The organism is Streptomyces sp. NPDC005866 (genome assembly GCF_040629895.1).
GTDB lineage: Bacteria > Actinomycetota > Actinomycetes > Streptomycetales > Streptomycetaceae > Streptomyces.
Genome location: NZ_JBEXWP010000016.1, coordinates 1 through 56,488, shown reverse-complemented (window position 1 = coordinate 56,488; position 56,488 = coordinate 1). Strand labels below are relative to the sequence as shown.

General features: G+C 70.1%; 49 protein-coding genes and 4 pseudogenes (1 of these 53 cut by a window edge). 27 read left to right on the top strand and 26 right to left on the bottom strand.

Annotation, left to right across the window (positions count from 1 at the left end; genetic code table 11):
* The 6 genes and pseudogenes from ABZ396_RS23485 to ABZ396_RS23460 all read right to left on the bottom strand — a co-directional run.
* A protein-coding gene (locus ABZ396_RS23485; protein ID WP_358916799.1) for a GDP-mannose 4,6-dehydratase crosses the window boundary here: on the bottom strand, nt 1–529 show its 5' portion. Its footprint begins 473 nt before the window's first position; 529 of the gene's 1,002 nt are visible here — the first part of the coding sequence; its start codon is at nt 527–529; its stop codon lies beyond the left edge, outside the window.
* 39 nt (nt 530–568) lie between these two features.
* A complete protein-coding gene (locus ABZ396_RS23480) occupies nt 569–1,996 on the bottom strand; it encodes a hypothetical protein (RefSeq protein WP_358916797.1) in 1,428 nt (475 codons plus the stop codon).
* Nucleotides 1,993–3,510 (bottom strand): GT4 family glycosyltransferase PelF, encoded by a 1,518-nt coding sequence (gene pelF, locus ABZ396_RS23475; protein ID WP_358916795.1) that lies wholly within the window; start codon nt 3,508–3,510, stop codon nt 1,993–1,995. The genes ABZ396_RS23480 and pelF overlap by 4 nt, the downstream gene beginning before the upstream one ends.
* A 113-nt stretch (nt 3,511–3,623) precedes the next feature.
* The gene (locus ABZ396_RS23470; RefSeq protein WP_358916793.1) at nt 3,624–5,753 is read right to left on the bottom strand and encodes a hypothetical protein; all 2,130 of its coding nucleotides are present in this window, start codon (nt 5,751–5,753) and stop codon (nt 3,624–3,626) included.
* Nucleotides 5,754–6,069: 316 nt separating this feature from the next.
* Nucleotides 6,070–6,297: pseudogene (locus tag ABZ396_RS23465) on the bottom strand (hypothetical protein); the annotation flags it as partial.
* 209 nt (nt 6,298–6,506) lie between these two features.
* Nucleotides 6,507–7,289, bottom strand: coding sequence for a DNA-formamidopyrimidine glycosylase family protein (locus ABZ396_RS23460; RefSeq protein WP_358916791.1), 783 nt, complete (start codon nt 7,287–7,289; stop codon nt 6,507–6,509).
* 185 nt (nt 7,290–7,474) lie between these two features.
* Between ABZ396_RS23460 and ABZ396_RS23455 the strand changes: the two genes are divergently transcribed.
* Nucleotides 7,475–7,690 carry a hypothetical protein gene (locus tag ABZ396_RS23455; RefSeq protein WP_352224989.1) on the top strand — a complete coding sequence of 72 codons (216 nt, stop codon included), beginning with the start codon at nt 7,475–7,477 and terminating at the stop codon, nt 7,688–7,690.
* Between the two features lie 166 nt (nt 7,691–7,856).
* Here the strand turns inward: ABZ396_RS23455 and ABZ396_RS23450 are convergent, their stop codons facing one another.
* Nucleotides 7,857–8,552 carry an HAD family hydrolase gene (locus ABZ396_RS23450; RefSeq protein ID WP_358916789.1) on the bottom strand — a complete coding sequence of 232 codons (696 nt, stop codon included), beginning with the start codon at nt 8,550–8,552 and terminating at the stop codon, nt 7,857–7,859.
* A 312-nt stretch (nt 8,553–8,864) separates the two neighbouring features.
* On the opposite strand from ABZ396_RS23450, the gene ABZ396_RS23445 reads away from it, so the two are divergent.
* The 14 genes and pseudogenes from ABZ396_RS23445 to ABZ396_RS23380 all read left to right on the top strand — a co-directional run bounded on the left by ABZ396_RS23445 (nt 8,865) and on the right by ABZ396_RS23380 (nt 24,498).
* Nucleotides 8,865–11,450, top strand: a complete 2,586-nt coding sequence (locus ABZ396_RS23445; protein ID WP_358916787.1) for a Pls/PosA family non-ribosomal peptide synthetase — start codon at nt 8,865–8,867, stop codon at nt 11,448–11,450.
* Between the two features lie 13 nt (nt 11,451–11,463).
* On the top strand, nt 11,464–14,715 hold the full coding sequence (locus ABZ396_RS23440) for an amino acid adenylation domain-containing protein (RefSeq protein WP_358916786.1): 3,252 nt from the start codon (nt 11,464–11,466) through the stop codon (nt 14,713–14,715).
* Nucleotides 14,716–14,754: 39 nt separating this feature from the next.
* A complete protein-coding gene (locus tag ABZ396_RS23435; RefSeq protein ID WP_358916784.1) occupies nt 14,755–15,759 on the top strand; it encodes a TauD/TfdA family dioxygenase in 1,005 nt (334 codons plus the stop codon).
* Nucleotides 15,756–16,826 carry a 2,3-diaminopropionate biosynthesis protein SbnB gene (sbnB, locus tag ABZ396_RS23430; RefSeq protein WP_358916782.1) on the top strand — a complete coding sequence of 357 codons (1,071 nt, stop codon included), beginning with the start codon at nt 15,756–15,758 and terminating at the stop codon, nt 16,824–16,826. Before ABZ396_RS23435 ends, sbnB begins: the two co-directional genes overlap by 4 nt.
* Before the next feature lie 36 nt (nt 16,827–16,862).
* A complete protein-coding gene (gene sbnA, locus ABZ396_RS23425) occupies nt 16,863–17,897 on the top strand; it encodes a 2,3-diaminopropionate biosynthesis protein SbnA (protein ID WP_358916780.1) in 1,035 nt (344 codons plus the stop codon).
* Nucleotides 17,898–18,059: 162 nt separating this feature from the next.
* Complete coding sequence (locus ABZ396_RS23420) at nt 18,060–18,833, top strand: alpha/beta hydrolase (protein ID WP_358916779.1); 774 nt, start codon at nt 18,060–18,062, stop codon at nt 18,831–18,833.
* 153 nt (nt 18,834–18,986) lie between these two features.
* Nucleotides 18,987–19,439, top strand: a complete 453-nt coding sequence (locus ABZ396_RS23415; protein ID WP_358916777.1) for an ATP-binding protein — start codon at nt 18,987–18,989, stop codon at nt 19,437–19,439.
* An 87-nt stretch (nt 19,440–19,526) separates the two neighbouring features.
* Entirely contained in the window at nt 19,527–20,012 is a 486-nt protein-coding gene (locus tag ABZ396_RS23410; RefSeq protein WP_358916775.1) for a MarR family transcriptional regulator, read from the top strand.
* 77 nt (nt 20,013–20,089) lie between these two features.
* Nucleotides 20,090–21,328 (top strand): annotated as a pseudogene (locus ABZ396_RS23405) (cytochrome P450); the annotation flags it as partial.
* A 117-nt stretch (nt 21,329–21,445) separates the two neighbouring features.
* Nucleotides 21,446–21,643, top strand: a complete 198-nt coding sequence (locus ABZ396_RS23400; protein ID WP_358916985.1) for a ferredoxin — start codon at nt 21,446–21,448, stop codon at nt 21,641–21,643.
* Complete coding sequence (locus tag ABZ396_RS23395) at nt 21,640–22,875, top strand: FAD-dependent oxidoreductase (protein WP_358916774.1); 1,236 nt, start codon at nt 21,640–21,642, stop codon at nt 22,873–22,875. The genes ABZ396_RS23400 and ABZ396_RS23395 overlap by 4 nt, the downstream gene beginning before the upstream one ends.
* Nucleotides 22,876–22,891: 16 nt before the next feature.
* Nucleotides 22,892–22,978: pseudogene (locus ABZ396_RS23390) on the top strand (oxidoreductase); the annotation flags it as partial.
* Between the two features lie 363 nt (nt 22,979–23,341).
* Complete coding sequence (locus tag ABZ396_RS23385) at nt 23,342–23,644, top strand: hypothetical protein (RefSeq protein ID WP_358916772.1); 303 nt, start codon at nt 23,342–23,344, stop codon at nt 23,642–23,644.
* Nucleotides 23,645–23,853: 209 nt separating this feature from the next.
* Entirely contained in the window at nt 23,854–24,498 is a 645-nt protein-coding gene (locus tag ABZ396_RS23380) for a response regulator transcription factor (RefSeq protein WP_358916983.1), read from the top strand.
* On the opposite strand, the gene ABZ396_RS23375 is transcribed toward ABZ396_RS23380, so the two are convergent.
* Nucleotides 24,476–24,880, bottom strand: coding sequence for a response regulator transcription factor (locus ABZ396_RS23375; protein WP_358916770.1), 405 nt, complete (start codon nt 24,878–24,880; stop codon nt 24,476–24,478). The genes ABZ396_RS23380 and ABZ396_RS23375 overlap by 23 nt on opposite strands.
* A gap of 373 nt (nt 24,881–25,253) precedes the next feature.
* Here ABZ396_RS23375 and ABZ396_RS23370 point away from each other — a divergent pair, with 373 nt between their 5' ends.
* On the top strand, nt 25,254–25,661 hold the full coding sequence (locus ABZ396_RS23370; RefSeq protein ID WP_358916768.1) for an ATP-binding protein: 408 nt from the start codon (nt 25,254–25,256) through the stop codon (nt 25,659–25,661).
* 208 nt (nt 25,662–25,869) lie between these two features.
* Nucleotides 25,870–27,393 (top strand): DUF4118 domain-containing protein, encoded by a 1,524-nt coding sequence (locus ABZ396_RS23365; protein WP_358916766.1) that lies wholly within the window; start codon nt 25,870–25,872, stop codon nt 27,391–27,393.
* Here the strand turns inward: ABZ396_RS23365 and ABZ396_RS23360 are convergent.
* Together ABZ396_RS23360 and ABZ396_RS23355 are read right to left on the bottom strand one after the other, a co-directional pair.
* Nucleotides 27,376–27,999: a GMC family oxidoreductase gene (locus ABZ396_RS23360; protein ID WP_358916765.1), complete on the bottom strand. Its 624-nt coding sequence runs from the start codon at nt 27,997–27,999 to the stop codon at nt 27,376–27,378. The two genes, ABZ396_RS23365 and ABZ396_RS23360, sit on opposite strands and share 18 nt — an antisense overlap.
* Nucleotides 27,990–28,988 (bottom strand): GMC family oxidoreductase N-terminal domain-containing protein, encoded by a 999-nt coding sequence (locus tag ABZ396_RS23355; RefSeq protein WP_358916764.1) that lies wholly within the window; start codon nt 28,986–28,988, stop codon nt 27,990–27,992. Before ABZ396_RS23355 ends, ABZ396_RS23360 begins: the two co-directional genes overlap by 10 nt.
* Before the next feature lie 547 nt (nt 28,989–29,535).
* Here ABZ396_RS23355 and ABZ396_RS23350 point away from each other — a divergent pair.
* Nucleotides 29,536–29,706 (top strand): annotated as a pseudogene (locus ABZ396_RS23350) (GyrI-like domain-containing protein); the annotation flags it as partial.
* A 197-nt stretch (nt 29,707–29,903) separates the two neighbouring features.
* On the opposite strand, the gene ABZ396_RS23345 reads toward ABZ396_RS23350, so the two are convergent.
* The 5 genes from ABZ396_RS23345 to ABZ396_RS23325 all read right to left on the bottom strand — a co-directional run bounded on the left by ABZ396_RS23345 (nt 29,904) and on the right by ABZ396_RS23325 (nt 34,609).
* Complete coding sequence (locus ABZ396_RS23345) at nt 29,904–30,122, bottom strand: hypothetical protein (protein ID WP_358916762.1); 219 nt, start codon at nt 30,120–30,122, stop codon at nt 29,904–29,906.
* Nucleotides 30,119–30,925: a hypothetical protein gene (locus ABZ396_RS23340; protein WP_358916760.1), complete on the bottom strand. Its 807-nt coding sequence runs from the start codon at nt 30,923–30,925 to the stop codon at nt 30,119–30,121. Before ABZ396_RS23340 ends, ABZ396_RS23345 begins: the two co-directional genes overlap by 4 nt.
* A 421-nt stretch (nt 30,926–31,346) precedes the next feature.
* Nucleotides 31,347–32,336, bottom strand: a complete 990-nt coding sequence (locus tag ABZ396_RS23335; RefSeq protein WP_358916758.1) for a cytochrome d ubiquinol oxidase subunit II — start codon at nt 32,334–32,336, stop codon at nt 31,347–31,349.
* Complete coding sequence (locus ABZ396_RS23330) at nt 32,333–33,748, bottom strand: cytochrome ubiquinol oxidase subunit I (RefSeq protein WP_358916757.1); 1,416 nt, start codon at nt 33,746–33,748, stop codon at nt 32,333–32,335. Before ABZ396_RS23330 ends, ABZ396_RS23335 begins: the two co-directional genes overlap by 4 nt.
* A 627-nt stretch (nt 33,749–34,375) precedes the next feature.
* Nucleotides 34,376–34,609, bottom strand: coding sequence for a hypothetical protein (locus ABZ396_RS23325; protein ID WP_358916755.1), 234 nt, complete (start codon nt 34,607–34,609; stop codon nt 34,376–34,378).
* Between the two features lie 37 nt (nt 34,610–34,646).
* Here ABZ396_RS23325 and ABZ396_RS23320 point away from each other — a divergent pair, with 37 nt between their 5' ends.
* Nucleotides 34,647–35,081 (top strand): hypothetical protein, encoded by a 435-nt coding sequence (locus ABZ396_RS23320; protein WP_358916753.1) that lies wholly within the window; start codon nt 34,647–34,649, stop codon nt 35,079–35,081.
* A gap of 249 nt (nt 35,082–35,330) precedes the next feature.
* Here the strand turns inward: ABZ396_RS23320 and ABZ396_RS23315 are convergent, their stop codons facing one another.
* Nucleotides 35,331–35,849 carry a PAS domain S-box protein gene (locus ABZ396_RS23315; protein WP_358916751.1) on the bottom strand — a complete coding sequence of 173 codons (519 nt, stop codon included), beginning with the start codon at nt 35,847–35,849 and terminating at the stop codon, nt 35,331–35,333.
* 162 nt (nt 35,850–36,011) lie between these two features.
* Between ABZ396_RS23315 and ABZ396_RS23310 the strand changes: the two genes are divergently transcribed.
* From ABZ396_RS23310 to frc, 3 genes are all read left to right on the top strand, one after another.
* Complete coding sequence (locus tag ABZ396_RS23310; protein WP_358916749.1) at nt 36,012–36,998, top strand: LysR family transcriptional regulator; 987 nt, start codon at nt 36,012–36,014, stop codon at nt 36,996–36,998.
* 211 nt (nt 36,999–37,209) lie between these two features.
* Nucleotides 37,210–38,943 (top strand): oxalyl-CoA decarboxylase, encoded by a 1,734-nt coding sequence (oxc, locus tag ABZ396_RS23305; RefSeq protein WP_358916748.1) that lies wholly within the window; start codon nt 37,210–37,212, stop codon nt 38,941–38,943.
* A 51-nt stretch (nt 38,944–38,994) separates the two neighbouring features.
* On the top strand, nt 38,995–40,251 hold the full coding sequence (frc, locus tag ABZ396_RS23300; RefSeq protein WP_358916746.1) for a formyl-CoA transferase: 1,257 nt from the start codon (nt 38,995–38,997) through the stop codon (nt 40,249–40,251).
* Here the strand turns inward: frc and ABZ396_RS23295 are convergent.
* From ABZ396_RS23295 to ABZ396_RS23285, 3 genes are all read right to left on the bottom strand, one after another.
* Nucleotides 40,244–40,990, bottom strand: coding sequence for a hypothetical protein (locus ABZ396_RS23295; RefSeq protein WP_358916744.1), 747 nt, complete (start codon nt 40,988–40,990; stop codon nt 40,244–40,246). The two genes, frc and ABZ396_RS23295, sit on opposite strands and share 8 nt — an antisense overlap.
* 257 nt (nt 40,991–41,247) lie before the next feature.
* Entirely contained in the window at nt 41,248–41,958 is a 711-nt protein-coding gene (locus tag ABZ396_RS23290) for a response regulator transcription factor (protein ID WP_358916742.1), read from the bottom strand.
* Nucleotides 41,955–43,082: an ATP-binding protein gene (locus ABZ396_RS23285; protein ID WP_359185697.1), complete on the bottom strand. Its 1,128-nt coding sequence runs from the start codon at nt 43,080–43,082 to the stop codon at nt 41,955–41,957. Before ABZ396_RS23285 ends, ABZ396_RS23290 begins: the two co-directional genes overlap by 4 nt.
* A gap of 129 nt (nt 43,083–43,211) precedes the next feature.
* On the opposite strand from ABZ396_RS23285, the gene ABZ396_RS23280 reads away from it, so the two are divergent.
* Both ABZ396_RS23280 and ABZ396_RS23275 read left to right on the top strand, forming a co-directional pair.
* Nucleotides 43,212–43,835 (top strand): hypothetical protein, encoded by a 624-nt coding sequence (locus tag ABZ396_RS23280; RefSeq protein ID WP_358926942.1) that lies wholly within the window; start codon nt 43,212–43,214, stop codon nt 43,833–43,835.
* Nucleotide 43,836: 1 nt separating this feature from the next.
* A complete protein-coding gene (locus ABZ396_RS23275; RefSeq protein ID WP_358926943.1) occupies nt 43,837–44,469 on the top strand; it encodes a hypothetical protein in 633 nt (210 codons plus the stop codon).
* 499 nt (nt 44,470–44,968) lie between these two features.
* Here the strand turns inward: ABZ396_RS23275 and pntB are convergent, their stop codons facing one another.
* Nucleotides 44,969–46,432 (bottom strand): Re/Si-specific NAD(P)(+) transhydrogenase subunit beta, encoded by a 1,464-nt coding sequence (pntB, locus tag ABZ396_RS23270; RefSeq protein WP_358926944.1) that lies wholly within the window; start codon nt 46,430–46,432, stop codon nt 44,969–44,971.
* Between the two features lie 6 nt (nt 46,433–46,438).
* Nucleotides 46,439–47,992, bottom strand: a complete 1,554-nt coding sequence (locus ABZ396_RS23265; RefSeq protein WP_358926945.1) for a Re/Si-specific NAD(P)(+) transhydrogenase subunit alpha — start codon at nt 47,990–47,992, stop codon at nt 46,439–46,441.
* Between the two features lie 268 nt (nt 47,993–48,260).
* Between ABZ396_RS23265 and ABZ396_RS23260 the strand changes: the two genes are divergently transcribed.
* Both ABZ396_RS23260 and ABZ396_RS23255 read left to right on the top strand, forming a co-directional pair.
* On the top strand, nt 48,261–49,274 hold the full coding sequence (locus ABZ396_RS23260) for a 2-dehydropantoate 2-reductase (RefSeq protein WP_358926946.1): 1,014 nt from the start codon (nt 48,261–48,263) through the stop codon (nt 49,272–49,274).
* A gap of 57 nt (nt 49,275–49,331) precedes the next feature.
* Nucleotides 49,332–49,955, top strand: coding sequence for a carbonic anhydrase (locus ABZ396_RS23255; protein WP_358926947.1), 624 nt, complete (start codon nt 49,332–49,334; stop codon nt 49,953–49,955).
* Between the two features lie 85 nt (nt 49,956–50,040).
* Here the strand turns inward: ABZ396_RS23255 and ABZ396_RS23250 are convergent, their stop codons facing one another.
* From ABZ396_RS23250 to ABZ396_RS23230, 5 genes are all read right to left on the bottom strand, one after another.
* The gene (locus tag ABZ396_RS23250; RefSeq protein ID WP_358926948.1) at nt 50,041–50,277 is read right to left on the bottom strand and encodes a formate dehydrogenase subunit delta; all 237 of its coding nucleotides are present in this window, start codon (nt 50,275–50,277) and stop codon (nt 50,041–50,043) included.
* Between the two features lies 1 nt (nt 50,278).
* Nucleotides 50,279–53,095: a formate dehydrogenase subunit alpha gene (gene fdhF, locus ABZ396_RS23245; protein WP_358926949.1), complete on the bottom strand. Its 2,817-nt coding sequence runs from the start codon at nt 53,093–53,095 to the stop codon at nt 50,279–50,281.
* Entirely contained in the window at nt 53,092–54,660 is a 1,569-nt protein-coding gene (locus ABZ396_RS23240) for an NADH-quinone oxidoreductase subunit NuoF (protein ID WP_358926950.1), read from the bottom strand. Before ABZ396_RS23240 ends, fdhF begins: the two co-directional genes overlap by 4 nt.
* Entirely contained in the window at nt 54,657–55,139 is a 483-nt protein-coding gene (locus ABZ396_RS23235; protein WP_358926951.1) for a formate dehydrogenase subunit gamma, read from the bottom strand. Before ABZ396_RS23235 ends, ABZ396_RS23240 begins: the two co-directional genes overlap by 4 nt.
* Before the next feature lie 193 nt (nt 55,140–55,332).
* Nucleotides 55,333–56,088, bottom strand: a complete 756-nt coding sequence (locus tag ABZ396_RS23230) for an acyl-CoA dehydrogenase family protein (protein ID WP_358926952.1) — start codon at nt 56,086–56,088, stop codon at nt 55,333–55,335.
* A gap of 242 nt (nt 56,089–56,330) precedes the next feature.
* Between ABZ396_RS23230 and ABZ396_RS23225 the strand changes: the two genes are divergently transcribed.
* Nucleotides 56,331–56,488, top strand: a 158-nt coding sequence (locus tag ABZ396_RS23225) for a CoA transferase (protein WP_358926953.1), incomplete at its 3' end; no start/stop codon positions are given.

Genomic DNA, 56,488 nt, shown 5'->3' with positions numbered 1-56,488 from the left:
GCAGCGTCACCACCGGGGTGTCGAAGCTGGCGTGGTAGCTGTCGGCGAGCCGGTCCCCGCCGGCCTTCGAAGCGGCGTACGGGGACTGGGTGTTGATGGGGTGGTCCTCGGTGATCGGCACCGTCTGGGCGGTGCCGTAGGTCTCACTGGTCGAGGTGTGCACCAGCCGGGGCGTGCCGAGCGCGCGGACCGCCTCCAGCACGTTGAGCGTGCCCGTGACGTTGGTGTCCACATAGCTGTGCGGGGCCTGGTAGGAGTACGGGATCGCGATCAGCGCGGCCAGGTGGTAGGCCGTGCCGGCGCCTTCGAGGAGGCCGCGGACCGAGCCCGGGTCCCGGACGTCACCGAGGACGATCTCCACCTGGTCCAGGACGTCCCGGTCCAGGGTCTCCAGCCAGCCGTAGGAGGAGAAGGAGTTGTACTGGGCCATGGCCCGCACCCGGTGCCCGGAGGCGACCAGCGCCTCGGTGAGGTGCGAGCCGATGAAACCCTCGGCCCCGGTGACGGCGGCGAGCGGTGCGGAGGTCAACTGTCGTTTCCTTCCAGTCGGTTGTCCATGCGGGTGCGGTTATCCGTGCGGGGCGGGGCGGCCGAGCAGCACCAGCGCGCCGGCCGTGAGACAGAGCGCGGCGGCGCCGCAGCACAGCGGCAGGGCGAGAGCGGCCCCGGGGAGGTGGAACAGGGTGAACGCGCCGGCGACCATGGCGGCGGTGAGACAGAGCGCGGCCGACGGCCAGGCCGCGCCGAAGGCCTGGAGCAGCAGTGCGGTCCACAGGGTGGCCGCGAGCAGCAGCAGGGCGGCCGGAGCGGCGCCGGTGAGCAGGGCGGCGGGCAGCAGCGGCAGCAGGTAGAGCAGCAGACAGAGGCCGAGGATGCCGGCGGATCGCAGCAGGAACGCGGCGGGGCTGGCGGTGGCGCGCAACGCGCCGACGGACAGCCCCCGGTAGCGGTACAGCAGCCACTCCGCGGGCCCCATGCTCACGGTGAGCACGATCACCGCGTACGGCGCGTGCGGCTCTGAGCGTCCCTCAAGGAGCACCAGTACCCCGGCGGCCAGCCCGAACAGGCCGTACGGCAGGGACCACCGCATCTTCGGCCGGTGGGCGGCGGTGACGGACGGGACCGAGTGGGTGTTCCACAGGACCCACCCGGTGACCGCGAGCGTCGCGGCGAGGGCCAGCAGCGGCAGCCCGGCCCGCAGCGGACGGCCCGGCTCCCACCAGGGCAGCACGGCCGCGCCCGCGATCAGCGGGCTGAGGGCCGCCAGCAGCAGCCGTTCCCGGGCCAGCACCAGCAATACCCCTGCCGCGGCCAGGTACGCCGACTGGGCAGCGGCGGCCAGGACGACCGGGCCGCCCCCGGCGACCGGCGCGGCAGCCCCCGTGGCCAGCACGGCCCCGACCGGGGCGCCGAGCAGGAGGGTACGGCCGGCCTCGTGCCGTCCGGTCGCCATCCGCAGATGGGCGCGGTGGCCGAGGGCCTGCCCCCAGGCCCAGGAGACCAGCCCGGCGACGATCAGGGCGGGGGCGTGCCCGGCCGCGTTCCACAGTGGCGCGGTGAGCAGATAGGCGAGTCCGGGCAGGGCGAACAGCACGCCCCGCAGCAGACAGCGCACGGTGTCCGGACGCCACGGGTCGGCCGCGGGTGCGGGTTCCGGGAAGGTCCTGGGCACCCGTTCGTAGAGTGCCGAGGCGAGCGAGAACAGGTTCGGGTGGCCGTACCGCTCGTTGATCAGGGCGGCGGACAGGCCCTCCGACTCCAGCAGCGCGGCAACTTCGTAGGGGTGGACGGCGGGACCTATCCGGTCGGCGAGTTCGGCGGCGAGTTCGCTGACCGCGTCCTCGTCCGGGCCGCGCCGGGGCAGCCGTATGGTCAGCGTGGCATCGTCGAGGGCCCAGCGCGGCCGGCGGCGGCGCGGGGGCCGGGTCTCGGCCAGACGCAGGGCCAGCGTGTCCTGCTCGGACCCGCCGGGTTCGAGGGATATCGGTCCGCTCACAGGGCCACGCTCCCGGTGACGGACGCGGTGGACAGCTCGGCCGGGGCCGTCGGCTCGGCCACCGACTCCCTTGCACGGACGGGCAGTTCTCGGTAGATGGCGCGGAAGGTGTCGATGGTCTGCCGGAGCGTGAACTGCTCGATCACCCGCAGCCGGGCCGCCTCGCCCATCGCCCGGCGGCGCGCCGGATCGCCCAGCAGCTCAAGAGCCGCCGCGGCCATGGCCTGCGGATCGCGCGGCGCGACCACCAGCCCGGTGTCGCCGACGGCCTCCCGGACCCCGCCGACATCGGTGGAGACGGTGGCCCGCCCGCAGGACATGGCCTCGATCAGCGTGAACGGGAAGCCCTCACTGATACTGGAGAGCATCACCACGTTGCCGGCCGCGTACGCGTCCTTGATGTCGTCGACGCGGCCCTCGAAGGTGACGGCGTCGCCATGGCCCAGCTCCGCGGCCAGGGCCTCACAGCGCTCCCGGTAGGCCTCGCCACCCCGCGGCGTCCCGCCGAACAATCGCAGCCGTGCCCGCGGGACCTGGGCGCGGACCAGAGAGAAGGCCCGGATCAGTGTCTCCAGGTCCTTGATCGGGTCGACCCGGCCCGCCCAGCTGAGCGTGGGCACCTCCGGCTCCGGTCCGGCCGCCGGGAAGGCGGCCGGGTCGACGCCGTTGTATACGGTACGGATCGACTCCGGGGCGGCGCCGCCCTCTTCCTCCCAGAGCCGGTTGTAGCGGTTGCCCGGAGTGATCAGGGCCGCCTTGCGGTAGGACTCGCGGGCCAGCAGCCGGAAGAACCCGAGCACGACCGCCTTCACCGGCCAGCGGTACGGCGCGGTCCGATAGCCGAGATAGCGTTCCCGCAGGTAGACGCCGTGTTCGGTGAGCAGCAGCGGGACGCCGTGCCGGTCCAGCGCGGCCAGGCCCGGCAGCGCTGCGACACCACCGCTCACCGCGTGCGCGACCCCGCTGTCGGGCAGGGGAGCGGTCAGCGGGCGCAGGGCGTGCTCCACAAGGGCGGTCGCGGTGAGCGCGTCGTGCAGGGTCGGCCGGGCCTCGCGCACGGCGAGTCCGGGCCGGTTCCACAGCGAGGTCAGGACGGAGATCGCCGTGTCGGCGCGCAGGAACGGGCTGAGTGTGCCCTCCGCAGCGGCCCCCGCCATGGCGTACAGGGCGGGCGGGAAGCCGTCCTCCTCCCGGGGGTCGAGCAGCGCGGCGAGGAACCGGCCATAGGCGTCGGCGAGTTGACGGCGGGCCCGGCCCCGGGGCGCGCGGCCCTGCGGTGGGTCGCCCCACATCGGCACGGACCACACGTTCGAGACATGCGCGGGCAGGTCCCAGACGACGGGTTCGCGTCCGGTGCCGGTGACGGCGACCACGTCGAAGTCGATGTCGGGCATGCCCCGCACCAGTTGGTCGCACCAGACGCTGACGCCGCCGTGACTGTGCGGGTAGGTACCTTCGGTGAGCAGGGTGACGCGCGTAGTGCGGGTGCCTGGCGCGCCATGGGGAACGGGCATCGTTGTGCTCCACGGCCGAGGTGTGGGGTGGTCGTGCCGGTCCCGGCCGCCGGGCGGGCGGCCAGGACCACGGGTCTGTTCTCGCTTCGGTCGCCGGTGCTGCGGAGCGCCGATCAGCTGGTGACGGTGGCCGGAACCTGCTCGGTCACACCTGCCGGGACCCGGGTGTCCGGCGCGGGATCCGTGGCCGGGGCGGTGGAGTCGGCCGCCGTGACCGCCGGGGCAGTGGTGGCGGCGGGCAGGGCGAGGCTGAGCGGGACGCCCGCCGAGGGGGTCCAGCCGGAGACGGCGCCCGCGTACGCCGAGCCGAACGCGGCGCCGGCCACCGTGGTCCCGGTCGGCAGGGTCGCGGTGACCTCCAGGCCGGCCGGCGCCTCGACGGTCACGGTGTCGCCGATGCGGTAGCCGGTGACCTGGCCGGCCTGGAGTGCGGCCTGCCAGTCCGCCCGGCGCTTCAGCTCGGTCCCGATGTCCTTCAACCGCAGGTTCACCACGGGCGTGTTGTCCGCGAACAGGGCCTGGTAGCCGTCGAGTACGCCGTTCAGCACCGGGTAGGCGATGCGGTCCTCGGCCAGGTTCGACTGGTGGATGTAGTGCGGCCGGGGGTCGTTGGAGAGCACATGCCCGAGGGCGATCCGGGTCTCCAGCGGCACGATCTGGCCGGTGTAGCCGGTGCTGGTGTCCAGCGGTGCCGGCAGGCAGGTGGTGGTGGCCGGGTTGTCCTCGCAGATCCCGCTGCCGCCCTGGGCACGGCTGGTGTAGAGCCAGTTGTATTCGTCGACCTCCTCGGAGGCCTTGCCCGCGTTGTAGTAGACGTTCATCGGGTAGCGGGGCACGGTCAGCGCCGCTCCGACCGGACGCTGCTGCGGATCACGGGAGTTGTCGGAGCCCAGCCAGTCGATGCCGTGGGCGGCGAGGGCGGGCGCCAGGTTCGGGTTGTCGTCGGGCTGCTGCGGCAGCACCCGCATCCCTGAGTGCTCGCCGGTGACCAACTCGTCGTTCTCCAGGGGGAGTCCGTTGGCCTCGCCCCAGGCCCGGTTGGTGGCGATCTGGTCGGAGATCTCGCTCTCGCTCACCCACTGGGTGCTGCCGTCGGCGTTGGTCGCGCACTTCCAGGGCACCACGGTGGTGTCCTGCACACAGCCGAGGAAGGGGTGTGAGTAGGTGTGGTTGATCCAGCGGAAGGCGTTCCGGTCCGCGATCAGCCTGTCGGCGAGTTGGTCGACGCCGCTGTGGTCCTCACGCTGGTCGACGCTGCCGCCGCCGTTGAAGGCGAAGTCGAGGGTGAAGTTCTTGCTCTGCTCCCAGGCCACGGCGTGGTCGACGTCGTCGGCCCTCATCCGGATCGGGTCCGGGGTGGCGTTCGGGTCGGTGCAGTCGACGTCGCCTGGCGTGCAGTTGAGCTCGGTGTTCCAGCGGTCGTCGGCCAGGAACAGGTCGTCCACGTGCACCGCGAAGTAGTTGCGGGAGGCCCCCAGGTGCACCCCGCCGGTCATCCACTCGACGATGCCGCGGGCCAGCAGCCGGAACTGCTCCTGGTACTGGTTGTAGACGAAGGTGACGACGAGTTCGCGTCGTCCGTCGTGCCGGTACTCGCCGACCAGGGAGCCCTTCGCGGACTGGCCCGGGATCGTCGCCTCGACGTAGGGCGTGAAGTCGGCGCCGGCCACCGGCTGTGAGAGGTAGGCGTAACTCTCGCCGACGGCGGGGTCGTTGTCCTCGAAGGGCACGGTGCCGTCGAGATAGCCGAACGGTCCCGCCTTGCCGGCGGCGGTCACGTCGGCCTGGGCGCCGTCGACGCTGCCGGAGTAGCCGCCGTAGACCGGATACTGCAAACCGGCTTCTGGACGCGCGTAGGTGTAGGCGTCGACCTGGGGTATGGAGTACGTCTGCTCGTACGCGGTGAGCGCGGTCATCTCGCTCGAACCGGCCGTGAACGGGTTGTCGTTGGGCAGGACCACAGCCTGGAACTTGGCGCGCTGCCGCCCGTCGACGGTGTCTGCGAGGAAGTCCGCGTCGATCGTCCGCCGTCCCGACTGGGTCAGGTCGATTTCGGTGAACGGCGTTCCGGCGTCGGTCAGTTCGGCAGTGATGGCGGTGGTCGACGGCCCCCCGTCGCTGACCACCAGCACCCGCAGGTCGATTCTGGGCCCGTCGTCGGCATGGGCCGCGCCGGCCGGCAGGCCGAGCGTGGCGATCAGCGCACCGACCGTGAGCACGGTCGTGCGTGTGGTCCGCTTCATGCGGTGAGGTCCCCTCCCCGGACAGGGGTGAGCACGGCTCCGCAGAGCGACGCACCCCCTTGCACCGACGCCGGCGTCCCCCTCAGAAGCCAGTCGTCGATGCATCCGTCGCGTCACATAGTGATGTATCTGTGTAGCTTTCGTGGTCGTGTTGCGAAACATGACGGAAAAGAGCAGGCGACCAACAGGCCCCGAGTGGAACCTCGTTGGCCGTTTATCCGTCCGCGGTGCAGGCCGGGCCCTCCGTGGTGTGGGAGTGCCCGGCCCTGGACCATTGGCTGATCACAGACCTTTTCAGGTCATCCCCGACAGGCTGTCAGGTGCACAGGACGCGCGTCTCGGGCGTGTGGACCGGCCTGCCGCTCGTGTTCGTGGAGTCGCTGAACTCGGCGTAGAAGTACGAGTAGAAGCCGATGTTGCCGTTGCAGCCGGAGTCGGCGGCGATGCTCAGTGTCAGGCTGACGGTGCGGCTCTGCCTGGGTGGGATGGTGACGCCGTAGTCGGTGCCGAGGTTGGTGGGCCCGGTGCCGGAGCAGGCGGTGCTGGTGAACACACGACGTGCCTCGCTCTCGGTGAGCTCCAGCGCGGGGCGTCCGGGAGCCACCCGAGCAGCGGGAGCGAGGCGTCTCCCGCCGGCGATCGATGCCATCCGCCGATCTCCGGCCCGGACGCGCGGGGCCGGCCCGGGTGCGGCCGGCGCGCACGTCCGGCCGACCGCTCCGCCGCTCGTCGGCGTGGGCTCGCGCCCGTCCCTCACCGCTGGCAGTTCGGGCACCAGACGGTGCGGCGCCCGGAGAGCCGGCGCGAGCACAGCCGGGTGCCGCAGCGCGGGCACACCGGTTCGTCGTCGTCGCGGCGGCCGGTGAGCCAGGTGCGGCGCGCCGGCACACGCCCGGCACGGTTGGCGGAGGCGAGCACCCGCCGCATCGCGGTGAACACACGACGTGCCTCGCTCTCGGTGAGCTCCCGCGCGGGGCGTCCGGGAGCCACCCGGGCCCGCCAGAGGATCTCGTCGCTCAGCAGGTTCCCAAGGCCGGCGATGACGGACTGATCCATCAGGACCGCCTTGACGGCGCCCCGCCGCTCGGCGAGTGACGCCACGAAGTCCTCCCGCTCCATGCCGAGCGCATCGGGCCCCAGGCCTGCCAGGATGCGCTCCACCTCGTCGGGACCCTCGGCCAGCCGCAGCCCCTGGAGCTTGCGCAGGTCGCGGTAGCGCAGCTGCCGTTCGCCGTCGAGGGCGAGGACGATCCGGTCGTGGCGGTCCACCGGGTCGCCCGCGGAAGCGCACAGCAGTTCGCCGGTCATGCCGAAGTGCCACACGAGGGCCGGGCCGTCCCCGACCGGGGCGATCAGCAGCTTGCCGTGCCGGCGCGGCGGGCCCAGCCGTCGCCCCTCGACCTCACGGCGCAGGCGTTGCGCGGTGACACCACGCAGCACGCCCGGGTCCCGGACGTCCACACGCTGGACGCACCGCCCCCGGCCGCAGGAGTCCAGCACTTCGCGGAAGCCTTCCACGTCCGGCAACTCCGGCATGCGTACCTCCCGGCGGTGTCCCGGTCGCCATGCGCGGACGCTCGCCGGGTAGCCGGACTCGCGCACGTCAATCGTCGGGACCGGCCGGAGAGGGAGCCGCGAGCAGCCGGAACAATGTGGAAACGATATGCATCGGCATGCGCCTCGCCCGCATGACCCGGCCCGGTACGGGGCATGCGGCAATCATGAAAGACGCGCCTGTGGTGGTGCAGCCGCCGGGCCCCGACGGCGGCAGGCGGGTGACCATCCGCGGAGAGTACGTCGGCACCGCGTATCACCTGCTCGACGTCGTCGAGTTCCTGCGCCGGGCCGGGCTGCCCGAGGCCAATACGACGGTCGACGACCCGGACCTGATCGAGTGGCGCGGCATGGGGCCGAAGGCCTGGACGGCCGCCGGGTGATCCGGGGCTCGGCGGACCGCCGAAAAAGGGCCTGCGCGGAGCAGTAGCCCGGCACCGACCTGGTCCACGGTCGCCGTGACCGGACGGTCCGCCGGGCGTCCGGGCTGACCGGGCGCGGGGAAACGCACCCGTATCACCCGCGCGGGAAAACGCACCCGTGTCACCGTCACGCCAGAGGACTCCGCGGCAGCGAGGCGAGGAGATCGGCCGGGTTCTCGTACACGGCGTCGGCGCCGGCCTCCTCCAGATCCGTACGGGGAATACCGCCGCACAGCAGTGCCACGCACCGCACCCCCGCACCGCTGCCCGCCTGCATGTCCCACACCGTGTCGCCGACGAACACGGCACGCTCCGCCGGCACACCGGCCATCTCCAGCGCCCGCTCGACGGGCTCGGGCGCCGGTTTGCCCCGGGAGACGTCGTCGGCGCTGGCCGCCCCCATGATGGCGTCGTCCGCGTCGATCGCGCGCCTCAGCGCTGACAACTCGTCGCCGCCGGCCGAGGTGGCCAGGACCACCTTCCAGCCGTCGTCGGCCAGCCGCCGCAGCAGACGTCCCGCGTCCGGGAGCGCTGCCAGCCGCTCGAAGTACTGGGCGTAGAGCACCTTGTGCGCGGTGCTGAGGTCCTCCGCCTCCTTGGGGGTCAGGGACGTCGTATCGCCGAGCAGATGGGTGACGAGATCTTTGGCGCCGAGTCCCACCGCACGGTGTATCGCATGTGTAGACACTGGGTGACCGGCCTGGCGGAACGCCTCCCACCAGGTCACCACGTGCAGATGGTTGGTGTCGACGAGGGTTCCGTCCACGTCGAACACGGCTGCTCGGTCCGTGCCGGAACCCGTCCGGCCGTCACTCGCGGACATCAGGCGACTCCCTTGTGCGACAGCGGCCGGAGCGGCCTTCGCGATCACCGGCCGCCCCGTCGAGTACCCGTTTCCCGCGGTCGCAGCCCGAGGGCCGGCCGGACGCCACCGGCGCGCGCTGCCGGTCGGGGGACCGCCATGTGGGTGAACTGCGCAGTCCCTGTCCCGGCCCTGAAACCCGGGGACAAGGCCTGGCGAGTCATTCTTCTTGGACCGTTGAACCAACGGCAAAAGTGGCAGACGTGGATCTCTCTGCACAAACTGAATCCGCCGGTTCTTGATCAGGAACATCCACGTTCTCCAGGAGATCGCATGGTGGAACAATCCTCCGAGGTCGTTTCGGAGCCGGATGAATCTGCCGTCGCATTGAGCGACACCGGCCGCAGGAGGGCGGAGACCGAGCGAAGACTCGCGCGGGCACTGGCCGACCTCCTGGGCGCCGAGAGCGTTCCGCTCGACGGCCACTTCTTCACCGACCTCGGCGCCAACTCCCTGGTCATGGCCCAGTTCTGCGCACGAATACGCAAAACGGCGGATCTGCCCTCCCCGTCCATGAAGGACATCTACCAGCACCCCACGATCCACAGTCTGGCGGCGGCGCTCGGCGAGACCACACCCGCTCCCGCCGGCCCGGCGGACGCCCCGCCCTCGGCGGCGCCCCTGCCGCCGCCGGCTCCGGGCCCGCGCGGCAACCGGCGCACCCACCTGCTCTGCGGAACCTTCCAACTGCTGGTCTTCCTGGGCTACTCGCTGGTCTCCGGATTCGTCACCGCCGCGGGTTACTCGTGGATCGCCACCGGTTCCGGCCTGGCCGACATCTATCTGCGGGCGGTGCTGTTCGGCGACATCGCGTTCGTGGCGCTGTGCGCCTTCCCGATCGTCGCGAAATGGCTGCTCGTCGGCCGCTGGCGGCCCGGCGAGTTCCCCGTCTGGGGCCTGGCCTACCTGCGCTTCTGGCTCGTCAAGGTGCTGCTCCACGCGAATCCGATGGTCTTCCTCGCCGGCACCCCGCTGTACGTGCTGTACCTGCGGGCCCTCGGCGCACGGATCGGCAAGGGGGTCACGATCCTCTCCCGCTCCGTCCCGGTCTGCACCGACCTGGTGACGATCGGCGCGGGCACGGTGATCCGCAAGGAGTCGTTCTTCCTCGGCTACCGGGCCCGCGCGGGACACATCCAGACCGGCCGGATCACCCTCGGCCGCGATGTCTTCATCGGCGAGAAGACCGTCCTGGACATCGACACCTCCATGGGCGACGGTGCCCAACTCGGCCACGCGTCCGCCCTGTACCACGGCCAGGCGGTCCCGGATGGCGAGCACTGGCACGGATCCCCGGCCGAACCCACCCGGGTCGACTACGCCAGGGTCGCTCCGGCCCCCTGCGGCACCCTGCGCCGGGCCTGGTTCGGCTTCGGCACGATGGTGCAGCTGTTCCTCGTGTACATCCCGCTGCTCGTCGGCGGTATGTACATGCTGTTCACCCAGGTACCGGCGCTCGGCAAGCGACTCGATCCGCAGACGACCGCGGTCAGCCGCTCGGAACTGCTTCCCGACGCCCTCGTGCTCTCCCTTGTGCTGTTCTTCGGGTTCGTCGTCCTGGGGCTGCTGGTGCTGTGCACCGTGCCGCGTCTGGCGGGTCTGGTCGTAAAGCCCGACCAGGTTTATCCGCTCTACGGATTCCACTACGTGCTGCAACGGGCCACGGCTGGTATGACGAACATCAAGTTCTTCGCCTGGCTCTTCGGCGACAGCTCGTACATCGTGCACTATCTCCGCGGTATCGGATACGACCTGTCGCAGGTCGAGCAGACCGGCTCGAACTTCGGCACCGAAGTGCAGCACGAGTCGCCTCTGCTGGTCACCGTCGGCAGCGGAACGATGGTCGCCGACGGCCTCTCCCTCCTCAACGCGGACTTCTCCAGTACGTCCTTCCGGTTGTCCAGGGTGGCGATCGGGCCGCACAACTTCCTGGGCAACAACATCGCCTATCCGTCCGGCGGCAGGACGGGCGAGAACTGTCTGCTGGCGACGAAGGTGATGGTTCCTCTCGACGGCGAGGTCCGGGAAGGCGTGGGCCTCCTCGGCTCACCGTGCTTCGAGATCCCCCGCACGGTGGACCGCGACACCCGGTTCGACCATCTCAGAACCGGCGACACACTCCGCCGCCGGCTCGCCGCGAAGAACCGCTACAACCTCCGTTCCATGGCGGCCATGTTGTTCGTGCGCTGGCTGCACACCTTCGCGCTCACCCTGTTCGGACTCGCCTCCGTGGACCTGTACGGCGCGGTCGGACATGTGGTGATCGGCGGATATCTGGCTTTCACACTCGCCTTCTCCACCGCGTACTTCGTCCTGGTGGAGCGCTGCACCGCATCGTTCCGAGCGCTGCGCCCCCGGTTGTGCTCCATCTACGACCCGTACTTCTGGTGGCACGAGCGGCTGTGGAAGGTTCCCGACCACTACCTGAACATCTTCAACGGAACCCCGTTCAAGAGCCTGGTCTGGCGGCTGCTGGGCGTGCGCATCGGCAGCAGAGTGTTCGACGACGGCGTCTATCTGACCGAGCGGACCCTCACCACCATCGGCGACGAGTGCACCCTCAACGCCGGCAGCAAGATCCAGTGCCACTCGCAGGAGGACGGCACCTTCAAGTCCGACCGCACCACGCTCGGCGCCCGCTGCACGCTCGGCGTCGGCGCCCATGTGCACTACGGCGTGACCATGGGCGACGGCTCGGTGCTGGCGCCCGACTCCTTCCTCATGAAGGGCGAGGAAGTCCCCCCGAACGCCCAGTGGGGCGGCAATCCCGCGGTGGACATGCCCGGGAGCGGCAGCCGGCCCATCGGCATCGGCCCGACAACGTCAGCAGCCAACGCCACCACGGCGACCGTGAGTTGAGGAAGGCCATTCGATGGGAACGCGCGTGGAATCGGACCGGGAGTTCTGGAGCCGGGTACTGACCGCCGGCGGTGCCACCGCCGTGCCACGGTGGGCTCCGGAACCGGTTCCGGGTTCGGCCGAGCACGAGACACCCGTGCCGGACGACGTGACGGAGGCGATGCGGGAACTGGCCCGGCAACGGGGCCTGCCGGTCGCCGCGCTGATGCTGGCCGCGCACCTCAAGGTGCTGGCCGCGCTCTCCGGCGAGACGGAGGTGGTCACCGGGTACACCACCGCCGCGGGCGGCGAGCCGCTGCCGTGCCGGGCGGCCATCCCCTCCGGGCCCTGGCGGGCCCTGCTCACGGCCGCTCAGGACGCCGAGGCGGAGGTGCTGGCGCACCGCGACTTCCCGGTGGCGAAGCTGCGGCGGGAACTCGGGCTGACGGAGCCGCCGTACGAGGTCCTGTTCGGGCCGATGGAAGCAGACGAAACCCACGCCGACGACGGTGTCCTGCACGTGCGCTGGTCCGACCGGGGCGGACCGCTGACGCTGCGCCTGCGGTACCGCACGGACGTACTCGACGCCCGGGCCGCGGCCCGTATCGGCGGCTATCACCTCGCGGCGCTGCTGCTCATGACCGCGGAGCCGGACGCCGACCACACCCGGCAGAGCCTGCTGTCGGCCGAGGAGGAACGCGAGCAGCTGGCAGGCCTGGCAGGCCCCGCCCGGCCGCTGCCGGACGCGCGGGCACACGAACTGTTCGAGCAGCGCGCACGAACACATCCGCAGGCCGTGGCCGCCGTACACGGCGAGCGGGAGTGGACGTACGGCGAACTCGACCGGCGCGCCAACCGGATGGCGCGAGCGCTGCTGGCAAGGGGCCTCGGCCGGGAGGACGTGGTCGGCGTCGTCACCGAGCGCAACCTCGACTGGCTGGCGAGCGTGCTGGCTGTGTTCAAGGCGGGCGGTGCGTACCTGCCGATCGAACCGCACTTCCCGGCCGGCCGGATCGCGGCGACGCTGTCCCGGGCGGGATGCCGGCTGGTCCTGACGGAATCCGGCAGCACCCACACCCTCGACGAGGCGCTGGCCACCCTGCAGGACGTCGAGAAGCTCCTGGTGGAGACGGCGTACGCCGAACCGCACGCCGACGACTGCCCCGGCGTCCGGGTCGACCCCGGCCAACTCGCCTACATCTACTTCACGTCCGGCTCCACCGGAGAGCCGAAGGGCGCGATGTGCGAGCACGCGGGCATGCTCAACCACCTCCACGCCAAGATCGACGACCTGGCGATCGGCGAGGGGTCGGTGGTGGCGCAGACCGCCCCGCAGTGCTTCGACATCTCCCTGTGGCAGCTCATGGCCCCGCTGCTGGTGGGCGGCCGGACCCTGCTGGTCGAGCAGGACGTGATCACGGACGTGGAGCGGTTCGTCGGCACACTGGAACGCGGCCGGGTCGCCGTGGCGCAGCTCGTGCCGTCCTATCTGGAGGTCGTGGTCTCGTATCTGGAGCAGCACCCGCGCACGCTCCCGGACCTGCGGTGTGTGTCGGTGACCGGCGAGGCGCTGAAACGGGAGTTGGTCCAGCGCTGGTTCGCGGTCCAGCCCGGCATCGAACTGCTCAACGCCTACGGGCTGACCGAGACGTCGGACGACACCAACCACGAGGTCCTGCGGGAGGTACCCGACCGGGTGCTGCTCGGGCGGCCCGTCAACAACGTACGCGTCCATGTCGTGGACGAGCACATGTCGTTGGTGCCACTGGGCGCCCCCGGGCTGATCGCGTTCTCCGGTGTCTGCGTGGGCCGTGGGTACGTCAACGATCCCGAACGCACCCGGGAGGCGTACCGGACGGACCCGTACCGGCCCGGTGAACGGCTCTACCTGGGCGGGGACTGGGGCCGCTGGCACCCCGGCGGCAAGCTGGAGTTCCTCGGCCGCCGGGACAACCAGGTCAAGATCCGCGGCTTCCGGATCGAGATCGGCGAGATCGAGAACTCCCTGCTGCGGGTGGACGGGGTACGGGACGGCGCGGTGGTCGTCGCCGAACGGTACGGCGGCGGCAAACAGTTGATCGCCTTCTACTCCGGCGAGGAACAGCAGCCGGAGACCCTGCGCAAGGCGCTCGGCGCGGCCCTGCCCGCCTACATGGTGCCGTCGGCCTTCCACTGGCGGGAGAGCCTTCCGCTGACCGCCAACGGCAAGATCGACCGAAAGGCCCTGACCGCACTGGCCGAGGAGTCGGCACCGGGCAGGGAGACCGTGGACGAAGCCGTCCCGCTCAGCCCGACCGAACGGCGGCTGGCCGCGGCCTGGGCCGATCTGCTGGGGATGCCCGAGCGGCGGATCGGCCGCACGGACCACTTCTTCGACGCCGGCGGCACCTCCCTCACCGCGGTCAAACTCAGCCTCGCCCTCGACCGCGCGGTGTCCCTGAAGGACATCACCCGGCACCCGGTCCTGGCCGACCTGGCCGCCCTCCTCGACGGCACGGCCCGGCAGCGCCCGGAACTGCTGCTGCCCCTGTCGGGCGGGAGCCGTGCCCTGGACTGCGCCCTGGTCTGCTTCCCCTACGCGGGCGGCAACGCCGTCAACTACCAGCCGATGGCGAGCGCCCTGGCCGGCAGCGGTCTGCCGGTCCTCGCCGTGGACCTGCCGGGCCACAACCTGGCCGCACCCCCCGAGCCGTTCGCGTCGATCGAGCAGGTGGCCGAGCAGACCGTCGCCGAGATCACGGCCCGCGGCCTGACCCGGGTCGTACTGTGGGGCCACTCCTCGGGTACCGCGCCGGCCGTCGAGACGGCCAGAAGGCTCCAGCAGCGGGGCGTGCACGTGGCCCGCGTCTTCCTCGGCGCGCAACTGCTCGGCACCGCCACCGAACGGCTCACCGCCATCGTCGAACTGACCGGCAGGAGCGATGCCCAGATCGTCGAGCGGCTGACCGCGGACGGCGGCTACGCGGAACTCGTGGAACTCGACGCGCCGCACGCCGAACACATCGCCGCCGCCTACCGGCACGACTGCGTCGCCGCGCACCGCTACTTCCACCAGGCCCTGGAAGCCCCGCCGCCGGTGAAACTGTCCGCGCCGGTGTCGGTGGTCGTCGCCGCCGACGACCCGAACACCGCCGGCCACGCCCAGCGCCACCGGGACTGGCTGCTCCTGGCCGACCACGTCGATCTCCACGAACTCTCCGACGGCGGCCACCACTTCCTGCGCACCCGTCCGGCCGAGACGGCGCAGGCCGTCCTGAACACCGTCCTCCCCCTCGCCTCCTCCTGACCCGTCACACCCCAGACGGTCGACCGAAAGGAACCCGAGATGCCGTCCTCATCCCTGGCATCACCACTCGACCTGGAGCTGCGGCCGGACAAACCGGCACTGCTGTGCGTCGATCCCCCCGACGACACCCCGAGGTGGACGGCCGAGCACCGCGAGGCCCTGCGCCAGCACGTCACCGAGCACGGGGCGCTGGTCGTCCGCGGCCTCGGTCTGCGCGATGCCGGCCAGGTCGGTGCCGTCGTCACCCGGCTGGCCGGTGACCTCATGACGGAGCGGGAGGCCTTCGCCCCCCGCGAGGCCCACGGCCGTGGGCTCTACTCCTCCACCCCCTGGCCGGACAACCAGCCCATGTGCATGCACCACGAGCTGAGTTACCAGCTGCAGGTGCCCGGCCTGATGCTGTTCGCCTGTCTCACCGCGCCCGAACAGGGCGGGGCGACGGCGGTGGCCGACGCCGAAGAGGTCCTGCGGGCGCTGCCCACCGGGCTCACCGAACGGTTCGAGCGGGAGGGCTGGATCCTGACCCGCACCTACAACGACGAGATCGGGGCGAGCCTCGCGGAGTCGTTCGGCACCGCCGACCGCGCCGAGATCGAGGACTACTGCCGGGCCAACGCCATCAGTTGCACCTGGCAGCCCGACGGGACACTGCGCACCGAGCAGCGCCGCGCCGCCGTCGTCCGGCACCCGCTCACCGGCCGGCGCTGCTGGTTCAACCAGATCGCCTTCCTCAACGAGTGGACGCTGGACCCGGAGGTGCGGGAGTACCTGGTCGACGTCTACGGCCCGGACGGGCTGCCGTTCAACACCCGCCACGGCGACGGCACCCCGATCGGCGAGGACGTCGTCCGGCTCATCAACAGCACCTACGAGGCGCATACCCGGCGCGAACCCTGGCAGGCCGGTGACCTGCTGCTCGTGGACAACATCCGCACCGCGCACAGCCGAGAGGCGTTCACCGGAGAGCGCCAGGTGCTGGTCGGCCTGGGCGAGCCCCTGCGACCGGCCGACGACTGCCCGGCGCTGGAGGCGAGCGAGCGATGACCGACACCCTGTCGACCGCCGGCCGGTCCGCCGTGCCCGAGGGGCCCGCCGTACCGACCTTCGCGGTGATCACCGGTGAGCAGGTGCAGCAGGCGCTGAGCGGGCGCGAGAAACAGCTCGTGGAGCTGGTCGAGACCGTCTACCGGCTGCACGACGCAGGAGACTCGGTCAACCCGCCGTCGTACTTCCTGCGCTTCGCCGACCGCCCCACCTCGCGGATCATCGCGCTGCCGGCCTCCCTCGGCGGGCCGGTCCACGTGGACGGCCTGAAGTGGATCTCCAGCTTCCCGGAGAACGTGGGAGCGGGGCTGCCGAGGGCGTCCGCGGTGCTCATCCTCAACGACCACGACACGGGCTACCCGTTCGCCTGCCTGGAGAGCTCGATCATCAGCGCCACCAGGACGGCGGCCTCCGCGGCGCTGGCCGCCGACTGGCTCAGCCGCGGCCGGACCCGCCCCACCCGGGTCGGGTTCTTCGGCACGGGACTGATCGCCCGTTACATCCACACCTTCCTGGCCGGCACGGGCTGGGACTTCGACGAGATCGGCGTGCACGACGTGTCCGCCGACAGCGCCGGCGGCTTCTGCGGCTACCTGCGGGAAGCAGGCAGCACCGCGCGGATCACCGTCCACGACACCGCCGAGGACCTGGTCCGCGCCAGCGACCTGGTGGTCTTCGCCACCATCGCCGGCCGGCCCCATGTGACCGACCAGGCCCTGTTCACCCACAACCCGCTGGTCCTGCATGTCTCCCTGCGCGACCTCGCCCCGGAGATCCTGCTCGGCTCGGCCAACTTCGTCGACGACGTCGAACACTGCCTCAAGGCCGACACGTCACCCCACCTGGCCGAACAGCTCAGCGGCAACCGTGACTTCCTGAACGGAACCCTCGGTGACGTCATGGCCGGACGGGCCGCGCCGCCGACCGACCGCCCGGTGATCTTCTCGCCGTTCGGACTCGGCGTTCTCGACCTCGCCGTCGGCAAGCACGTCTACGACGAGGTGAGCCGGGCGGGGGACCTGCGTCTCATCGATGACTTCTTCCACGAACTACGTCGGTACGGCTGAGGCCGAGGTCCTCGGCCCGGCATCAGGAGGCCCGCCGTGCCCGTCATATCCGCTCCCCACGCCTTCAACGAGGGCGACCTCTTCGTCGATCTCGCGTCGATCTGCGGATACCCGCTCTACCTGAAGTGCGAGGCCTTCAACTTCGCCGGATCCATCAAGTTGAAGGCCGCGAACGAGATGGTGGAGAGCGCCGAGCGGGACGGAGTCCTGACAGCGGATTCCGTCCTCGTCGAGTCCTCCTCCGGAAACCTCGGAGTCGCGCTCAGCATGATCGCCGCAAGCAAGGGCTACCGGTTTCTGTGTGTGACGGACTCCCGGTGCAACCTGTCGACCAGACTCCTCATGGAAGCGCTCGGCAGCGAGGTGCACATCGTGGCCGACCAGGACTCCAACGGCGGTTTCCTGGGCAAGCGGATCGACTACGTCCGCTCGCTGTGCGACTCCGACGAGCGATACGTCTGGCTGAGCCAGTACACCAACGCCGGCAACTGGCTGGCCCACTACCGCACGACGGGCCCGGAGATCGCCCGCCGGTTCCCGAAGCTGGACGTGCTGTTCGTCGGGGCGGGTACCACCGGAACCCTGATGGGCTGTGCACGCTACTTCCGCGAGTGGCCGCGGCCGGTGCGGATCGTCGCCGTGGACAGCATGGGCTCGGTGGCGTTCGGCGGTGAGCCGGGCCGCCGGATGATCCCGGGCCTCGGCATGAGCATGCGCCCGCCGCTGCTCGACGAGTCCCTCGTCGACGAGGTGATCCGGGTCGAGGAGCCGGACACCATCCGTATGTGTCACCGCATGGCCAGACACGGCTTTCTGTTCGGCGGCTCCACCGGCACGGTGGTCAGCGGCGCGACGGACTGGCTGTCCCGGCACGACACCGGTGACCTCACCGCGGTGGCCATCGCCCCGGACCTCGGCGAGCGCTACCTCGACACCATCTACCAGACCAACTGGCTGCAGGACCTGTACGGCGACCAGGTACTCGACACCGGGGACGCCCCGCAGCCGAAGACCGTACCCCGGGAACCCAAATCCGCCTCCCGCGCACCGGCCCGCCGGCGCATCCGCTGAGAGGACGAACGCCCGGCGCCGTCCTCGCCGACTCGTTCGGCGTCATTGGCCGGCGCGGTCCCGAGCGGGGGCAGAGGTGGTCTCCGCCGCCAGGCGTCAACTGCAACCCCCGGGTAAATTTGTCCGTCGAGGACATCTCCTGCCGGGGAACGGAGGGTCATGATGGTGATCGGTCGTCGACAGTTCTCGGTGCTGGGCGCTGGAGTGGCAGCCGCCGCGCTCTCCGGAGCCCCGGTAGCCCGGGAGGCCGCGCGTAGCCCCAGGCCGAAAGCGCGCAATGTCGTACTCGTCCACGGTGCCTACGCGGACGGTTCTTCCTGGGCGAAGGTGATCCCGCTCCTGCAGGCGGCGGGATTGAACGTCATCGCGGTGCAGAACCCGCTGACGTCTCTCGCCGACGATGTCGCTGCCACCAACTTCGCGCTGGCTCGGCAGAGCGGCCCCACGGTCCTGGTCGCACATTCCTATGGCGGCACCGTCATCTCCCAGACCGGGCTCGACGCGGACGTCACCGCACTCGTCTACGTCGCCGCCCGCGCCCCGGAAGCCGGCGAGGACTTCGCCGCGCTCTCCAAGAAGTTCCCCGCTCCACCGGTCAACTCGGGGCTCATCACCAAGAGCGGTTTCAGGTATCTGAGCGAGTCGGCGTTCCTCCAGGACTTCGCGAACGGCGTGCCGCGGAAGGAGGCGCTCACGCTCTACGCGGTCCAAGGACCGCTCTCGACCGCCCCGCCCACCACGACTGTCGCGGCGTGGCACAAGAAGCCGTCCTGGTACGTCGTTTCGAAGAACGACCGCACCATCAACCCCGAGCTCGAGCGCTTCATGGCCAAGCGGATGAAGGCCACGACCACCGAGGTCGACTCGGGTCACCTGTCCATCGTGACGCACCCGGAAGCCATCAGCAGGGTCATTCTGCAAGCGGCAAACAGCTGAGACTCCTCAGGCAGGGGCCGGTCAACCCGGCCCCTGCCTGAATTCTGCCGATAAATATAGACAATCTATATAGGTCGGTGATATAAATGCTCGTGTAGATCGTTATGGCTCTGGCCAGGGCCCGAAGGTGTCACCGAGGCGCCGGAGGGAGTGATGGCTGTGATGTACGCCTGTATCGGAGGGTCTTCCGAGTGGCAGACTGAAGGGCGTGCTGCGGCGGACGGACTCGTCCGGCCGCTGAGGCACCTGCCGCAGGCCGCCGGTGAAGCCCGCAGGATCACCGCGGACACCCTGACCCGATGGAGGGTCCCGGAAGAGGTGATGGAGTCGGCCCGGCTGACGGTGTCCGAGCTGGTCACCAACGCCGTGGAACACGCCCGGCCGCCCCTCACCATGGAGCTGAGCCGTGACGCGGCACGCCGGCGGATGCACGTACAGGTCGCCGACGGCGGTCCCGCGGCCATGGAAGGCGACTGGGCGGCCACCGGCACCGGTGAGGAGCACGGCCGCGGACAGATGGTCATCGACGGTGTCACCGCCGCTCACGGCGTCCATCAGGAGGCAGGGCGCACCATCCACTGGGCAGACCTGGACCTGACCGGGTGAGCGGCCGGACAGGTGCTCTCCTTTCGCGGCGATCGAGCGCCCCGCGATCCACAGGAAACCGACACAGAGACGGAATGCGCAGGACTCATGGACCGAACGCCGGCTGTCGGGAGCCCCGAGCTCATTGTCGACGCGCTGCGAGAGGCGACGACCCTGATGGTGCGGCACGTGGTCGATCGGGACCTCAACCTCACCACCGCTTCGACTCTCGCCAGGCTCGGGCGGGGTGAGCCGGTCCGGCTGACGGCACTGGCCGCGGCGGAAGGCATTGCCCAACCGTCGATGACCCAGCTGGTCAAACGGCTCGAGCAGCAGGGTCTGGCGCGGCGCGTGAGCCATCCCGAGGACGGGCGGGTCGCCCTGGTCACCATCACTGATGCCGGGCGGGAGCTGCTGGCGGAGCGACAGCGCGCGCAACATGACCGCCTGGCCGAACTGGTGGCAACCCTCTCCGCAGAGGACGCAGAAGCACTGGCCCTGGCCATGGAGGCGGCCCTGCCCGTCATCCGGAGCTTGATCCACAACGCCGCCACGAAGCGGCCCCGCCCCGCCGGTGGGCCGGCTTCGCCCTGACCAGCCGCTGGCAGGGCGTGGCCGGAGTCTCGTGGCCTGAGCGCAGCACGAACAGCGGCTCAAGGAGGCGTACAGCCATGACCGACGACCCGGTTGCGATCGCTCAGACCCACCCGGACCATCTTCCGGACTACCCGATGGCCCGAGCGGCCCAATGCCCCTTCGCCCCGCCGCCGGCGCTGCTCGCCCTCCAGGACGGCACGCCGATCACCCGGGTGCGGCTGGGGGACGGAAGTACCCCTTGGCTGGTCACCGGGTACGACCGGATACGCACGCTACTGGCCGACCCCCGGATCAGCTCGGACGTCACCCGCCCGCACTTCCCCTTCCAGACTCCCGCGCAGAGCGAACGCGAGCGGAGGGCTCCGACCTTCATCAACATGGACGACCCGGAGCACGCCCGTCGGCGCCGGATGGTCACCGCGTCGTTCGCCATCAAGCGCGTCGAGGCGTTGCGCCCGGTCGTCCAGAACATCGTGGACGGTCTCATCGACACGATGCTGGCGGGCGAGAGGCCGGTCGACCTGGTCGAGGCGTTCGCCCTGCCCGTGCCGTCGTTGGTGATCTGTGAACTGCTCGGCGTGCCCTATGCCGACCACGGCTTCTTCCAGGCCCGCAGCAGGCTGCTGGTCAAGCGGGACGTGCCGCCGCAGGACGCGCTCGCGGCCGACCGGGAACTGATCGACTACCTGGACCGGCTCATCACCGAAAAGCTCGCCGCCCCCGGAGACGATCTGCTGTCGAAGCTGGCCGTCGAGCAGGTCGCCACCGGTGCGATCTCCCAACGCGAGCTCGCCGCCACGGGCCGCCTGCTCCTGACGGCCGGACACGAGACGACCGCGAACATGATCGCGCTCGGCACGCTGGCCCTGTTGGAGCACCCTGACCAGCTGGCCGAGCTGCGCGAGGCCGACGGCCCCGGGCTGGTCGCCGGGGCGGTCGAGGAGCTCCTGCGCTACCTGACCATCGTGCACACCGGGCGGCGTCGGACAGCGCTGGCGGACATCGAGATCGACGGCCAGGTCATTCACGCCGGCGAGCCGGTACTCCTGGCCAACGACGCCGGCGACTGGGACGCTGCCGCCTTCGCCGAGCCGGACCGGCTGGACATCCACCGTGACGCCGGCCACCACGTGGCCTTCGGTTTCGGGGTCCACCAGTGCCTGGGCCAGCCGCTGGCCCGCGTCGAACTCCAGGCCGTCTACGGCACCCTCTACCGGCGCATCCCCACCCTGCGCCTGGCCGTGGACCGGGAACGGATCCCGTTCAAGCACGACGGCTTCGTCTACGGCGTCTACCAGTTGCCGGTCACCTGGGGAACGTCCCAGGCGGCCCGGTCACCGGACCGTGAGGCCGCCAGGAGTGTGTCGTTCGGCCGCGAACGGAACAAACAACAGGCTGCCGCAGCCGTTGATCCCGACAAGGAGACTGTCATGCGGGTAACCGTCGATCAGGACAAGTGCGTCGCGTCGGGACAGTGCGTGCTGGCCACCGCCGAGGTGTTCGACCAGCGCGACGAAGACGGCGTCGTCGTCCTGCTGAACGCCGGCCCACCCGCCGAACTGGCCGACGCCGTCCGCAAGGCGGCCGCGGTCTGTCCGGCCCGGGCGATCTGGGTGGACGGGGCATGAGTGCGCCGGGCCACGTCGTCGTCGTGGGGGCATCGGCGGCGGGTCTGACCGCTGCCGAGACCCTGCGCCGGCGCGGCTACGGAGGACGGCTCACGCTGATGGGCGACGAGCCCCACCCACCGTACGACCGGCCCCCGCTGTCCAAACAGGTCCTCGCGGGCGCCTGGGAAGCGGACCGCGTCACCCTGCGCACACCCGACGAACTGGCCCTACTGGACGCCGAGTTGCGGTTCGGGCAGGCAGCGGCCGGGCTGGACCTCTCCGGTCGGCAGGTGATCCTGGACGGGGGCGAGCGACTCGCCTTCGACGGCCTGATCGTCGCCACCGGGGTCACGCCCCGCCGACTGCCCGGCGCGGACCTGGCCGGGGTGCACGTACTGCGCACCGTGGACGATGCCCTCGCCCTGCGGCAGGCGCTGCTCGCCGGCCCACGGGTCGTCGTCGTGGGCGCCGGCTTCCTGGGGGCCGAGGTGGCGGCGACCGCCCGCACCCAGGGCCTGGACGTGACGCTGGCCGAGCCGCGGCCGGTGCCGGTGTATCGCCCCTTCGGCGAGGGCATCGGAGCCCTGGTCGCCCGCCTGCACCTCGACCACGGCACCCGGGTGCGCTGCGGGACACCGGTGTGCCGGCTGCTCGGCGCGAGCGGGCGGGTCGTCGGGGTGGAACTGGCGGACGGTACGGTTCTGCCGGCCGACGTGGTCGTCCTCGCCGTCGGTTCCACCCCCGCGACCGGCTGGCTGAAGGGGTCGGGACTGCCCTTGGACGGCGGCGTCGAGTGCGATGAGCTGTGCCGTGCCGCGCCGGGCGTCTACGCCGCGGGCGATGTCGCCTCCTGGCACAACCCGCACTTCGGCACCCGGATGCGGGTGGAGCACCGGATGAACGCCACCGAACAGGCCATGGCCGTGGCCGGCAACCTGCTCGGCGACCACCTGCCGTTCGCGCCGGTTCCCTACTTCTGGAGCGACCAGTACGACACAAGGATCCAGGCCTACGGCATCTTTCCCGCCGGCGCCGAGGTCCGCGTCCTGCACGGCGACCCGGCCGACCGCCACTTCGTCGCCGCGTACGGCCGGGGAGCGACCGTGGTCGGACTGGTCGGGTGGGACGCCCCGCGCGAGACGCGCATGCTCCGCCGGCTCGTGGCCGAACGAGCTGCCTGGCCGATCACGAGGCCCGACACGGCACGGAGCAAGGCGCGAACGACGCGGCACAAGGCCCGAATGAACTGATCGGTGGTCGCACAGGGGCCGGCCGGAGCAGCTCAGAGCGGCGTGTGAGGGCTCACCGCGTCGTCTGAAGGCCGACCGTATCGACCTCTACGAGCTGCACCGGCACGCTCGCCGGTCATGCTGCCCATCCTGGGCACGACCTCAGTCGCCCACCTCGAAGAGGCAATCGGCGTCGGCGATTCAGGGCAACCACCGGCCGCCTCGATTCCTGCTAGCGGTAGGTCAGAACCACCGCTGGCTGCAAAGACACGTACCCGCAGAAGCGAAAGGCTGGGGGCAGTTCGGTTCCTCCCGCAGACGGGGCGAAGAAGTACCCGTCACGGCTGTGGGCTCGGAGTTCCGTACTGCTGTGGCCGCATCCGTCACGGCGCCCGCCGCCCTGGGCACGGTCTTCGGACGAGGGCGACGGGTTTGCCGGCCGGTAGGCGACCCGCAGCAATGACTCCCCATTTCTGGAAGGACTCTCATGAACGCAAAGGCGTCCAAGATCGCACGCATCGCTTCCATTCCCGTCGCTGTGGCCGCACTGACCTTCGCAGGGGTCGGCGTCGCTAGTGCCGCGCCGTCACACGCACACAGCAGCACCGTCTCCGCGAGCTATAACTACGGCGGTCACGGTCACGGCGGCTACGGCTACGGCTATAACTACGGCGGTCACGGTCACGGCGGCTACGGCAACTACGGTGGTCACGGCGGCTACGGCGGCGGTCACGGCGGCGGCCACGGCGGCGGTCACGGCGGCGGCCACGGCGGCGGCCACGGTCGTTGAGCAAGACCGCGGATGGGTGAAGGTCCCGTCCACACAGCCTCGGGGCTGGTCGGTGAACCCGGCCGGCCCCGCGGCGCTGCCCGGATACGGCGCCGAGGCACCGTTGCCGGGTGCTCACCCGCCGAGCCTCGCCGAGAATGTGAAACATGACGTCAGATACCCCCACCGCTGGGGACGGCCCCAGCGACGACGAGCGGGTCAGAGCCGGTATGCGGATCGTCCTCGCTGACGATGACGTTCTGCTGCGCGAAGGACTGGCCAGCCTGCTGCAGCGTTCGGGCTGTGTGGTGGTGGGGCAGGCCGCCGACGCGGCGCAGTTGCTCGACGTGGTCCGGCAGACGACCCCGGACCTGGTGGTGGTGGACATCCGGATGCCGCCGGAACAGAGCACCGAGGGGCTGGAGGCGGCAGGCACCATCCGGCAGGAGTTCCCCGCCATGGGCATCCTCGTCCTGTCGGCACATGCCGAAGTGGACCACGCGATGGAGCTGCTGGCCGGTGGCCGCAGCGTGGGCTATCTGCTCAAGAGTCGCGTGCGGGACGTGCAGGACTTCCTTGAGGCGCTGCAACGGATCGCCAGGGGCGGTTCGGTGGTGGATCCGGCACTGGTGCAGGAGCTGGTGTCCGCCCGTCGCAGGGCGGACCCCCTGGACGTGCTCAGCGCGCGGGAGCGCGAGGTGCTGGAGTTGATGGCCGAGGGCCGGTCGAACGCCGGTATCGGGCGCCGGCTGTGGGTCACCGAAGGCACGGTGGAGAAGCACGTGCGCAGCATCCTGGCCAAGCTGGACCTGCCGGAGACCGACGACGACCATCGCCGTGTCCGGGCAGTGATCACATTCCTGGAATCCCGCTGACCGGGCCGTCCTGGTGGCCGTCGCCCTTGGCGAGCAACGCGCGGACGGCATCGCCTGACAGGGCCGTCTTGCCCACGAACCCCACCGCGGGGCTCTCCTCGACCAGGTCGGCGTAGTCCTCTTCGGCGTGGGTGGAAATCAAGATCACGGGGAGGGGTGCGGGACCGGCCTCGCACTGAAGCCGGTCGGCCAGGTCGAAGCCACACTCGACGCCCAGGTCGATATCCACCAGGGCCACGTCCGGCCTGAGCTGCTCAGCGAGCCGCAGTGCCTCCGCGCTGTCGCGTGCCACGCCCACGATGGCGAGGCCCTGGTGCTCCAGCAGGCAGCGGGCGGCGCTCAGGAAGTGGGAGTTGTCGTCGACAATCAGACAGCGCAGCATAGGTCCAGAGTCCCAGGCCGGTGCCCGGCGGGCATTCCTGCTAGCGGTATTCGTACGCCGTTGCGCACTGCGTCATGGCAGAGTTCCGCGGCACACCGGCCACCTGACCGGACGTGGCCGGCCGCGCCCGCTCGCCGTCAGCTCTCTCACCGCCGCCGGCACGTGCACCCGGTACCCGCGCGCACGTGCACCGTCCCGCGCGCACTGCTGTCAACTGCAGTGGGGTCCTTACCGCTGACCGGTAGGGCCGTTGGGCGCTGGCCTGGAAGACGCGTGCGGGCGCCGGACGCGAACATGGGGACAAATAGGGACAACTAGCACGGGCGGCCCTCCTTTCCAGGGCGTCGTCGAAACGCTGGAAGAGGTGAGGGCCATGACGTACGACCGCCGCGCGTGTACGACGGACTGTCCATGGACTCTGGCGCACCGCCCGGAAGCCGCTGGGCAGGCCCGTACGCTCGCCCAGGAGCTGCTGAGCGGGTGGGGCGTCGCCGGTGAGGTCGCGGACTCGGTCCTGCTGACCGTCTCGGAGCTGGTTGGCAATGCCGTGCAGCACGCCCAGCCGCCGCTGCGCCTGGGACTGGGGTGTGACCTTGCCGCTGGGCTCGTGTACGTCGAGGTGTCGGACGGAGGTCCCGCTCCCGACGAGGGCGCAGCCGGTCTCGCCGATGACGAACACGGCCGCGGCCTGATGATCATCGACCAGGTCTCGGCGGCCCACGGCGATCGCCAGGAAGCGGGCCACGCCGTCCATTGGGCGGACATCGCCTACGCGGAGTGATGCGTTGTGCTTCCTCGGCGCGGGGTGCCACCACAGACCCTTGCCCCCGCGGCGACCAGCTGGATCTGCTGAACGCCGGGTGGGTCTCGCGAGACCGGCTGTCCCGGCCTCCGTCCGCGCCCGCTTCCCCGTCGGCCATTACCAATTCGCGCGATATGTAACACTTTAAAATAGTTATCCGTTCAGGGTCGGTCAGGGAAGCGATGCGATGGCACGGCGATGGGTCAGCTCGTCGGCTCTACGTTGGGCGAGCCGGTTTGTCTGCAGCATGATCATGGTGGCCGCGTTGACCGCCTTCATGGCCCTGGTCAATCCGCACCCACGGACGCTGCACCTGTCGACGCTCTATCTGCTTGCGGTGCTTGCCGTCGCGGTGCTGTGGGGGGCGAGGCTCGCGCTGGTCACGTCTTTGGTGTGCGCCGTGGTCTACGGATACCTGTTCGTACCGCCGTACCACTCGCTGACGATCGGCGACTACGACAACCTGGTGGCTCTGGCTGTCTTCCTCTTCACGACGGTGGTCGTAGGGTGGCTGGCGGCCCGGTTGCGGCAAGCCGCGCTGATGGCGGAACGCCTGATGGAGGAGCAGGCCGCGTTGCGCCGGGTCGCGACCCTGGTCGCCCAGTCGGCTCCGCCCGTCGCGGTCTTCGAGTGCGTCACCCGGGAGGTCGGCCTGCTCAGCGGTGCCGATGTGGCCCGGATGGAGCGATACGAGGCGGACGGAACCGTCACCGGGGTCGCCACCTGGAGCCGGAGCGGGCAGTCGGAACCTCTCCGCGTCGGTACCCGATTCGACCTCAACGGGCTCAGCGCCGCGCGCAACGTCCGGCACGACGGCCACCCGGTCCGGATCGAGAGCTTCGATGGCGCCATGGGGGCGATCGCGCAGGAGTCCCGCGCCGTGGGCATCCACTCCACGGTCGGCTGCCCGGTCACCGTGGGCGGGCGTCTGTGGGGGGTGATCGCGGCCTCGACGCGGCACGACAACCCCTTCCCCCCGGACACGGAGACGCAGATCGCCCGTTTCACCGAGCTGGTCGCCACCGCGGTGGAGAACGCCGAGGCCCGTGCCGAGCTGTCCGCCTCACGCGCCCGTATAGTCAACGCCGCCGACGAGACGCGCCGGCGCATCGAGCGCGACCTCCACGACGGCGTACAGCAACGGCTGGTGTCGCTGGTGCTGCTCGTGAGTTCGACGCAGGAGATGGTGCCGCAGGAGCTGAAACAGCTCCGGGGGCGGCTGGAGGAAGTGGCTGCCGGCTTGGCGGACGCGTCGGACGAAGTGCGCGAGATGGCCCGGGGAATCCATCCTTCGATCCTCGCCACGGGCGGACTGGTGCCCGCGCTCAAGGCGCTCGCCCGCCGCTGCCCCGTCCCGGTCGAACTCGTCGTGCATGACGTGGGGAAGCTCCCCAAGCAGGTCCAGGCGAGTGCCTACTACGTCGTCTCGGAGGCGCTGACCAATGTGGTCAAGCATGCGCACGCCGCTGCCGTCACCGTCACGGTCCAGAGTGGTGACGAGGCGCTGACCCTGACCGTCCACGACGACGGTGTCGGCGGTGCCGACTCCAGCCGTGGTACGGGCCTCGTCGGCCTCAGGGACCGTGTGGAGGCGCTCGACGGCCGGATCCGGGTGGACAGTCCGCCCGCGGTGGGTACCACCCTGTGTGTCCAGTTGCCGCTCTCGATCGGGGACCCTGCCTACGCCGAGCTGTCACGAGGGCGGCAGTGAACCCGCGCGGGCGGGCGGACCGGCGTGGCCGTCCCAGTACTCGGGCGTCGTGAAGCGAGCCCATACCGGGTGCCGAGGCGAGCGCACCACTACCAGCCGACCAGTGCGGCGGCCCGTTCCGCGACGGCCAGCACGGTGGCATGGGTGTTTGCGCCGGGAAATGGCCGGCATCACGGACGCGTCGGCTACGCGCAGTCCGGCAATGCCGTGCACGCGCAACTGGGGGTCGACGACCGCTGCCGGGTCGGTACCCATCCGGCAGGTGCCGACCGCGTGGTTGTACGGTTCGGTGACGCGGCGCAGGTAGTCGCGCAACTCTCTCTCGCCGTGCACCGCGGGCCCAGGGAGCGCCTCCTTGTCGCGCCAGTGGTCGAACGCGGGTGCGCAACCGAGCCCGCGGGCCATTTCCAGCGCGGTCAGCATCGTGACCATGTCACGGTCGTCGCCGAAGAAGTCGGGGTCGATCAGCGGTGGCGTCGCCCGGTCGGCGTCGACCAGCCGGACCGAACCCCGGCTGTGCGGGTGCATCGCCGAGAACACGATCGTGTACCCGTTCGCCGGTCCCTGCATCGACGGCGGGTGGAACGGCACGTCGATCAGGAACACATGCAGGTCGGGAGCGGAAAGGTCCGCGGCGGACCGCACGACCGCGACGACCTCGCCGTGGTGTTCTGAGCGGGGGGAACGGTCTGCGCCGCCGAGTAGGTGACGCCGCCGAGGGGGTGGTCGTACAGGTTCGCACCTACGCCTGGCAGGTCGGCCACCACCTTGACGGCCACGGCGCGCAACTGGTCTGCCGGCCCGATACCGGACAGCAGGAGCAGGTGGGCGGAGCCGACGGTCCCGGCGCTCAGGATCGTCTCACTGCGCGCGTACGCCTTCTCCACCTGTGCGCCGACGGAGTACTCCACTCCGGTACAGCGGCCATGAGCCACGACCAGTCGACGAACCAGGGCGTCGGTTCGCACGGTGAGGTTCGCACGGCCGAGGACAGGACGCAGGTAGCCGTCCGCGGCGCACTGCCGGACGCCGTCGACGATGTTGAGGTCCCACCAGCCGACACCCTCCTGGTCGGCGCCGTTGAGATCGTCGCTTCGGTGGTATCCGGCACCTTCGGTGGCGTGGAAGAAGGCGTGCGACAGCGGATGGATGTTCCTTGCCGGTGCGACGTTCACGGGGCCGTCGGTGCCCCGGTACGCGGGGTCACGACCCCGCGTCGTCTCGCTGCGTCTGAAGAACGGAAGGAGGTCCTCGTAGCCCCAGCCGGGGGCGGTTTCCGCCCACCCGTCGTAGTCGGCGCGGTGGCCCCGGACGAAGGACATCGCGTTGATGCTGCTGGAGCCGCCCAGGACCCTGCCGCGTGGGAAGAGGCGGGTCACCCCGTCGGCGGCCGACTGCGGCACGGTGCTGTATCCCCAGTCGACCTCGCTGCCGATCAGCGCCGGCCACGCCGACGGGACCGACATGATCTCCGGCCCGTCGGCCGCCCCGGCCTCCAGCAGCAGCACCCGCTTCCGTGGATCTTCCGAGAGCCGCGCGGCAATGACACACCCGGCGCTGCCCGCGCCCACCACGACGTAGTCGAACTGGTCCATGTTTCTCCTCCGAAGACGGCATCCGAAGCGGGTGCGGGGAGCGGAAACTCCCTGAACGGGCGGGTGGCGCCGGCTCGGGCGCGCACCCGCGGTCCGTGCAGGACCCACCGTCCTCCGGCGGAGCGCCGAGCGGCACCCGTCGAAGTCCCTGGTTTCTCCCTGGGGTGGGCCAAGGATCAACCAGGGGGCGGCAAGGGCTCGGCGCGGGCCTCCGAGATCACGGACCCGCGTCGGCGGCTTGCGGCAGTGCGCGAATCCCCTGTCGATCACCGGACGCGGCTGCCCGTCGGCGGTGTGACGAGGGTTTAGCCGGTCAGAGGTCGAGTACGTCGACCGGGGCCCGCCTGCCCCCGGCCTCCGGTGAAGCCGAGGGCGACGACCGTACCGTGCCGGCGGAGGAGGTGGACGAGTTCGCCCAGGCGCGGGCCGCCGACCGGATCGAGGGCGAGGTCTACACCCTGGCCGTCCGTCAACTTGACGATGAGACAACGAGCTCCGGCCGGCACTTCTGCTCGGCCTTTTGGGCGGCCGCGTGCACCCGACTTGGCCGGCGCCGCAGGCCATCCAGGAGCTGTGGCGGGACGTCTTCACCGAATGGTTCCCCTCGAACCCGTACCGCAGCCGCTCCGGCCCTGAGATCCTGCGCATCCGGGTGTCGCCGGACAAGACCGAGGCTGACGCCCAACTCTGGCTCCCGGTGGAGCCTGAGCACCGCTGAACCAAGCACTCAGCCCCCGGCGCGGGCAGGAGCGAGCCCTTCGGTTGGCCTTCGGGACCCGCAGTCGAAGGGCTCAGGTGCGTCGTGGTCGATGTCGAGGGCACGCTGCGCTCCGCGAGTGTGCGCGGCGTTCCGCCGGTGAACAAGCGGCGTGCCGGCACCCAGCACGGCGGGGGCTCTCCGCAAGCCGGGTCCTGTCACGACCTGCGGGATCGGACGTCGATCACCAGGCTGATCGAGAAGGCGGCCAGTACGAGCAGGCCGCCCAGGACGGTCAGTACGGCGTCCCCGAACACCCCCAGGGAGAGCGTCACCGCCAGGATCGCCAGCGCCAGGAAGACGGCCACGGGGATCTTCCAGTCGTCGCCGACGATGAAGTCGTACCAGAAGCGAGCGAAGGCCTTCAGCAGGTTCATGGGGTCTTCTCCTCGACGGTGCCGACGGCGGCGGTGTGCGCCGGGGTGGGACGGGAGGTCCTTGTGAGGGCCCTCACCCACACCCTGCTCAGCAGGAACCAGGCGGCCAGGAGGACCAGGATCGACAGGTCCTGACCGGGCCAGTGAAGGCTTGCCCGGCCGGCGCGGAAGAGGCCGATGCCCTCGACAGCCCAGAAGGTGCCGAAGGAGGCCAGGAGCAGGCCCACCCCGTACTTGAGCAGGTTCTCGTCGATCATCGAGAGCGGCCGGCGCACGGCGAAGGCGATGCCGAGGACGGTGACGACCGCGCCGGCGGCACCGAGGCCCGCGGCGGGCACGTTGTGGGCGTTCAGCCCGAACGTGATCACGATGAAGACGACCTCCATGCCCTCCAGCAGAACGCCCTTGAAACAGACCATGAAGCCGAACATGTCGAGCCGGCCGGCGCTGTTCCCGGCGGCCTTGGCCGCCTCGGTCTCCTCGCGGTAGATCGCGTCCTCGTCATGCGTGGCCTTACGGCCCGACGACCGGAGGATCGCCTTCCGCAGCCACTGCAGCCCGAACGTCAGCAGCAGGCCGCCGATCACCAACTGGAGCGCCGCCTCCGGGAACCAGCGGCCGAGCGCATACCCGGCGATCGACGTGAGTACCGCGAGCACCGCCAGGGCGGCGGCCACTCCTGCAAGCGCCGAGCGCCAGCCGCGGGTGAATCCCATGGCCATGACGATGGTGCTCGCCTCGACCATCTCGACGAAGCAGGCCACGAACGACGCCGCGACGAGTCCCCAGGTTGCCGCCTCCACGGAACACCTCCCTGTTGCGAGAGGGCATAGCTCAGATACCCCGATCGAGGCTAATTGCATGCAACGTAGTGCGCCGATAAGCATGCGCCGAGGAACGCCCAGGAAACGACAACGCTTGTCACTTTCTTACCCAGGTCTAGCAGCCCGACGCCGCTCATGGCGGTGGCAAAGACGATGCCCGCAGTGGTTCACAGCGACTCAGACGGGGCGTCGGTATCTCCGTGGGTCCGGGCATGGGGGCGTCTCGTCGATCGCGGTATGAACCAGTTGAGAGTGCCGGCGCCGACGCAGATCCGCGGAAGGTGTCGGCCAAGTAGCCCTCGTCGGTCACGACCCGCTCCGGCCGCGGGTGGGGCCGTCTCGGGCCGCCTGGCGGTCCCCTCGCGGCGTCGCCCAGGGTGCCCGCTTCAGTGATCTCTGCTCAGCCGAGTTTGCGTCGCAGTTGCAGGCTGTACAGCAGCAGGAGCGAGGGAGCGATGAGGACTGCCGCAACGCAGGAGACGACGAAGAGCACCCACAAAGTGGCCTGTGGGGCCGCCGCTTGGCCGATGGTCAGGTGAGTGCCGAGGAGGTAGGGATATTGGGCGACTCCCCACCCCGCGACGACGGTGGCGATCGCGATCGCCGCCAGGGTGCGGACGACGGGCGGATGGCCCCGTCGCAGCAAGAGCAGCGCGGTGAGACCGCACAGGGCGGAGATGACAAGGAGTGGCGCCCCCACCCTGCTCAACTGGTGGAACAGCCGCGGGGAGTCCGCACGCAGTACGAACACGCCTACGAGTGCCACCAGCCCCGCAACCACGCCTGCGCCGAAGGCCCGGTGGCGGAACGCCTTTTCCAGGCCGGTGTCGGATCGGCGCTGGGCTTGCCCGGTGAGGAACACAGCGGCCAGGTAGGCGCAGACGGTGACCGCGAGCACGCCCCCGAGAACGGAGGTCGGATTCAGCCAACTGGACAGAGCGTCGCCGTGCCCCGCCGAGGGAACACGGCCGGAGGCGATCCCGCCCGCGATGGTGCCGAAGAAGAACGGGGTGAGTACCGACGAACAGGCGAAGGCGGCACCGCTGATCCACTCTCCCCGGCTTTGGGCCAGCGCATGGCGGAAGGCGAAGCCCGCTCCCCTGGCGACGATCCCCAGAGCCGCCAGGCCGAGAGGGATGTAGAGGGTGGTGGTGATGGCAGCGAAGGCCTGTGGGAAGCCCGTCCAGAGGGTGACCAGGCAGAAGATCAGCCACGTGTGGTTGGCTTCCCACACCGGGCTGATGGAGAGGTTGATCAGCTCCCGGGTGCGGCGGCCCCGCGTGGCTCCGCCGGCCGTGAGGTCCCAGAAACCGGCCCCGTAGTCGGCCCCTCCGAAGAGGGCATAGGCGATGACGCCGACGAACAGGACCGCGGCGATCAGAGTGCTCATGCGTCATCGCCTCCGACGGCGTGCCCGCTCGTCGCCGGAGTGGTCTCGGGACCGTACGGGACAGCCACGGCGTCGGTGCCCTGTTCCGACCATCGGTGGTGCATGGTGCGGAGCACGAACAAGGCGCCGGCGCCCACGCAGATGTAGATAGCGAGGACCGTGGCGAACAGCGGCCACAGGTTGCCCTGTGTGGCGACCGCGTCCTTTGTCAGCAGGAGTCCCACGACTGTCCAGGGCTGGCGGCCGACCTCGGTCACCACCCAGCCGCTCCACAACGACAGCAGCGCGATCGGCCCGGCGACGGACGACAGGCGCAGGAACCAGCGGTACGTGGGTACCTCGCGGCGCCGCCACCACAGCCAGCCGTACCACAGGGACAGCAGGAGCAGGAGGCTGCCGGTGGCGACCATGACGTCGAAGCTGAGGTGTACGACGCTGACCACCTCGTCCGCGGGGCGTACCGCGGCCGGAATCGCGTCGAACCCCTTGATCGTGGTGGAGGGGCGGAAGCCGGCGAGGATCGAGGCCACGTCGGGAATCCGGATGCCATAGCGCACCTCGCCGTTGACGAAGATGCCGCCGACGATCTCCGGGATGTGACTGCCGGTCGTCGGCACCATCTCGATGGCGGCGAACTTGGCCGGTTCCCTGTCGAACACCTGCCGGGCGATCGTGTCCCCGACGAGGAACTGCAGCGGCATGGCGATCGCCGCCACCGTGAACGGCACCTGGAACCCCAGCCGGTGATAGTGGTCCCGGCGTCCCTTGAGCAGCCCCCACGCGTACACGCCCGCGACCATGAAGCCCGCGACGATGTACGCCGCGAGGAGCATGTGCACCATCTCCCACCAGAAGGCGCCGTTGAAGAAGACCTTGGACGGGATCACGTCCACCACACGCCCGTCCTTCACGACGACGCCGGCCGGCTGGTTCATCCAGCTGTTCGCCGCGATGACGGAGACCGTTCCCCCGACGCTCGCCAGGGTGACCACTACACCGGTGAAGAAGTGCGGCCAGGGCGGGAGCCTCTTCCAGCCGTAGATGTAGATGGCCATGAAGATGGCCTCGAGGAAGAAGAAGAGCCCTTCGATGGCGAACGGAAACCCGAACGCCGGCCCGTAGTTGCCCATCAGTCCCGGCCAGAGCAACCCCAACTCGAAAGTCAGTACAGTGCCCGACACGGCTCCCACGGCGAACAGTACGGCGGCCACCTTGGACCACCGCTGGGCCAGGAGGAGCGCCTGGTGATCGTCGCGGCGCAGGGCCCGGTAGTGGCAGATCAGCATCATGAAGGTGAATGCGACGCCGAAGGGCACCAGAATGATGTGGAAGCCCAATGTGAACGCCATCTGCTCACGCGCAGGAAGGAGTTGTGGCGGGTCGGCAGCTCCGACCAGCGCAGACAGCACCATGAATTCACTTTCGGCTCGAGTGGCGGCTGACGATTCGTTTGTCGCGATGGATACGGGCTGCTGATGCCGGCATCCAAGCGCAAAGGAAACCGCGCCGGGTGGCGAATTGGCGAAGGCGGAGGTTCCGCCGAGGTCAGAGGGCGGCGGTGCGGCGTGTCTTGTTGCGCAGGAAGGATCGCGGAACGGTCATGCGTTCGACTCTGTTGAGCGGTTGTGAGGGCTATTGCGACGATGCTTTGCCTTCTGTGGTCGATGGTAAACAGCCACCCGGCGGCACAACCGCTCCGGCAGTCGCCGGTTTCGGCGATTCCTTCTGCGGTGTCAAGCGGCGGCGCCAATCAGCGGTAACGGCGAGCGTTTCCCAGCACGCCCCGGGTCAAGGCAGCGGCTGCCGAGGCCACCGGAGGGCCGGCCGCTCGGCGACTCACCGCGGTGAAATGAGCGAGACCTGAGCGGCGCGCCGACCTCGCTGATGACTTCGGGACGCCCCTCAACGGATCAGATAGGGCGGCTGATCGCGGGAACCGCCAGAGCCCGATGGGCGAACCAGCACGGCTGGGCGCGGCCCCCAGGCAACTGCGCGGACCCCGCATCTGCCAATGACGTCGGCCCCCTTCCGACGCGACCTCAGGTCCGCCAGTGGCAGGCGAGCGCGAAGTCCACGGTCACGGCAAACGTCACATACATGAGCCACAGGCCGGTCACCACCCGAACCAGGCCCAGCGCGCGCTCGGCGAGTGCGACGCCGATCGAGGCGAAGAACTCGGCGACGTATACGCAGAACAGGCCCATGAATACCAGGCCGACCGGCCAGTCCCCGACCTTGAAGAACACGGTGGCGCCCAGCGCTGAAAGAACCATGTAGGCCACAGAGAGCCCCGCGTTGGGGCGCGGATCGTTGCCGCGGTACCGGTTCCACCCGATCGCGAACCAGTGGATGCCGTACGCCGAGAAGGCGAGGGGCGGCCATGTACAGCGGTCCGTTCTTGAAAACCTCGAACCAGGTGAGCCCGACGAAGAGGATCACGCGGGCGCGGGCTGGATACCCGTCGGCGGCACCAGCGAGGCGGCTCCGATGTTCGCCGCACTGATCGCCCTCGCCAACCAGGAGGCCGGAACCCGACTCGGCGCCGTTCACGGCGCGTTGTACAACCTGGCCACCGTCCCCGGTGGTGGGGTCGTCGACATGACCATCGGCGGTAACGGTCCGGACGGCTACCAGGCCGTCAAGGGCTACGACATGGCCTCGGGGCTGGGCACGGTCGACGCCTCAGTGTTTGTACCCAAGCTCGCTGCCGCGGTCACCGGTCGAGGGGCCGTCGCGAACGAATGACGTCCCCGGTGAGCCGGCTCTTCGTCGGGAAGCTCCTGCGGTCCAGCGGCCGGCTCAGCGGACGGCTATTTCGCACGTCAACGCCCTCGCCACCGCGGCTGGAGCCCGGAGCGGGACGCCGTCGTGGCCCTTGCACCACATGGCAGCAGGCGCACTCGCCCGCGGCATGGGCACCTTCTCCAAGCACAGGGCCGAACGCCGGCGGGTCGCCCCCTTCTGATCCGCAGGAGCCGCCCGTCGCGTGTGCCGTCACGCCGGTGACGTCTCCGGCAGGCGGCGCTCGAGTTCGGCCAGCCTCGTGCGCAGTGCCTTCTCTGTGTTGCGCCGCTCCGTCACCTCGCGCATGATCGCGGAGATGCCCACGAGACGGCCGGTCTCGTCTCGCAGCAGGGCCACCGTGAACTCGATCGAGACGCGGTGGCCGTCCCGGTGGGTGGCCGGCACGCCGAGCAGCTTGTCGCCGTATCGAGTTCGGCCGGTAGCCGCCGTGTGCCGGTAGCCCTTTCCGTGCCGCTCCCGAAGTTTCTCCGGGATGATCAGGTCGAGGCTGTGGCCCACGGCCTCGGCCGCGGTATGGCCGAACATGCGTTCTGCTCCGCTGTTCCACACCCGGATGATCCCCTCCGGGTCGGCCACCACGATGGCCTCGGACGACTCGCGCACGATCGCTTGGGCCAGCCAGGCGTCCGGCTCGCCGATGTGCGCGGTGCCGGGGTTCGCGTGTGTCGACGAGTCCTCGTTCCCGGCTACCGCATTGTTGTCGCCCACGGCGTTTCTCCCTCCTCTTGGCGCGCCGCCCGAGGGTCCACCAGTGGTGGGCATGTGCCGGGCGCGCCTTCTCGTTGATCGGCACCGTCGACAGTATGGCGTGCTCGCCTTGAATAAGGAATACTGCATACAATGTCTCTCGGTGTGGGGAGGAGCCGGTCCATGCTGTTCCGGCAGCTCGAGTACTTCGTGGCGGTGGCCAGGGAGAAACACTTCGCGCGGGCAGCCGATGCCTGCTATGTCTCTCAGCCCGCACTGTCGATCGCCATCGCCAAGCTGGAACGGGAGCTGAACGTCACCCTGATCAACCGGGGGCACAACTTCGAGGGCCTGACCCCGGAGGGCGAGCGGCTCGTCGTGTGGGCCAAGCGGATCCTCGCCGAGCACGACGCGTTCAAGGCCGCGGTGGCCGTCATGCAGTCGGGCATCACCGGGACGCTACGGCTGGGCACGGGGCCCACCGTTTCGACCACGACGGCGCTCCCGGTGGCCGCCTTCTGCGCGATGCACCCGCTGGCCAGGGTGAAGGTCTGCTCCCGGCTGTCCTCCGCGGAACTGGTCCGGCAGCTGCGCGACTTCGAACTGGACGCCGCCATCGCCCACTTCGGGCCCGACGACCGGGAAGGCCTGGACGTGGTGCCGCTGTACGAGGAGCAGTACGTGCTGCTGACACCCGGTGAACACCTGGTGCCCCCGGGCCCCACCATCACCTGGGCGGAGGCGGCCCAGCTGCCGCTGGCACTGCTCTCACCGGACATGCGTTTTCGCCAGTTCATCGACAGCGCCTTCGAAAACGCCGGGGCGAGGGCGACCCCCCAGGTGGAGACGGACTCCGTCGCCTCTCTCTACGCCCATGTCGCCACGGGCGCTTGGGCGAGTGTCGTCCCGCACACATGGCTGAACGCCATGCCGGTGACCGGCGGGACCAGAGCCGTCCGGCTGGTCGAGCCGGATGCCAGGGCGCAGATCTCGGTGGCGATCCACGCGGCGACTCCCGGTTCGGTCGCGGCCAGGGCGTTCCTCGACATGGCCGCGGGGCTGTCATTGGACGAGGTTCTCGTACCGGAGTGGTCGGACCGCGCCGCCGTAGCCGGCACGGCCGAGGAACCCCACGACGGGCAGTTGGCGGAACTCCGCGGGTCGGGCTGACCCCCGGCCAAGGACCGGCTGGGAGCCTCCCACGCACTGCCGTCGGCCGGTGCCAGCGAGCGCCCCGTTGCGCGAGCCGCCGCTCCGCACCCGCATCGATAAACGCCGTAAATCAGCTGGTTGGCAAAAGATCTTGGACGCGCCGTCCCCATGGCGCGGAAGGTGAAGCACAGAAGACGAACCGCGCGACCCTCTAGGGAGGATCCGGACCATGACGGACGCTGTCACGCAGGACACGGGGGCGGAGGGCGCCGACGAACCGGCTGCTTTGACCGACGGGATCCATCTGGTGGTCGACGCACTCAAGCTCAACGGAGTCGAGACCATCTACGGGGTCGTCGGCATCCCGATCACCGACCTGGCTCGTCTCGCGCAGGCGTCGGACATCCGCTACATCGGTTTCCGGCACGAGAGCGACGCCGGGCACGCCGCGGCGGCGGCCGGGTTCCTCACGCAGAAGCCGGGTATCTGCCTGACGGTGTCCGCGCCCGGCTTCCTCAACGGCCTCGTGGCGCTCGCCAACGCCACCACCAACTGTTTCCCGATGGTGCAGATATCCGGGTCCAGTGAGCGGCACCTCGTCGACCTCCAGCGGGGCGACTACGAGGAAATGGATCAGCTCGCGGCGTCCAGGCCGTTCGTCAAGGCGGCCTACCGAGTACAGCGGGCCGAGGACATCGGGCGCGGCATCGCTCGCGCGCTCCGCACCGCGATCTCCGGCCGTCCCGGAGGGGTCTACCTGGACATCCCGGCCGCGGTGCTGGGCGAAATCGTCGACGCCGAGAAGGGCGCGGCTTCGCTGTGGGAGCTCGTCGACCCGGCGCCGCGCCAGCTGCCGCAGCCCCAGGCCGTGGACCGCGCGATCGAGCTCCTCGCCGGGGCCGAGCGGCCGCTGGTCGTGCTGGGGAAGGGCGCCGCGTACGCGCAGGCGGACGACACGATCCGGGAGTTCGTCGAGAGCACCGGAATTCCCTATCTGCCCATGTCGATGGCGAAGGGCCTGCTGCCCGACGACCACCCGCAGTCGGCGGCTACCGCGCGCTCCCTCGCGCTGCGCCGGGCGGACGTCGTCATGCTGGTCGGCGCCCGCCTGAACTGGCTGCTCGGCCACGGCGAGGCGCCCCAGTGGAACCCGGACGCGAAGTTCGTCCAGGTCGACATCGCCGCCACGGAGATGGACAGCAACCAGCCCATCGCGGCCCCGCTCGTCGGTGACGTCGGCTCGGTGATGGAGGCACTGGTCGAGCGGAGCAAGCCGGGCCGGATCGCGGCCCCGGTGCAGTGGCGCGAGGAACTCGCCGCCCGCTCCACGCAGAACGTCACCAAGATGGCCGGGCGCCTGGAAGCCGCCAAGGCAGCGCACCCGATGAAGTTCCTGGGCGCACTGCAGGTCATCCGTGACGTCCTGGAGGAGAACCCGCGCGCCTACGTCGTCAACGAGGGCGCCAACGCCCTGGACCTGGCCCGCAACACGATCGGCATGCAGGTGCCGCGGCACCGCCTGGACAGCGGCACCTGGGGCGTGATGGGCATCGGTATGGGCTACGCGATCGCCGCAGCCGTCGAGACCGGAGAACCGGTCGTCGCCATCGAGGGCGACAGCGCCTTCGGCTTCAGCGGCATGGAGATCGAGGCCGTGTGCCGCTACAACCTGCCGATCGTCACCGTCGTACTCAACAACAGCGGCGTCTACCGCGGCGACGACCCCTCCGCCAACGCGGACCCGGCACCCACCGCCCTCAAGGCCCGCCACGACCTCATGATCGAGGCGTTCGGCGGCAAGGGCTACCAGGCAACGACGCCCGCCGAGGTCGAAGCCGCTCTCCGCGAGGCCCTGGCAGCAGGTGTGCCGGCCCTCATCGACTGCGTGATCGACCCTGCGGACGGCACGGAGAGCGGCAACATCGCGCACCTCAACCCCAAGGGCATCACGGCCAAGCACTGACCACGTCCCGTCACCACCACATCAAGTCGATTCACGAGAAAGCTACTGAACATGACTGAACTGCCCCTTTCCGGGATCAAGGTCATCGACTTCACCGGGGTACAGGCCGGTCCCGCCTGTACGCAGATGCTCGCCTGGCTCGGAGCCGACGTGCTCAAGGTCGAGCGCACCGCCGGCGGCGACGTGACGCGCAATCAGCTGCGCGACATCCCCGACGCCGACGCGCTGTACTTCACCATGCTGAACAGCAACAAGCGCTCCCTGGCCATCAACACCAAGTCCCCCGAGGGCCGGGAGGTCATGGAGAAGCTGATCCGCGGGGCCGACGTCCTGGTCGAGAACTTCGCACCGGGCGCCATGGACCGCATGGGCCTGGACTGGGAGACGCTCCAGGAGTGGAACCCGCGCCTGATCTTCGGCTCCGTCAAGGGCTTCAACGAGGACTCGCCGTGGAACGACCTCAAGGTCTACGAGAACGTGGCCCAGTGCGCCGGCGGTGCCGCCTCGACCACCGGTTTCTGGGACGGCCCGCCGACCGTCAGCGGCGCCGCCCTCGGCGACAGCAACACCGGTATGCACCTGCTTATCGGTCTGCTCGCGGCGATCATCGACCGTGACAAGACCGGCAAGGGCCAGAAGGTCGCGGTGTCCATGCAGGACGCCGTGCTCAACCTGTCCCGGGTCAAGCTCCGCGACCAGCAGCGCCTGGACCGGGTCGGCTACCTGGAGGAGTACCCGCAGTACCCGAACGGCGAATTCGGGGAGGCCGTGCCGCGCGGCGGCAACGCGGGCGGCGGTGGCCAGCCCGGCTGGGTGCTGAAGTGCAAGGGGTGGGAGACCGACCCCAACGCGTACATCTACTTCACCATTCAGGAGCAGAACTGGAAGCGGACCGCCGAGGCCATCGGCCGGCCCGAGTGGGTGGACGACCAGGAGTACAGCACCGCCAAGGCGCGCCAGGCCCACATCTTCGAGATCTTCGAGGAGATCGAGAAGTGGCTGGCCGACAAGACGAAGTACGAGGCGGTCGACATCCTGCGCAAGTGGGAGGTGCCCTGCGCGCCCGTGATGAGCATGAAGGAGATCGCGGGCGACGAGGCGCTGCGCAGGAGCGAGACGGTCGTTGAGGTCGAGCAGAAGGGCCGCGGGACGTACCTGACGGTCGGTAGCCCGATCAAGTTTTCCCGTTTCAAGCCCGACATCAAGGGCGCTCCGCTGCTCGGCGAGCACACCGACGAGGTCCTGAGCGAGCTGGGCTACGACGCGAGTGCCATCGCGGGGATGCGCGACAAGCAGGTCATCATCTGAACCGTCGCGTGACGGAGCCGGCCCGGACCCTTGGTCCGGGCCGGCTTCCTGCTGTGGTGGGTACGCTGGGGCGGTTGTGCGGTGCGCGGCACTTCGCCGAGACGCTGCTGCGCCAGTGGCACGTCTGCGAGGACGACAGCTTCACGGCGGCCTGGTCGTCGACGAGCCGGCGGCCAACGCGGCCGAGTACGGCCATCGCCACATGGCGCTGTGCCTCAGCCTGGACACGGATCTCCTGCACATCACGGTGCGCGATCACGCAGGAGGCGTCCGGGTTGCTGATGCCGTGTGCGGCGAGCAGGCCGATGCATGAGGCGATGTAGCCGCCGAGGTCGACGATGAGGTCGTAGAAGGCCTCTTCGTCGTCGTGGAAGAGCTGGACCATGAAATCCGCGGTCTGGTCCGTGCCGGTGGGGCCCGTCAGCAGCGTCTTGAGCATCTCTACGAGCGGGGTGCGCGGAAAGCCGTGGACTGTGGCGGTCTTCTCGAAGTCGGCGATGATGGCCGCCGTGTCACGATCACGTTCCTGGGCGAGCCAGGAGGTCAGCCCCGCCGCTGCCACCCCGGCGCCGATCGCGAGCATGTTGACGTTGTCGGCGCCGCCAGTGGCCAGGTCGGCTTCGGCTGCCTGGATGACGACCTGGCACACGGGCGAATCCGCGCGTACCCGGGCCGTCTTCGTGGACGGTTCGAGGGATGCACGCGCCAGGTCCATGACGGGGTCTTGGAGTGACGTCATATGGTCATCTTTGTCTCTTGGTCGACCACTTGGGGGCTGAATGCATGAGCTCCGTACCTGCGTAGACCACCCTTATGAATAGCTCGGTGGCCGGTCATGGGTTCTGGTCTGGTGCTTTGCGTGGCGGACATGTCCGTGACGGGTTAGGCCGTGTCCGGTGAATCGTCATTCCGTGGAGCCAGAGCCGGACGGCGGCGGCTGTGACCGTGCCGTGGAAGTCGTGGCGCGCTTGTCGTAGCGCCTCGCGTGAGGCCGGGTCAGGGCCGGCAGATCCCGTGCTCCCAGGCCCAGGCGGCGATGCCGACTCGGTTGCGCACCCCCAGCTTGCGCTGGACGCTCGCGACGTGGTTCTTCACCGTCCCGGTGGCGATGAAGAGCTGCGCCGCGATCTCGGCGTTGGTGCTGCCGTCGGCCAGCAGCGTCACGATCTCCCGCTCACGGTCGGTCAGCGGCTCCGCTCCTTCGTCCGGGTCCGTCACGGTCGGACCGGCGGTGAGTTCGCGCAGCAGCCGGACCGTGACCTGCGGACTGATCAGGGTGTCCCCGACCGCCGCCGCGCGGACCGCCTCGATCAGCAGGGTCGGACCCGATCGTTTGAGAAGGAAGCCGGCGGCGCCGTTTCGGAGCGCGGCGTGCACGTACTCGTCCAGGTCGAACGTGGTCACCACGACCACCCGGAGCGGGACGGCCACGTCGGGGCCGGCCAGCAGGCGGGTGAGTTCGAGCCCGTCGACGCGCGGCATGCGGATGTCGGCGAGGACCACGTCCGGCCGCAACTGCCGGGCCAGCTCGACCGCGGCGCCGCCGTCCGCGGCCTCGCCGACGACCTGGATGTCCGGCTGGGCGTCGAGGACCATCCGGAAGGCACTGCGGATGCTCTCCTGGTCGTCGGCGAGCAGGACGCGGATCGGGCCGGTGCTGGTCGGTCCGGTGCTGGTCGGCGCCGTGGTCGTCGGGGCGTTGCTCATCGGGGCTGGGCCTTTCCGGGGCGGAAGGGGGTGGGGAGGGAGGGTCGGCGGGTGCCTCGGTCGCCTGCGAGCGGCAGCTCGGCCGCCAGGCGCCAGCCGCCGCCGGGGCGGGGCCCGGCGGTCAGCGATCCGCCGAGCGAGGCCACCCGCTCGGCCAGGCCGGGCAGCCCCAGCCCACCGGCCCGGTCGCCGCGCTGCTGCGGCCGTCCGGCCGAGGCGCCGTTGCTGACGTCGACGGTGAGTGCGGACGCCGACCGGTCCAGCGTCACGGTCACGTCGGCTTCCGGCGCGTGGCGACGCACGTTGGTCAGGGCCTCCACCACGATCCGGTACGCCGTGCCGGAGACCTCGCGGGCGACGTGGTCGAGCAGGCCCGGGGCGAGGGCGAGTTCGGTCCGACCCGCGCTCGACTCGCGGAAGCGCCGGACCAGTTCGGGCACCTCGTCCAAGCCCTTGACCGACTGCCGGGGATCGCCGTTCTGCTGGTCGTGGAGCATGTGCACGGTGCGGTCCATCGCGGCCAGAGCCCGGAGCCCGGCCTCTTCGACCCGCCGCAGCGCGTCGAGCGCGACACTCGGATTGTCCAACCCGAGGAACCGCCCGGTCTGCGCCTGCGCGACCATCTCGCTGACGTCGTGGGCGACGAAGTCGTGCAGGTCCCGGGCCAGGTCCAGGCGCTGCCGCCGCCGGGCCTCGGCCACCGAGCTGACCCGCCGGGCGTCCAGCACCCGCAGGTACACCCCGCCCGCCGCCGCGCCGGTCGCCAGCAACGACCAGAAGACGCAGGCGCCGACGATGCCGCGGACCGAGTCGGTGCTCCAAGCGCGCAGCACCCACAGGGTCACCGCGAGGTGGGCCAGCGTTGCGGCCGCGATCGCCTGCGGCGGCGGGGCGTGGCGCGCGGTCGGCACCAGCACGGCGAGCAGGGCGACGGCTTCCAGCGTGCCCACCGTGCCCGGCCCGGGGCCGACCGCTCCGGACGGATGAGCGACCGTCACGACGAGCGACACCGCGGCGGCGGCTCCGGTCGCCCAGGCGATCAGCGGACGCGACCGCGACCGGCCCGCGAAGACGAGCAGCGCCGCCGCGCCGGACAGGACGGCCGGGACCATGATGGTCAACACAACCCCGACGGTACGCGTGCGGGCACCGGCGCGCCTGTGCCTTTCGGCATATCCCCGACCGGCCCGTCCGCGATCTCGGTGCCCAACGACATATGTCCGCGAGGGTGGTGGCCTGACCAGGCTTGGGGCATGACAGCGACCCAGTCGGCCCGACCGACCACCGCCCCCACGTCCGAGCGCGCGAAGCGGGGGTCCGCGAAGCCGAAGTACGTCCCCGGCACCCCCCGTTGGGCCCAGCTCGCCGCGCACGCGGTCCCGCTGGTGGTGCTGCCCTCCAGCATCTGGCGGCTGCTCATGACCGCCGGATGGGCCGGGGTCGACCACTCCGCGAACCCGGGCTACCGCTCCGAGCTCAGCGACTACCTCTACGCACTCCTCCTGTCCGCGGTTTCCGAGGGGCTTGCGCTGCTGACCCTCGGTCTGGTCAAGCCCTGGGGCGAGGTTTTCCCGCGCTGGATACCCCTCCTGGGCGGACGCCGCGTGGCGATCAAGGCAGCGGTGATCCCGGCGACCGTCGGCGCGACCCTGCTGGTGCTGCTCGCCGCGTACTTCTTCCTGGACCCCATCCTCTTCCACATCCACTTCACGCCGTCGATCGGCGCCAAGGGGACGGCCACCTCACACCTGGAGGTCAGCGGGTGGTCGCAGGTGCTGTTCGTGGCCTGCTACCTGCCGCTGGTGGCCTGGCCGGTGCTGGTCGGCGCCGTCACCCGCGCCTACTACCGCCGCCGCGCCACCACGGAAGGACGCTGAGATGAGCGAGCTGGCGCCGAGCGGGCGGCTCCGCGCCGCCTGGGCCGCCGTCCACACTCCCGTGGCGGGAGTCCCGCGCGGTGCCCGCCTCGCGGCCGCCGTCATCCCGTTCACCGTGCTGCCCGCGAGCATCTGGCGGATCGCCGGGATCACCTTCCACCTGCCGCTCGACGGCGGTCTGCACCCGGGGCACGGGCAGATTCCGGTCTGGCTGCCGATGAAGGTCTACGTCCTCCTGATCTCGGTCCTGTCCGAAGTGCTGGCGTTGCTGGCCTTCGGCCTGATCGCGGGCTGGGGCGAGGTGTGGCCGCACTGGATCCCGCGCCTGCGGGGCCGGCCGGTTCCGGTGCTCGCGGCCGTGACTCCCGCCGGGCTCGGCGCCACGATCCTGACCACGATGTGGAGCTGGGCCGCCGTCACCGGGGCGTTCGGCAGGACCGCCGAGTGGCGGCCGCTGCCGCCCGACAACCCGATGACCCTGCACGACTGGCACTCGGCGCTGCTGGCCGCCGCCTACGCGCCGCTCGTGCTGTGGGGCCCGCTGCTCGGCTGGCTGACCGTCGCCTACTGGCGGCGCCGCGCGGGGCACGCGCCCCGGCCCGCCGTAGCGGTGGCCAGCGTGGCGCCCCGATGAGACGGCGCCTGATGCTGGTGCCGCCTCCGGTGAATCGTCATTCGTGGAGCCAGAGTCGGACGGCGGCGGCTGTGAGCCGCGGGTCAGCCGGTGACCGACCTGGTCCGTGCCCTCGTGGACGAGGGTCTGTTGCGCAGAAACGAGTCCGGCACCACCTACGAGCGCGTCTGACGGATGGTGCGAGTATTAGCCGGCGACGCCCGCACACGCGGATGTCACGTCCCGGGCCTGCAAGGCGCTTCGACCGATCAAGACAACGGCCGTTCGCTGCGCAGCCTGCGGATCTCGCCGTATGCGGTCTCTAGTGCCGCATGAGGCAACGTTTGCCCGTCAAGGAGCGGCGTCCGGTGCGTGCTCTGGGGGTCCCCCCGCCGGAGGCTGGGGGAGTGCCGGCCGGAAGTCCTCGTACTGGACGTACTTGGGCTTTCGGCCGGTGCGGCGAGAGTGCGTGCCGGGCGTCGCGACGGGGCGAACGTTGCCTGTTGCCGCACTAGCCTGGCTAGCCCGCCACCGTCACCTGACGTGCGGCCGGGGCCGCCTCGTGTCGGCCGTCGGTGCTGAGCGCGCGCAGGATCTCCTCCACGCTCTGCTTGGCGTCGCCGAAGAGCATGCTGCTGTTCTCGCGGAAGAACAGCGGGTTTTGCACGCCCGCGTAACCGGAGGCCATGGAGCGCTTGAAGACGATGACTTGCTCCGCCTCCCAGACCCGCAGCACCGGCATGCCGGCGATGGGGCTGCCCGGGTCGTCGGTCGCGGCCGGGTTGACTGTGTCGTTCGCGCCGATGACCAGCACGACCGAGGCGTCGGCGAACTCGTCGTTGATCTCGTCCATCTCCAGGACGATGTCGTAGGGCACTTTCGCCTCGGCCAGCAGCACGTTCATGTGCCCGGGCAGGCGCCCGGCGACGGGGTGGACGCCGAAGCGGACTTCGACGCCCCGCTCGCGCAGCCGGCGCGTCAGCTCCGCGACCGGGTGCTGGGCCTGGGCGACGGCCATGCCGTAGCCGGGAGTGATGATCACTGAGCGGGCCTGGGCGAGCATCTCGGCCGCCTCCGCGGCGCGCACCTCGCTGTGCTCGCCGTGCTCCTCGTCGCGGCCGGGCGGCGCCTCGATGCCGAAGCCGCCTGCGATGACGGAGATGAAGGAGCGGTTCATCGCCTTGCACATGATGTAGGACAGGTAGGCACCGGAGGAGCCGACCAGCGCGCCCGTGACGATGAGCAGGTTGTTGTCGAGCAGGAAGCCGGCTGCGGCCGCCGCCCAGCCCGAGTAGCTGTTCAGCATGGACACGACGACGGGCATGTCGCCGCCGCCGATCGAGGCGACCAGGTGCCAGCCAAGGGCCAGCGCCAGCACGGTCACCGTGATCATCAGCGGCAGGTTCGGGCTGATGGTGAACCAGACCGTCAGCGCGACGAAGGCGCCGAGCGCGCCGAGGTTCAGCGCGTTCTTGCCCGGCAGCGTCAGCGGACGGGACTTGATCCGCGCCGAAAGCTTCAGGAACGCGACGATCGAGCCGGTGAAGGTGACCGCGCCGATGAAGATGCCGATGAACACCTCGGTGTGGTGGATGCCCAGCAGATCGGCGCCGATCCGGGTCTGCGCCCTGCCGTGCGACTCCACCTCCAGGTAGCTGTTCCAGCCCACCAGCACCGCGGCGAGGCCGACGAAGCTGTGCAGCACCGCGATCAGTTCGGGCATCTGTGTCATCTCGACCTGGCGAGCCCGCCACAGGCCGATCACCGCGCCGAGTGCCATGGCCAGCAGGATCAGGGCCACCGCGCCGGCGGTGATGCTCTGCGCCGCCGCCACGATCGTGGCAACCAGCGCGAGGACCATGCCGGCGATGCCGTAGATGACGCCGGCGCGGGAGGTGCGGTGCTGGGACAGGCCGGCCAGGCTGAGGATGAACAACAGGGCGGCGACCAGGTTGGCCGCGTGGGAGGCCGTCATGGAGGTCATCTCGGCTCAGCCTTTCGAGAACATGGACAGCATGCGGCGGGTGACGGCGAAACCTCCGAAGACGTTGACGCTCGTCAGCAGGATCGCCACGAAGGACAGCGTGGTGACGATCCGGCTCTCGTGCCCGATTTGCAGCAGGGCACCGATCACGACAATCCCGGAGATCGCGTTGGTCACCGACATCAGCGGTGTGTGCAGCGCATGGTGCACCTTGCCGATGACGTAGTAGCCGATCACCACCGCCAGCGCGAACACGGTGAAGTTCTCGGCGAGTTGCGTGGGGGCCAAGGCCACCAGCAGGAACATCGCGAGCATGCCGAGCCCGATCAGGCCGAAGCGTCCTGCAGGCGTCAGCTTCGGTTGCTTGGGCTCGGGCTTGGCGGGCGTGGTCGCCGGCTGCGCGGCGGGCGCGGCCGAGACCGCGACGGGCGGCGGCGGCCAGGTGACGTCGCCGTCCCGCACTACGGTCACGGCCCGCTGCACGACGTCGTCGAAGTCGATCGCCAGCTGCCCGTCCTTGGCAGGCGTGAGCAGCCTGATCAGGTTCACCAGGTTGGTGCCGAACAGCTGCGAGGCCTGTGCGGGCAGCCGGGAGGCGAGGTCGGTGTAGCCGATGATGGTCACGCCGTTGTCGGTCACCACCGCCCGGCCCACGACCGTGCCCTCGACGTTGCCGCCCTGGGCGGCGGCCATGTCGACGATGACGCTGCCCGGTTTCATGACGGCCACGTCCTCGGCCGTCAGCAGGCGCGGCGCGGGCCGGCCCGGGATCAGCGCGGTGGTGATCACGATGTCCACGTCCTCGGCCTGCTGATGGTAGAGCTCGGCGGCGGCGCGGTCGTAGTCGGCGGAGGTCGCCGTGGCGTAGCCGTCGGTGCTCGCCTCCTGAGCGACGTTCACCGGGAGGTATTCGCCGCCCAGCGACTTCACCTGGTCCGCGACCTCCGGCCGCGGATCGGTCGCGCGCACGATCGCGCCGAGGCTGGAAGCGGCGCCGATCGCCGCCAGACCTGCCACACCCACGCCGGCCACCAGGACCTTCGCCGGCGGCACCTTGCCCGCCGCGGTGACCTGGCCGGTGAAGAACCGTCCGAAGACGTGCGCCGCCTCGATGACCGCGCGGTAGCCGGCGATGTTCGCCATGGAGGACAGCACGTCCATGGACTGCGCGCGCGAGATGCGCGGCACCGCGTCCAGCGCGAGGGCGGTCACGCCGGCGTCGGCGAGCGCCTGAAGCAGGTCGGGATGCTGTGCCGGGGCCAGCAGGGCGACCACGGTCGCGTCCTCCCGTAGCCGGGCCGTCTCCGAGCCGGAGGGGGCGTTCACCTTCAGGACGACATCCGCGTCCCAGGCCTCGCCGACCTCCGCGCCGGCATCGACGTAGGCCTGGTCGGTGAAGCCGGAGGCGGCACCGGCCTCGGGCTCGACCACGACCTCGTAGCCGAGCCCCAGCAGCAGACGCACCGTCGCGGGGGTCGCCGCGACGCGCGTCTCCCCGGGGACGGACTCGGCGACCACGCCTATGCGCTGGGGAGGATGTGCGGGTTCTTCAGCAGACATGTCCTGTATCTCTCGTCGGAGGAGGGTTCGGAGGGGATCTGCGATCGCTGGAATCTACCCGCCAGACGGATGCGGGCCAACGCAAGCAGACTGCGATGTGCTTCACCTTGAGGTACCGGCCGTCGGACGAGAATAGAAGGAATCGAATACTGTATGCAATGCCTGTATGCAATGCCTCGAAGTCTACGCCTGTCGATTACGTAGCGTTGGTGGACATCCTTGAGAGTGACTGAATACAGTATGCAGTCTTCAATCGAGAGGAGTCGCCATGAAGATCGCAGTCCTCGGGGCCGGTGCGATCGGTGCCTATGTCGGCGCCGCGCTCCACCGCGGCGGCGCCGAGGTCCACCTCGTCGCCCGGGGCCCGCATCTGCGGGCCATGCAGACCGAAGGGGTCCGCGTGAACAGTCCGCGCGGCGACTTCACCGCCCGGCCGCACGCCACGGACGACCCCACCGAGATCGGCCCGGTGGACTACGTGTTCCTCGGGCTGAAGGCCCACGCGTATCCCTCCTGCGGGCCTCTCATCGAGCCGCTGCTCGCCGAACACACGGCGATCGTGGCCGGGCAGAACGGCATCCCCTGGTGGTACTTCCACCGGCTGACAGGGCCCTACGAGGGTCGGCGAGTGGAAGCGGTCGACCCGGGCGGCGCCACCAGTGCGGTCCTGGCACCGGAACGGGCCATCGGCTGTGTCGTCTACCCGGCCACCGTCATCGAGGCGCCCGGAGTGATCAAGCACCTGGAAGGCACCCGGTTCTCCCTCGGGGAGCCCTCGGGTCACATCTCCGAGCGCTGTACGGCGCTGAGCGAAGCCCTGGTCGCCGGTGGTCTGAAGGCGCCGGTCGAGTCGAATCTGCGCGACGACATCTGGATCAAGCTCATGGGTAACGTCGCATTCAATCCGCTCAGCGCGCTCACCAGGGCGACCATGGCCGAGATCTGCGGTCACGCCCAAACCCGGCGGCTGGTGGCCCAGTTGATGGAGGAGACCCTCGACATCGCGGCCAGGGTCGGCAGTGAGCCGGACATCTCCATCGAGAAGCGGCTGCGCGGTGCCGAAGGGGTCGGACACCACAAGACCTCGATGCTGCAGGACCTGGAGGCCGGCAAGCCGCTCGAACTCGACGCCGTGGTGACGGCGGTGGTCGAGATCGCCGACATCACCGGCGCGGAGGCGCCCACACTGCGTGCCGTCCACGCGGCGACGGACCTGCTCGCGTGCCGCAATGCCGAAAGTGCTGCCGGTGTCGGGGCCGGGTCCGGGGCCGCACCCGCGTGAGCATCCGATCTCTGCAGGCGTATTGCATACTGTATGGAGTCTGCGCATGCTGATTCCATGGCTATCACCCAGGCGCCCACCGCAGACCAGGCCCTCGACATCCTCTTGACGGGCAATCAGCGCTTCGTCGTCGGAGACCCGCAGCATCCGAACCAGGGCGCAGCACACCGCGTCGCTCTGGCGCCCGGTCAGCACCCCTTCGCCGTGCTCTTCGGCTGCTCCGACTCACGACTGGCCGCAGAGATCATCTTCGATCGAGGTCTCGGGGACCTCTTCGTGGTGCGTACCGCCGGCCATGTGCTGGGTCCCGAGGTGCTCGGCAGCATCGAGTACGGCGTGGGCCAACTGGGCTGCCGGCTCGTGGTGGTGCTCGGACACGACGCATGCGGAGCGATCCGCGCCGCGCGCACTGCCCTGGAGGAGGGCCTGGCTCCGGCCGGGTACGTGCGCGATGTCGTCGAGCGCGTCACGCCCAGCGTGCTGGCCGCGCGTGCGGCGGGGCTGAGCGAGGAGCCCGACATCGTGGACGAGCACATACGGCACACCGTGGACCTGCTGCTGGACCGCTCTCCCGCGCTCCTCGGCAGGCAGACCGCGGTCGTCGGCCTCTCCTACCATCTCGGTGACGGACGGGTACGCATGGTCACCAGCCGAGGCCTGGACGGCACCGCCGCCGCCTGAGCCGCTCAGGCTCTGTGCACACGACACCGCCTCATCTCGCCTCGGACAGAGGCGAGATGAGGCGGTGTCGTGCGCCCGGGCCGGGTCAGCCGGCCGAGGCCTCCTGCGGCTGCCGCAGCAGCTGAGCGGCGGCGAGGACCACGGGATCCAGGCCGTCCGCCCCGGCGTCCGCCAGGTTCAGCAGCCGGGTGCGCATCCGCGGGTCCCAGAACCGGCGGATGTGACCCGCGATCGCCTCGGCGGCCCGGTCGCCGGGGAGCTGCCGGAAGTTCGCGGCGATCTGGTTCGCCATCCGCTGCTCGGGCGGCACGGCGTCGGCCATCTCAGTCCACCCCCGCGAGCAGGTCGGTTTCCACGGACTCGGTGGTGTGCCGCCCGAGCGGGTGGGCGAGTCCGACCTGTACGGCGGTCACCTTGTACTCCGGGCAGTTGGTCGCCCAGTCCGAGTTCTCGGTGGTGACCACGTTGGCGCCGGTCACCGGGTGGTGGAACGTCGTGTAGACGACGCCCGGCGGCATCCGGTCGGACACCCGTGCGCGCAGCGTCGTACTGCCGACCCGGCTGGCCAGCGTCACCACGTCCCCGTCGGTGATGCCGCGGTTCTCGGCGTCCAGCGGGTGCAACTCGAGCACGTCCTCGGGGTGCCACGCCACGTTGCCGGTACGGCGCGTCTGGGCCCCGACGTTGTACTGGCTGAGGATACGGCCCGTGGTCAGCACCAGCGGGAAGCGCGAGGTGGTGCGCTCGTCCGTCGGCACATAGGCGGTGACCACGAACTTGCCCTTGCCGCGGACGAACGCGTCGACGTGCATCGTCGGTGTGCCTTCGGGTGCCTGCTCGTTGCACGGCCACTGGACGCTGCCGAGCTTGTCCAGCACCTCGAAGGAGACTCCCGTGAACGTCGGTGTGACCTGGGCGATCTCATCCATGATCTGGCTCGGGTGGTCGTACGCCATGGGGTAGCCCATGGCGGTGGCGATCTCGCAGACGATCTGCCACTCGTGCTTGCCCGTCTTCGGCTTCATCACCGCCCGCACCCGGTTGATACGGCGCTCGGCGTTGGTGAAGGTGCCGTCCTTCTCCAGGAACGACGCGCCGGGCAGGAAGACGTGCGCGAACTTGGCCGTCTCGTTGAGGAACAGGTCCTGCACCACGACCAGGTCCATGGCCGCCAGCGCTGAGCTGACGTGCTGGAGGTTCGGGTCGGACTGGGCGATGTCCTCGCCGTGTACGAACAGGCCCCGGAACGAACCGTCGATCGCCGCGTCGAACATGTTCGGGATGCGCAGCCCCGGCTCGCCCAGGATCGAGCGCCCCCACAGCTCCTCGAACACGGTGCGGACCGCGTCGTCGGAGATATGGCGGTAGCCGGGGAGTTCGTGCGGAAACGAGCCCATGTCGCAGGAGCCCTGCACGTTGTTCTGGCCGCGCAGCGGGTTGACGCCGACGCCGTCGCGGCCGATGTTGCCGCACGCCATCGCCAGGTTCGCCATCCCCATGACCATCGTGGAGCCCTGGCTGTGCTCGGTGACGCCGAGGCCGTAGTAGATGGCCCCGTTGGGCGCCGCCGCGTACAGCCGGGCGGCGCCGCGCAGTTCGTCGGCCGGCACACCCGTGATGGGCTCGGTGGCCTCCGGACTGTTCTCCGGCAGTGCCACGAACTCGGCCCACTCGTCGAACCCCTCGCACCGGTCCGCGACGAAGCCACGGTCGACCAGACCCTCCGTGACGACCACGTGCGCCATGGCGTTGATGACGGCGACGTTCGTGCTCGGCTTGAGCTGCAGATGGTGCGCGGCCTCGATGTGCGGCGAGCGCACCAGGTCGATACGGCGCGGGTCGACCACGATGAGCTGTGCGCCCTCACGCAGCCGGCGCTTCATCCGCGAGGCGAACACCGGGTGCCCGTCGGTGGGGTTGGCGCCGATGACCACGATGACGTCGGCTTCGGCGACCGACTTGAAGTCCTGCGTGCCGGCGGACTCCCCGAAGGTCTGCTTCAGCCCGTACCCGGTGGGGGAGTGGCAGACGCGGGCGCAGGTGTCGATGTTGTTGTTGCCGAACGCCGCGCGGACCATCTTCTGGACGACGTAGACCTCTTCGTTGGTGCATCGCGAGGAGCTGATGGCGCCGATCGAGGCGGGGCCGTACGTCTCCTGGATGGCGCCCATCTTCCGGGCGACCGTCTGGATGGCCTCCTCCCATTCGACCTCGCGCCACGGGTCGGTGATCTTCTCGCGGACCATGGGCTTGAGCTGACGGTCGGGGTGGGTGGCGTAGCCGAAGGCGAAGCGGCCCTTGACGCAGGAGTGGCCTTCGTTCGCCCCGCCGTCCTTGTACGGCACCATCCGGACCAGTTCGTCGCCGCGCAGCTCGGCCTTGAAGGAGCAGCCGACACCGCAGTAGGCGCAGGTCGTGATAACCGAGCGGGACGGCATGCCGAGTTCGACGACAGAGCGCTCCTGCAGCGTCGCCGTCGGGCAGGCCTGCACACATGCGCCGCAGGAGACGCACTCGGAGTTCATGAACGACTCACCGGCGCCGGCGGAGACCTTGGAGTCGAAGCCGCGGCCCTCGATGGTCAGCGCGAAGGTGCCCTGCACCTCACCGCAGGCGCGGACGCAGCGGGAGCAGACGATGCACTTGGACGGGTTGAAGTCGAAGTAGGGGTTGCTCAGGTCCGGGGCGGCGTCGAGGTGGTTCTCGCCCTCGTAGCCGTACCGCACCTGGCGCAGCCCGACGACGCCCGCCATGTCCTGCAGTTCGCAGTCGCCGTTGGCCGAACAGGTGAGACAGTCCAGCGGGTGGTCGGAGATGTACAGCTCCATGACGCCCTGGCGGAGCTTCTCCACCTTGGGCGTCTGGGTCCGTACGACCATCCCGTCGGCGCACGGTGTCGTGCAGGACGCCGGAGTGCCGCGGCGGCCGTCGATCTCCACCACGCACAGCCGGCAGGATCCGAACGGCTCCAGGCTGTCGGTGGCGCAGAGCTTGGGTATGTCGACGCCGGCGAGCGCCGCCGCGCGCATCACCGAGGTGCCGTCCGGCACCGTGACGGGCAGTCCGTCGACCTCGACCGAGACGGTCGCTCCGCCGGGCCGTTCCGGGGTTCCGAAGTCGGGCTCCTTGAGCAGTGTCATGCCGTGCTCTCCCCCCTCGCGAGGAAGTCGTCGGAGAAGTGTGTGACGGCGCTGCGCACCGGCATCGGGGTCAGCCCGCCCATGGCGCACAGCGATCCGTCGGTCATCAGCTCACAGAGGTCCTCGAGCAGGGCGAGGTTCTCCTCGCGCTGCTCGCCTGCCACGATCCGGTCGATCACCTCGACGCCACGTACCGAACCCACGCGGCAGGGCGTGCACTTGCCGCACGACTCCGCGGAGCAGAACTCCATCGCGAAGCGCGCCTGTGCGGCCATGTCCACCGTGTCGTCGAAGACCACGACGCCGCCGTGGCCCAGCATCGCGCCCGCCGCCGCGAACGCCTCGTAGTCCATGGGCAGATCGAACATCGACGTCGGCAGGTAGGCGCCGAGCGGCCCGCCCACCTGCACCGTGCGCACCGGGCGCCCGGTGAGCGTGCCGCCGCCGTAGTCCTCGATCAGTTCGCGCAGGGTGACGCCGAACGCCGTCTCCACGATGCCGCCGCGCGCGATGTTGCCGCCGAGCTGGAAGACCTGCGTGCCGCGCGAGCGCTCCACGCCGAGCTCCTGGTACGCCTTCGCCCCGTCCGCGAGGATCACCGGGACGGTGGCGAGGGTGAGGACGTTGTTGACGACGGTCGGCTTGCCGAACAGCCCCTCGATCGCGGGGATCGGCGGCTTCGCGCGGACGACACCCCGCTTGCCCTCCAGGCTCTCCAGCATGGAGGTCTCCTCGCCGCAGATGTACGCGCCGGCACCGACGCGGACATGCAGGTCGAAGGTGAGGTCCGAGCCGAGGATCCGCTCGCCGAGCCAGTTGTTCTCTCGTGCGATCTCGATCGCCGCGCGCATCGTGGCCACCGCGTCCGGGTATTCCGAGCGGATGTAGACGTAGCCCTCGCGTGCACCGACCGCGTGGGCGGCGATCGTCATGCCCTCGATGAGCATGAACGGGTCACCCTCCATGACCATGCGGTCCGCGAAGGTGCCACTGTCGCCCTCGTCGGCGTTGCAGCAGACGAACTTCAGTTCGTCCGCACAGCCGAGCACGGTCTTCCATTTGATGCCGGCCGGGAATCCCGCACCGCCCCTGCCGCGCAGGCCGGACTCGGTGACCGCGGCGACCACGTCGGCGGGCGGGAGCCGAAGTGCCTTGCGCAGTCCGGCCAGGCCGCCGTGGCGTTCGTAGTCCTCCGGGGAGAGCGGGTCGGTGATCCCGACCCTGGCGAAGGTGACCCGGTTCTGGCGGGCCAGCCACGGGAGTCGGTCCACGGTGCCGAGCCGCAGCGGGTGGTCCGCCCCGTCCAGGAGGCCCGCGTCCACGAGGTCCGCGACGTCCGAGGGTGCGAGGGGGCCGTAGCCGATCCGACCCTCGGGCGTGACCACCTCGACCAGCGGCTCCAGCCAGAGCATGCCGCGGGATCCGTTGCGCACCAGCTCGATCTGCCGGCCCCGATCGGCGGCCGCCTTCCGTATCGCCTCCGCGACCTTGTCCGCGCCGACGGACCGGGCCGCCGAGTCGCGGGGGACGTACACCCGCACCGGGGAGTTCGAATCCTGAGTCACGATGAGACCGCCTCGTCAAGGATCGAGCGCAGGCGATCCGCGCTCACACGTCCCAGGACCTCGCCGTTCACTTCGACGGACGGCCCCAACGCGCAGTTGCCGAGACAGAAGGCCTGCTCCACGGTGACCGAACCGTCGGCGCGCGTCTCCCCGAGCGAGACGCCCGCCCGGTCGCGGGCACAGGTCACCAGGGCGCCTGCGCCGAGCGCCTGACAGGCCTCGGCACGGCAGATGCGCACGGTCGTACGGCCGGCCGGCTCGCTGCGGAAGTCGTGGTAGAAGGAGACCACCCCGTGCACGTCCGCCCGGGAGAGGTTGAGCTCCCGGGCGAGAAGTGGAACGGCCTCCTGCGGTACATGCCCCAGTTCGGCCTGGATGGCATGCAGTATCGGCAGCAGCGCGCCGCGTTGCCCGCGATGGGCGGCCACGATCGCACTGATGGCGGCCTGCGTCGTCACGTCACTGACGCTCGTCGTCATGGTTCCTCCCCCTGATCCTGGTGCATGTGTGAATCCCTTGGCTTGATCGGATGGATCCACGGGGTGGTGATCGACGAGCCCGGCCCCCGGCCGTCCTGCTCGTACGGCATGAGCGCCCCTGTGGTTGTCCCAACTCATCGAATACTGTATGCAGTCGGCACGCCTCCGTCCACCGTCGGGAGCGTGTGGAAGGTCAGGCGAGCGCGTCGGCGCTGACCGGCTCGGCGGCCGCCGAGCCCGCGACCGGCAGCGTGGCCAGCCACGCGAGGACGGTGCTCAGCGCGTCAACGCGCCTGCCGCCGTCCCGTCCGAGCCCCGCGCTCGCCGGGACCAGCACGGGGTCGGCGCAGACAGTGGACGTGCCGCTGCCGCGCGGGCCCGCGCCGTTGGGCCGAGCCGGCACGAACAGGCCGGGGGCATCTGCCGGGACCAGCCAGAGGGTCGGCCTGTCGCTGCCGGACGCCGGCCCGGAGAACCAGATGTAGCTGTCGGCCTCGCCCGCCCCGACGACATCGCGTTTCCGGCCGCGCAGGGCCACCACGTCGCCGGTACGCGTCGCCGTCGAACCCGCCGGCGAAGCCGCGCCGCCCGGTCCGTAGCCGTCGCCGACGTCGGTCAGGGCGAGGGTGCTGAGGTGATGGCCGGCGGCGACCTTCCGGCGCACCCACGGGGTGCCGTACGCCTCCATGAGGGCGACGGCGGCGTAGTGGGACCGGAGAACGGCGCCCGTGGCCGGGCAGGCCCGGGACACCACGGTCACGACCTCGGTGGCCTCGACGAGTCCGAGGCCCCCGCCGCCGAGGTGGGCGGAGGCGGTGAGTCCGAGCAGTCCTGCGTCTCCGAGGGCGACCACGGAGGCGCGGGGAAACCTCTCGCCTGCGCTGGTCTGCTCGGCGGAGGGGTCGATGGTGCTGCTCAAGACGTAGGAGAGAGCGGAGCGGTACGACATGGAGCGGCTCCCTGAAGTCCGGGCGAGCGGGGAGCCTGCTGAGCCTCCCCTCGTAGATTGCATACTGTATGCCATCGCCTCTGGGTGTTCATACTGTCTCTTTGCTGTTTCTTAGGGAAAACCTCAACTTCCAGCCCGGGTCACTTGGATCACGAAGGAGCTAATGTCCCGTCCACTGCATACAGTATTCACTTCCTGTTGCCGCCCTGTCGCGGTCCGCGACGAACGAGTGAGGTGACCCGGTGACCACCGCGATCAGCAAACCCACCACTGGCACCAAGGCACTGGACGGTGTCCGTGTACTGGACATGACGCACGTCCAGTCGGGGCCGTCCGCCACCCAGCTGCTCGCCTGGCTCGGCGCGGACGTCGTCAAGCTGGAGGCGCCGACCGGTGACAT

What these genes read in the sequence shown, in the direction of transcription:
- ABZ396_RS23445 (WP_358916787.1), top strand. Translation starts at nt 8,865, where the DNA reads ATGGTGGAACAATCCTCCGAGGTCGTTTCGGAGCCGGATGAATCTGCC.
- ABZ396_RS23410 (WP_358916775.1), top strand. Translation starts at nt 19,527, where the DNA reads ATGGACCGAACGCCGGCTGTCGGGAGCCCCGAGCTCATTGTCGACGCG.
- sbnB (WP_358916782.1), top strand. Translation starts at nt 15,756, where the DNA reads ATGACCGACACCCTGTCGACCGCCGGCCGGTCCGCCGTGCCCGAGGGG.
- ABZ396_RS23365 (WP_358916766.1), top strand. Translation starts at nt 25,870, where the DNA reads ATGGCACGGCGATGGGTCAGCTCGTCGGCTCTACGTTGGGCGAGCCGG.
- ABZ396_RS23290 (WP_358916742.1), bottom strand. Translation starts at nt 41,958, where the DNA reads ATGAGCAACGCCCCGACGACCACGGCGCCGACCAGCACCGGACCGACC.
- ABZ396_RS23235 (WP_358926951.1), bottom strand. Translation starts at nt 55,139, where the DNA reads ATGACGACGAGCGTCAGTGACGTGACGACGCAGGCCGCCATCAGTGCG.
- ABZ396_RS23415 (WP_358916777.1), top strand. Translation starts at nt 18,987, where the DNA reads ATGGCTGTGATGTACGCCTGTATCGGAGGGTCTTCCGAGTGGCAGACT.
- ABZ396_RS23310 (WP_358916749.1), top strand. Translation starts at nt 36,012, where the DNA reads ATGCTGTTCCGGCAGCTCGAGTACTTCGTGGCGGTGGCCAGGGAGAAA.
- ABZ396_RS23355 (WP_358916764.1), bottom strand. Translation starts at nt 28,988, where the DNA reads ATGGACCAGTTCGACTACGTCGTGGTGGGCGCGGGCAGCGCCGGGTGT.
- ABZ396_RS23440 (WP_358916786.1), top strand. Translation starts at nt 11,464, where the DNA reads ATGGGAACGCGCGTGGAATCGGACCGGGAGTTCTGGAGCCGGGTACTG.
- ABZ396_RS23265 (WP_358926945.1), bottom strand. Translation starts at nt 47,992, where the DNA reads ATGTCTGCTGAAGAACCCGCACATCCTCCCCAGCGCATAGGCGTGGTC.
- ABZ396_RS23435 (WP_358916784.1), top strand. Translation starts at nt 14,755, where the DNA reads ATGCCGTCCTCATCCCTGGCATCACCACTCGACCTGGAGCTGCGGCCG.
- ABZ396_RS23385 (WP_358916772.1), top strand. Translation starts at nt 23,342, where the DNA reads ATGAACGCAAAGGCGTCCAAGATCGCACGCATCGCTTCCATTCCCGTC.
- pntB (WP_358926944.1), bottom strand. Translation starts at nt 46,432, where the DNA reads ATGACCTCCATGACGGCCTCCCACGCGGCCAACCTGGTCGCCGCCCTG.
- ABZ396_RS23295 (WP_358916744.1), bottom strand. Translation starts at nt 40,990, where the DNA reads ATGACGTCACTCCAAGACCCCGTCATGGACCTGGCGCGTGCATCCCTC.
- fdhF (WP_358926949.1), bottom strand. Translation starts at nt 53,095, where the DNA reads ATGACACTGCTCAAGGAGCCCGACTTCGGAACCCCGGAACGGCCCGGC.
- ABZ396_RS23280 (WP_358926942.1), top strand. Translation starts at nt 43,212, where the DNA reads ATGACAGCGACCCAGTCGGCCCGACCGACCACCGCCCCCACGTCCGAG.
- ABZ396_RS23345 (WP_358916762.1), bottom strand. Translation starts at nt 30,122, where the DNA reads ATGAACCTGCTGAAGGCCTTCGCTCGCTTCTGGTACGACTTCATCGTC.
- ABZ396_RS23470 (WP_358916793.1), bottom strand. Translation starts at nt 5,753, where the DNA reads ATGAAGCGGACCACACGCACGACCGTGCTCACGGTCGGTGCGCTGATC.
- ABZ396_RS23395 (WP_358916774.1), top strand. Translation starts at nt 21,640, where the DNA reads ATGAGTGCGCCGGGCCACGTCGTCGTCGTGGGGGCATCGGCGGCGGGT.
- ABZ396_RS23450 (WP_358916789.1), bottom strand. Translation starts at nt 8,552, where the DNA reads ATGTCCGCGAGTGACGGCCGGACGGGTTCCGGCACGGACCGAGCAGCC.
- ABZ396_RS23330 (WP_358916757.1), bottom strand. Translation starts at nt 33,748, where the DNA reads ATGGTGCTGTCTGCGCTGGTCGGAGCTGCCGACCCGCCACAACTCCTT.
- ABZ396_RS23335 (WP_358916758.1), bottom strand. Translation starts at nt 32,336, where the DNA reads ATGAGCACTCTGATCGCCGCGGTCCTGTTCGTCGGCGTCATCGCCTAT.
- oxc (WP_358916748.1), top strand. Translation starts at nt 37,210, where the DNA reads ATGACGGACGCTGTCACGCAGGACACGGGGGCGGAGGGCGCCGACGAA.
- ABZ396_RS23325 (WP_358916755.1), bottom strand. Translation starts at nt 34,609, where the DNA reads ATGGTTCTTTCAGCGCTGGGCGCCACCGTGTTCTTCAAGGTCGGGGAC.
- ABZ396_RS23230 (WP_358926952.1), bottom strand. Translation starts at nt 56,088, where the DNA reads ATGTCGTACCGCTCCGCTCTCTCCTACGTCTTGAGCAGCACCATCGAC.
- ABZ396_RS23255 (WP_358926947.1), top strand. Translation starts at nt 49,332, where the DNA reads ATGGCTATCACCCAGGCGCCCACCGCAGACCAGGCCCTCGACATCCTC.
- frc (WP_358916746.1), top strand. Translation starts at nt 38,995, where the DNA reads ATGACTGAACTGCCCCTTTCCGGGATCAAGGTCATCGACTTCACCGGG.
- ABZ396_RS23370 (WP_358916768.1), top strand. Translation starts at nt 25,254, where the DNA reads ATGACGTACGACCGCCGCGCGTGTACGACGGACTGTCCATGGACTCTG.
- pelF (WP_358916795.1), bottom strand. Translation starts at nt 3,510, where the DNA reads ATGCCCGTTCCCCATGGCGCGCCAGGCACCCGCACTACGCGCGTCACC.
- ABZ396_RS23400 (WP_358916985.1), top strand. Translation starts at nt 21,446, where the DNA reads ATGCGGGTAACCGTCGATCAGGACAAGTGCGTCGCGTCGGGACAGTGC.
- ABZ396_RS23460 (WP_358916791.1), bottom strand. Translation starts at nt 7,289, where the DNA reads ATGCCGGAGTTGCCGGACGTGGAAGGCTTCCGCGAAGTGCTGGACTCC.
- ABZ396_RS23455 (WP_352224989.1), top strand. Translation starts at nt 7,475, where the DNA reads ATGAAAGACGCGCCTGTGGTGGTGCAGCCGCCGGGCCCCGACGGCGGC.
- ABZ396_RS23260 (WP_358926946.1), top strand. Translation starts at nt 48,261, where the DNA reads ATGAAGATCGCAGTCCTCGGGGCCGGTGCGATCGGTGCCTATGTCGGC.
- ABZ396_RS23250 (WP_358926948.1), bottom strand. Translation starts at nt 50,277, where the DNA reads ATGGCCGACGCCGTGCCGCCCGAGCAGCGGATGGCGAACCAGATCGCC.
- ABZ396_RS23420 (WP_358916779.1), top strand. Translation starts at nt 18,060, where the DNA reads ATGGTGATCGGTCGTCGACAGTTCTCGGTGCTGGGCGCTGGAGTGGCA.
- ABZ396_RS23375 (WP_358916770.1), bottom strand. Translation starts at nt 24,880, where the DNA reads ATGCTGCGCTGTCTGATTGTCGACGACAACTCCCACTTCCTGAGCGCC.
- ABZ396_RS23275 (WP_358926943.1), top strand. Translation starts at nt 43,837, where the DNA reads ATGAGCGAGCTGGCGCCGAGCGGGCGGCTCCGCGCCGCCTGGGCCGCC.
- ABZ396_RS23380 (WP_358916983.1), top strand. Translation starts at nt 23,854, where the DNA reads ATGCGGATCGTCCTCGCTGACGATGACGTTCTGCTGCGCGAAGGACTG.